The following is a 57,460-nucleotide window of genomic DNA, read 5'->3' on the forward strand; positions in this document are numbered from 1 at the left end:
CGGGGGCGGTGCCGGTGGCGGGGGCGGTCTCCAGCGCGTCGTCGCCCTCGGCGTCGGTGACCCAGACGACGTGCTGGTCCCCGTCGGCCTGGAAGGTGCGCGGCAGCCTGGCCCGTACGCCGGGTTCGGCGGCGAGCGCGCGGGCGGGGCCCTCGCGGTGGGTGACCCAGTGGACGGCGCCCCGCGACAGGACCGCGCTGCCCCGGCCGGTGCGGTCGGGCGACGCGCTGGTCAGGTGGCTGTCGGCGTGCAGCGGGTAGGGCTGGAGGTCGGCGCGCTGACCGCCGAGCCGGACCTCGACGCGGCGGGGCTCGTCGCTCTCCAGGCTGTCCAGGAGCCACAGTTCACCGGCCGAGGCGTAGGCGACCCGGGTGCCGTCTGTGGTGGCCTGCCGGGCGTAGAAGCCGTCGACGGGGGTGTGCCGGCGCAGGTCCGTGCCGTCGGGGAGCGACGAGTAGAGGGCCCCGGTGCCCTCGTGGTCGGAGAGGAACGCGAGGCGCTCCCCCACCCACATCGGGCACTCGATGTTGCCGTCGAGGTCCTCGTGGATCCGGGCGAACTCCAGCGGGTCGTCCTCGGCCGCGAGCCAGAGCTTTCCGGCCGTGCCGCCCCGGTAGCGCTTCCAGGAGGCGGCTTCGCGCCCCATGGTGGCCGAGAGCAGCAGGACGCGCCCGGCGGGCCCGTACGCGAGGGAGCCGACGGGGCCGTACGGGAGGGTCCGCGCGGGGCCGCCGTCGACCGGGACGGCCCGGGCCCAGGTGCGGCGGAGCGAGAGCTGGCCCTGGGTGCTGGTGACCAGGACGTCGCCCTCGGGGGTCCAGCCGCGCACGGTGGTGCGGGCGTCGCCCCAGTGGGTGAGCCGCCGGGAGGGCCCGCCGTCGGCGGGGGCGATGTGCACCTCGGGCGCCCCGTCGCGGGTGGACGTCCAGGCGACGAGGGAGCCGTCGGAAGATATGCGCGGCTGGGTGACGGGACGGTTGTCTGCGCTGACCCGCCACGCCCGGCCGCCGTCGAGTGGGGCGAGCCAGACGTCGTCCTCGGCGGTGAAGGCGATCACATCACCTTGGACGTGGGGGTACCTGAGGTAGGAAGGCTGTGTCACACGATCACCCTAGGCCGCGGGTGTGCCGGGTGGCACGGGGTTGGCCGGAGTACGTCGTGCGGTGCGGGCCCGCCACCGGGACGTGCGGACCGGGTGGCACGGGGTTGGCCGGAGTACGTCGTGCGGTGCGGGCCCGCCACCGGGACGTGCGGACCGCGTGGCACGGGGTTGGCCGGAGTACGTCGTGCGGTGCGGGCCCGCCACCGGGACGTGCGGACCGGCGGTGACCGCCGACTCCCCCGCCCGCGGCCTCACTTGCCGGGGTGGACGGTGACCGTCACCGTCACGGTGGCCGTCGGGCCGCCGTCCCGCCCCGGTGGTCCGGCGGGCGGCGCGGTCGTGGCCGGGGCGGTGCAGTCGCCGAGCAGGGTGGCCCGGAAGACGGCGCGGCCATCGCTCTTCGCGGTCATGTCACCGCGTACGCACCGGCCTTCGACCGCGTGGGTCACCTGCCCGTCCAGGGCGATGTCGCCGCCGGACTCGGTCTTGCCGTCGCAGTGGACCTCGGCCGTCCGGCGCACGGCGGAGGGCGCCGCCGAGCGGGTGGCACCGCCTCCGTCGAGCGAGGCCGTGCAGGTCAGCCAGCGCACCCGGACGCCTTCGTGCTCCAGGGCGCGGGTGGCGGTCCGGTCCGTGGTGAAGGCGACGGACGCGGTGTTCAACGCGCCGGTGGCGTCGCCCGGTTCACAGGCGGTGAGCCCGGCGACGGCGGCCGCGGCGAGGCAGAGCGCGGCCGGAAAACGACGGGCCGCACGACGGCCCCCTGCCCTTGACGTCCCCATACGGGCAGCCTCCCACCGCAGGTGACGGGGCGGTAGACCGATTCCGGGCACAACCACCCCATCGGGGACGGTTCACGACCAGCGCCCCGTGCGTCCCAGGAGCAGCGCCGTCGCCGCGGTGCCGGCCGTCGAGGTGCGCAGGACCGTGGGGCCGAGGCGGCAGGTACGGGCACCGGCGGCGGCGAACGCGGCCAGCTCGTCCGGGGACACACCGCCCTCCGGGCCGACGACCAGCACGATCTCGCCCTCGTCGGGCAGACCGACGGTGGCCAGCGGTTCGCTCGCGTAGTCGCGGTCCTCGTGCAGGACGGCCGCGAAGTCCGCCGCGGCGAGCAGGCCGGCGACCTGCTTGGTGGTGGCCAGGTCCGCCACGTCCGGGAACAGCACCCGGCGCGACTGCTTGCCGGCCTCCCGGGCCGTGGCGCGCCACTTGGCCAGGGACTTGAGGCCGCGGTCGCCCTTCCACTGGGTGATGCAGCGCGCCGCCTGCCACGGGACGACCGCGTCGACGCCGGTCTCGGTCATCGTCTCCACGGCGACCTCGCCCCGGTCCCCCTTGGGCAGGGCCTGGACGACGGTGATCCGCAGCGCGGGGCGCGGCTCCTCGTGGACCGGGTCCAGGTCGCCGACGACCAGCCGGTCCTTGCCTTCGGCGGCGCGCACGACGCCCCGGGCCCACCGGCCGCGGCCGTCCGTGAGGACGACCTCCTCGCCGGTGCGCAGCCGCTTCACGGAGACGGCGTGGCGTCCCTCGGGCCCGTCGAGGACGAACTCGGGGGCGTCGGGCAGGTGGTCGACGACGAAGACGGGTGCCGTCACTGCGTGCTCCTTGTGCTCACTGCCGTCCGTGCGGCGTCCAGTTCCTCGGCGAGCAGCCGGACCAGTCGGCCGGCGGGCAGCTCGCGGGCCATCCGGTGCCCCTGCCCGGCCCACAGCGCCATGCCCTGGGCGTCCCCGACGCGGGCGGCGGCCTTGCGCAGCACGGAGGTCATGTGGTGGACCTGGGGGTAGGCGGCGGGGGCGTGCGGGCCGTGCTCGCGCACGAAGCGGTTGACCAGGCCGCGCGCCGGGCGCCCGGAGAAGGCCCTGGTCAGGGTGGTCCGGACGAACAGCGGGTTGGTCAGGGCCTGTTTGTGCAGGACGTGGGCGCCGGACTCCGGGCAGGCCAGGAAGGCGGTGCCGAGCTGGGCGGCGTCGGCGCCCGCCGCGAGGACGGCGGCGATCTGGGCGCCGCGCATCAGGCCGCCGGCGGCGACGACCGGTATCTGCACGGTCTCGCGGACCTGGGCGACCAGGCTCAGCAGCCCGGTCCCGCCGTCCTCGGTCGCCGGGTCGTCGTGGAACGTGGAGCGGTGGCCGCCCGCCTCGGTGCCCTGGGCGCAGACGGCGTCGGCCCCGGCCCACTCGGCGGCCTGGGCCTCCTCCGGCGAGGTGACCGTGACGACGGTGTACGTACCGGCTGCCGCGAACGCGTCGAGCGTGTCGCGCGAGGGGCAGCCGAAGGTGAAGGAGACGACCGGGACCGGGGCGTCGAGGAGGACGGCGAGCTTGTCCTCGTAACCGTCGTCGCCGGGTGCGTCCGGGTCGCCGAGCTCCGTCTCGTAACCGGCGGCCTCGTCCGTGAGCCGGCGGCGGTAGTCCTCCAGCACGGCGGGGTCCGCCGGTTCGCACTGCGGCATGAAGAGGTTGACGCCGAAGGGCTGCCCGGTCAGCCCGCGCACCTGCTGGACCTCGTCCCGCAGGGCGTCCGCCGTCTTGTAGCCGGCGGCCAGGAAGCCCAGCGCACCGGCCTCGGACACCGCGGCGGCGAGCTGCGGGCAGGACGGACCGCCGGCCATGGGGGCCTGCACGATGGGGTACCGGCAGAGAGCGGTCAGCGCGGGAGGCATGACCGCATCGTGTCATGTCCTTCCTGTCCCGTGATGCCCGCCCCGCGACAGCGTCCGGCGGCGGCGCGGTACGGACTCGGTGGCCGGGCCCGTACCGCGTGCGCGCGGTCGTCAGCGGCCGTTGAAGGCGTCCTTCAGGCGGGAGAACAGGCCCTGCTGGCCCGGCTGGAACTGGCCGGTGGGCCGCTCCTCGCCGCGCAGCTCGGCCAGTTCGCGCAGGAGGCGTTCCTGCTCGGGGTCCAGCTTCATCGGGGTGGTCACCTCGACGTGGACGATGAGGTCGCCGCGTCCTCCGCCCCGCAGGTGGGTGATGCCGCGCCCGTGCAGCGGGACGGACTGGCCGGACTGGGTGCCCGGCCGGATGTCGACCTCCTCCAGGCCGTCCAGCGTCTCCAGCGGCACCTTGGTGCCGAGGGCCGCCGCCGTCATGGGGATGGTGACCGTGCAGTGCAGGTCGTCGCCGCGGCGCTGGAACACCGCGTGCGGCAGCTCGTGGATCTCGACGTAGAGGTCGCCGGCCGGGCCGCCGCCGGGGCCGACCTCGCCCTCGCCCGCGAGCTGGATGCGGGTGCCGTTGTCGACACCGGCGGGGATCTTCACGGTCAGCGTGCGCCGCGAGCGGATGCGGCCGTCGCCGGCGCACTCCGGGCACGGGGTCGGCACGACCGTACCGAAGCCCTGGCACTGCGGGCAGGGACGGGAGGTCATGACCTGGCCGAGGAAGGACCGGGTGACCTGGGAGACCTCACCGCGGCCGCGGCACATGTCGCAGGTCTGCGCCGAGGTGCCGGGGGCCGCGCCCTCGCCGCTGCACGTGGTGCAGACGACGGCGGTGTCGACCTGGATGTCCTTGGTGGTGCCGAAGGTGGCCTCGGAGAGGTCGATCTCCAGCCGGATCATGGCGTCCTGGCCGCGCCGGGTGCGCGAGCGGGGCCCGCGCTGCGACGACGTACCGAAGAAGGCGTCCATGATGTCGGAGAAGTTGCCGAAGCCGCCCTGGCCGAAGCCGCCCGCGCCGGCGCCGCCGGACTGCGAGAGCGGATCGCCGCCGAGGTCGTAGACCTGCTTCTTCTGCGCGTCCGACAGGACCTCGTAAGCGGCGTTGATCTCCTTGAACCGCTCCTGGGTCTTCGGATCGGGGTTGACGTCCGGGTGCAGCTCGCGGGCGAGCCTCCGGAACGCCTTCTTGATCTCGTCCTGGGAAGCGTCGCGGCGCACGCCGAGTACGGCGTAGTAGTCCGTGGCCACTTACGACTCCGCCAGGATCTGTCCGACGTAACGTGCCACTGCGCGTACCGCTCCCATCGTTCCGGGGTAGTCCATGCGGGTCGGTCCGACCACGCCGAGTTTGGCGACTGCCTCGTCGCCCGAACCGTAGCCGACCGCGACGACGGACGTGGAGTTGAGCCCCTCGTGGGCGTTCTCGTGCCCGATGCGCACGGTCATGCCCGAGTCCTTGGCCTCGCCGAGCAGCTTCAGCAGCACGACCTGCTCCTCCAGTGCCTCCAGCACCGGCCGGATCATCACCGGGAAGTCGTGTCCGAAGCGGGTGAGGTTGGAGGTGCCGCCGATCATCAGCCGCTCCTCCGTCTCCTCGACGAGGGTTTCGAGCAGGATCGAGAGGACGGTGGACACGGTTCCCCGGTCCTCGCTCTCGAAGGATTCCGGCAGGTCCTGCACCAGCTGCGGGACGTCCGCGAACCGGCGCCCCACCACCCGGCTGTTGAGCCGGGCCCGCAGATCGGCGAGGGAGGTCTCGCCGAACGGCGCCGGGCAGTCCACCAGCCGCTGTTCGACCCGGCCGGTGTCCGTGATCAGCACGAGCATCAGCCGCGCCGGGGCCAGGGACAGCAGCTCCACATGCCGCACCGTGGAACGGGTCAGCGAGGGGTACTGCACGACGGCGACCTGCCGGGTCAGCTGCGCGAGCAGCCGTACGGTACGGCCCACGACGTCGTCCAGGTCGACCGCGCCGTCGAGGAAGTTCTGGATGGCGCGGCGCTCCGGCGACGAGAGCGGCTTGACGCCCGCCAGCTTGTCCACGAAGAGCCGGTAGCCCTTGTCCGTCGGGATGCGCCCGGCGCTGGTGTGGGGCTGGGCGATGAAGCCCTCCTCCTCCAGCACCGCCATGTCGTTGCGGACGGTCGCCGGGGAGACCCCCAGCTTGTGCCGCTCGGTGAGCGCCTTGGAGCCGACGGGCTCCTCGGTCCCGACGTAGTCCTGGACGATCGCGCGCAGCACTTCGAGTCTGCGTTCGCTGAGCATCGCGCGCACACCTCCAGCTGTCCACGTCGGTGTCCCGGGCCGTTCCCGGGATTCCTCCTGGCACTCGGTGCGTACGAGTGCCAGCGATCCCCGGCCAGTGTACGGCGACGGGGTGGTGCCCTAGCAAGGGCGACCGGCCACGGTGCCGACCGATCGCGCAGGTCGCTGCCGATAGCGTCGCCGCATGGATGCCTCTTGGGAAGACTTCGGATGGGAGCGGCTGGGTCACGGAACGGGCCGCCGGCGCCTTCCCCGCTGGGACGCGACGGCCCTGCTGGTGGCCGGTCCGGACGGGGCACTGCTCTGCGACACCGGCTCGTCACTGCGCGAGGGTGTGGAACTGCGCACCCAGGCCGAGGCGCTGCTCGGCCGGAGGGTGACGCACATCGCACTCAGCCACCCCCATTTCGACCATGTGCTGGGCACGGCGGCGTTCGCCGGTGCGCGGGTGTACGGCTCCGAGGGCGTGGCGGAGCTGCTGCGGCGCGGGGCGGACGGGCTGTACGCGGACGCGGTGGCCCAGGGACTGCCCGAGGCGGACGCGGCCGGGTCCGTCGACGTGCTGGTCGCCCCGGACCACGAGGTGCGCGGGGAGCTGACGGTGGATCTGGGCGGCGGCCGGGAGGCGGTTCTGGTGGACATGGGCGCCGCGCACAGCGGCCACGACCTCGCGGTACTGGTCCCGGGCCCCCCCGCCCTGGTGTTCTGCGGCGACCTGGTCGAGGAGTCCGGCGAACCCCAGGCGGGCCCGGACGCCCGTCCGGCGCGCTGGCCGGCGGCGCTGGACCGGCTGCTGGAGCTGGGCGGGGAGGCCGCGCTGTACGTGCCGGGGCACGGGGCGGTGGTGGACGCGGCGTTCGTCCGGGCCCAGCGGGAGGCGCTGGCGGGGCGGTTCGGCGTGTCGTAGGGGCGGCGGGTGCTCGGCCGCGTCCTGGCCGGCGGGGAAGGCGGGTGGCCGGACGGCGTCCCGGTTCGGCGTGTCGCGGGCCTTCCCCGCTTATCGTCGTGCGATGCGCAGCTACCAGCCCGATCTGACCCCGCCGTGGAAGAAGTCCGCCCCCGCCCCGGAGGTGCCCGCCGAGACCGATCTGGTCGTGGAGGAGGCGGTCACCGGATTCTGCGGCGCGGTCATCCGGTGCGAGAAGACCGCCGAGGGGCCGACGGTGACCCTGGAGGACCGGTTCGGCAAGCACCGGGTCTTCCCGATGGCGCCGCGCGGCTTCCTGCTGGAGGGCCGGGTCGTCACGCTGGTGCGCCCGTCGGCCGGGGGGCCGGTGCGGCCCGCGCGTACGGCCTCCGGTTCGGTGGCGGTGCCCGGTGCACGGGCGCGGGTGGCGCGGGCCGGGCGGATCTACGTGGAGGGACGGCACGACGCGGAGCTGGTCGAGCGGGTCTGGGGCGACGACCTCCGCATCGAGGGCGTGGTCGTGGAGTACCTGGAGGGGATCGACGACCTGCCGGCGATCGTGCGGGAGTTCGCGCCCGCGCCGGACGCCCGCCTCGGGGTACTCGTCGACCATCTGGTGCCCGGTTCCAAGGAGTCCCGGATCGCGGCCCAGGTGTCGGACGGCGACGTGCTGGTGGTCGGGCACCCGTACATCGACGTGTGGGAGGCCGTGAAGCCCGCGTCGGTGGGGATCGCCGGATGGCCGGTGGTGCCGCGCGGGCAGGACTGGAAGACGGGCGTGTGCCGGGCGCTGGGCTGGCCGGAGAACACCGGCGCGGCCTGGCAGCGCATCCTGTCCTCGGTCCGCTCCTACCGGGACCTCCAGCCCGAACTCCTGGGCAGGGTCGAGGAATTGATTGATTTCGTCACCCTTCCGGACTGATGTCCGGCTGGTCTTCCCGTCGATCCGGCACCGATCCGGATGAATGCCTGCGCCTCGCACACATCATCGGTTATTGAGTGGGGCCAGGCTCTTTTCGCGAGGGAAGGCACGGGGCGATGGCACGCGAGGTCTGGCGGGACAGTGCGGAGAACGAGGCGGCCTCCGCCGTTTTCCACTTCGTGCAGCAGCTCATCGACCGCTACCGCGACAACCGGCCCGTGATGCCGCTGGTGGTCCTCCAGGCCGCCGACGCCGACGTACCGCCCGCCGTGGACGCCCGGGTCGAGCAGATCGTGCGCCAGATCCACCGGGCCAACCAGCCGCGCCGCGTCCCCCTGAGACTGCTCGACGGGCGCGGCGACACCCCGTACGACGCGGCGCTCGACATGGTCCGCACGCTGACCGAGAAGCCGTGGGAGACCCGGGGCGGATCGCAGTACAAGCCGTTCTCCTTCCCCCGTTCCCGGCTGCTCGGCGCCATCGAACAGGCCACCGAGGCCGTGCTGCGGGATCCGGACCCGGGCTGCTCCCGGGACCAGCGCGACGAGCGGATCCTGGAGGAGCTGAGCGCGCTGCGCTGGCGGGCCGGGCGGCGCGGCCGGGGCACCTGGTGGACCGCGTTCCGTGAGTCGGTGCGGCCGGAGACGTTCGTGGGGGCCGTGGTCATCGCGGTCCTGGGTGTGCTGCTCGGCGAGATCGGCTGGCTGCCGACCGTGCTGGTGGCCGTGGGGGCGGTCCTCGGGCTCGCGGTGATCCGGCTGGTGTCGACGTCGGCGCCGCCGCTGCTGTGGCTGCGCCGGGCCAGCAAGTGGTTCGCCACCACCTCGTCGCTGGCCGCCGCCAGCACCGGCTATCCGTCGGACGGCTGGTCCCGGTTCTCCCCGAGCGGTTCGTGGCGGGTGATCCGGGCGCGGGCGGCGGTGGTCGCCGGGCGGGTGGCCGACGCGGCGGCGGGCGACGAGCGGGCCCGCCAGTTCCACCTGGAGCTGCGGGTCCAGGCGCTGCTGGAGGACCTGCGCAACAACTACCGGCCGCACGCGGCGGACTGGCGGCGCGGCAAGCGGACCGTGCCGCCGGTGGTCTTCCTGCCGAGGGCCGTCCAGAGCAACGGCGGCGTCCAGCTGATCAACGCGGTCAACAACGTCCGCTCCCGGCGCAGCGAGGTCGATCCGCTGCTGCTCCTGGCCTCCCTGCCGGCGGCCGAGATCCTGCGGCACACCCCGCCGCTGCCGCCCGACCCGCCGCCCGCGCACACGGGTGCGGCACGGGCCCGGTACGAGGACTGGGTCGGCCACCTCAGCGTGGGCCAGTCGCCCTCGGCCACGGCCACGCCCGCCTGGGTGCTGCGGCTGCCGCTGTCGACGGCGCAGCTGACCCACGAGCACGCGCACGCGCAGCTGACCACGGAGCGGGTGCGCAGGACGTGGGTGTGGTGGGTGATGTCGCGGACGACGGTCGCCTGTCTGATGGCCGGCGCGCTGCTGGGGACGATGCTGCTGAGCAACCACCTGGCCGACCGCTACTGCCACGGCCCGCTCACGGACGTCGACACCGACTCGTTGCGGCTGGACGGTCCGGGCGGCGGGGGCAAGGAGTGCGTCGGTGTGGCGACGACCACCCGGGTGCGCTTCGCGAAGGGCAACGACCTGGAGCTGGACGGGGCCGGGGCGGGGGTCACCTTCGACCGGATCGAGCGGGCGGTGGCCGAGGAGAACGCCTCGATCGAGCCGGGCGACAAGTACGTCACGCTGATCTACGCGGGTCCGTTCACCGCCCCGTCCCCGGAGCGCACCCGCAAGGCCCTGGAGGAGCTGACCGGCGTCTACCTCTTCCAGCACCACACCAACACGCTGGACTTCTCCGTCAAGCTGCGGGTGCTGACCGCCAACGGCGGGCAGGACATGCTCCAGCAGATACCCGCGGTGAAGAAGATCATCGAGGTGGCCGAAAGGGACCAGTCGGTCGTCGGCGTGGTGGGGCTCGGCCGTGACACCACCGACAGCCCGGAGGCCACCGCGCTCCTGCAGCAGGCGGGCCTGCCCGTGGTGGACACCACCAACTCCGGCGGCTACCTGGCGACGGACTACTCCAACTACTTCGGCCTGGCGGCCACCGACCAGGAGCAGGCGGACGCCCTCGGTCTCGTCGCCGAGCAGGTGGCCGAGAAGGCGGCCGGCAGGCACAAGCCGCAGGCCCTGGTCCTGTCGCGCAAGCTCGGCAACAACGACAAGGACCGCTACACGCTGGAGCAGCAAGAGGTGGGCGGCGCGATGCTGGAGGAGTCGGGCTTCGAGCTGTCGGATCCGGTGGAGTACGACCTCGGCCGCCGCAGCAGCGCCGACCTGGACCGGCCGGTGCAGCGGATCTGCGCGGCCGACCCGGCGCCGGACGCCCTGTACTTCGCGGGCCGGGTCGAGGACGTCGCCAACCTGATGAGCCGGCTCGCCCACAGCTGCTCGCGCCGCCCGATCACCGTCTTCACGGGCGACGACCTGTCCAAGGCCCGGCTCGACACGAGCACGGACACCACGAGGAACGTCACGCTCTACCACACGACCCTCGCGCCGATGAGCCGCGGCCGCGCCGACGGCTTCTACGAGGAGTCGCGCCGGGCCCTGGGGAAGCTGCTGCCCAAGGGCGCGACGCTTCCCCGCCTGCCGGCGTCGAAACCGTACGAGGACCCGCTCTTCGCGAGCGGCCAGTCGGTGATGTCGTACAGCGCCACGGCCGCGTTGTACGACGCGGCGAGCCACGGCGACACGGCGAACAGCGCCGCGGAGACGTGGGCGAACCTCTACGCGGTGAACCTGCGGAAGATGCCCACGGGGACGGTCACCTTCCGCGGCTTCATCCCGTACGAGGCCCAGGCGGGCCACGGGCTGGACGTCGTGCAGATCACCTACCCGGACGGCCGGAGCCGCGCCCGGATCATCTGCGGCCGGGCCGCGGGGGCGCGGGCGCTGACTCCGGCCGGATGCCCGCTGGAGTGAGCGGGGCGTACGCCTCGATCCGCGTACGCCCCCGGGCGCGCCCCGCTCAGTCCACCAGGTCGCGCACCACCGCGTCGGCCAGCAGCCGCCCGCGCAGCGTCAGCACGGCCCGCCCGTCCTCGAACGGCACCGGTTCCAGGAGGCCGTCGGCGACCGCCCGGCGGGCCGCCGCGAGGCCGGCGGGAGCCAGCAGGGAGAGCGGGCAGCCGTCCACGAGCCGCAGTTCCAGCAGGATGCGCTCGACGCGGCGGTCCTCGGCGGACAGGATCTCGCGCCCGGCCCCCGGCGAACGCCCTTCGGCGAGCGCCTGTGCGTACGCCCCCGGGTGCTTCACGTTCCACCAGCGCACGCCCCCGACGTGGCTGTGCGCGCCCGGCCCGGCGCCCCACCAGTCGGCGCCCCGCCAGTACAGCTCGTTGTGCAGGCAGCGGCCCTCGGGCGTACGGGCCCAGTTCGACACCTCGTACCAGGAGTAGCCGGCGGCGGCCATCGCCTCGTCCGCGACGAGGTAGCGGTCGGCGTGCGCGTCGTCGTCGGTCATCGGGATCTCGCCGCGCTTGATCCGGCGCGCGAGGCCGGTGCCCTCCTCCACGATCAGCGCGTACGCGGACACGTGGTCGGGCCCGGCACCGATCGCCGCGTCCAGGGAGGCGCGCCAGTCGTCGTCGGACTCGCCGGGGGTGCCGTAGATCAGGTCCAGGTTGATGTGCTCGAAGCCGGCCGCCCGCGCCTCGGCCACGCACGCCTCGGGCCTGCCCGGGGTGTGGGTGCGGTCGAGGATCTTCAGGACGTGCTGCCGGGCGCTCTGCATGCCGAAGGAGATCCGGTTGAAGCCGCCCTCGCGCAGCTCGGCCAGGTAGGCGGGGCCGACGGACTCCGGGTTGGCCTCGGTCGTGATCTCGGCGTCGTCCGCGAGCCCGAACTCCTCGCGGACCGCCGCCAGCATCCGGACCAGGTCGGCCGCGGCCAGCAGGGTCGGCGTACCGCCGCCGACGAAGACCGTGCGGACCGGGCGCGGGTCGTCGCCGAGGACCTTGCGGGCCTGGCGGATCTCGCCGACGAGGTGGGAGGCGTAGTTGTCGCGGGAGGCCAGGGCGCCGCCGGAGCCGCGCAGCTCGGTCGCCGTGTAGGTGTTGAAGTCGCAGTAGCCGCAGCGGGTCGCGCAGTACGGCACGTGCAGGTAGAAGCCGAGCGGGCGGCCGGCTGCGCCTTCCAGGGCATGGCGGGGCAGCGCCCCGTCGTCGGGCACGGGTTCACCATCGGGCAGTACGGAAGGCATACCGCCCATTGTCGCGCGCCGCCCGGCGAACGGACGCCACGCCCCGGACCGGCGCTACTCGGCCTGGAGCACCAGCAGCGCCAGGTCGTCGTCCGGCGGGCGCTCGGCGAAGTCGTGCACGGCGTGCTTGATGCGCTCCGCGATCTCCTCCGCGCTCAGCCCCGCGCACCCCGACAGCGCCTTCGCCAGCCCGTCCCCGTCGTCGAACATCAGGGCGCCCGACCGCCGCTCCGTGACCCCGTCGGTGACGCAGAGCAGGCTGTCACCGGGCGCCAGGTCGAAGCTCTGGGTCCCGTAGACGGCGTCGTCCATCAGCCCGAGCAGCAGCTGCGGCTCGGCGGCGGGCCGCACGGTGCCGTCCGGGCGCAGCAGCAGCGGCAGCGGGTGCCCGGCGCTGGCCAGGGTGCAGCGCGCGCCGCCGCCGGGCAGCGGGACCAGCTCCCCGTACAGCAGGGACAGGAAGCGGGACTGCCCGCCGTTGTCCGCGGAGTGCTGGCCGCCGGCGGCGGCGACCATGAGCGCGGCGGCCTCGGCGGCCTCCATGGCGTCGTCCAGGAGCAGCCGGTTGAGGCGGACCAGGACCTCGTCGGCCTGGAAGCCCTCGCGGGCCAGCAGCCGCAGCCAGGGGCGGGCCAGGCCGGTGACGACGGCGGCCTCGGGGCCGCTGCCCTGGACGTCGCCGAGGACGAAGCACCAGCGGTCGCCGGGGCACGGGAAGATGTCGTAGAAGTCACCGCCGACGACGCCGTCGTCGCTCGGTTCGTAGACGAGCGAGCTGGCCACACCCGGTATCCGGGCGACCTTGCTGGGCAGCAGCCCGCGCTGGAGGATGCGGCTGATGGTGGCCTGGCGGGTGTAGGCGCGGGCGGCGCCGACGGCGAGGCCGACCCGGCGCACGAAGTCCTCGATGAGGGCCGTCAGCTCGTCGGGCAGGCGGTCGGTGGACTCGCGGCCCAGCAGTACGGCTCCGAGGGCGCGGCCGCCCGAGGTGACGCGGTAGGCGAACGCGACGCCCTCCTCCTCGTCCGGTGGTTCGCCGTCCTCCGCGCTGCCGGGCCACGGCATGGAGACGGCACCGGTGCCGACGCGCTCGGGCAGCCGGAGCGGGTCGCCCTCCAGCAGGGCGCGCAGCGGTCCGATCCGTTCCTCGTCCACGTGCCAGACCTTGGCCAGGCGGGGGACGGCGGCGGGGCCGCCGCTCTCGGGCTCCAGCCAGATCGCGCACCAGTCGGCGAGGCGGGGGACGAGTAACTGTCCGGCGAGGGCCGCCACGATGTCCTCGTCCAGCTGCCCGGCCAGCAGGTCGGACGCCTCGGCGAGGAAGGACAGCGCGCCGCGCCCGGCCCAGTCCCCGTCGTCGCGGGCGGTCCGCCGGGCGGTGGGGGCGAGCAGTTCGGCGGCGCGCAGGCCGCGGTCGAGGCCGGTCTCGCCGCGCCCCTCGGGGAACGGGTTCCAGTCGTCCACGGGGAGCCGGGCCCAGACGGTCTTCGTGCCGGTGCGGTAGGTGATGCCCCACCGCTCGGCGAGGGCGGCGACGATGTCGAGGCCGCGCCCGTAGTCTGCGGGCTCGCCGACGTTCTCGGCGCTGTGCGCGTGGTCGCCGCGGACCGTGCGGCCGGGGTGGTGGTCGGCGACCTCCAGGACGAGCGCGGCCTCCTCGTCCTCGGTGGACTCCTCCAGCCGGAAGAGCAGTTCGACCGCGGTGCCCGCGTGCACGACGGCGTTGGTCACCAGCTCGCTGACGATCATCGCGGCGTCGTCGGACAGCCGCTCGCTGAACCCGACCGCGGCGGGCAGCCCGAGCCCGGTCCACTCGTCCAGCGCGGCGGTGACGAACCGCCGGGCCGCGGCGGGCGCGAGGAGGTTGCCGGGCAGGCTGGTCCGGGCGACCGGCTGTGCGCCTGTGGCGGCGGTGGTTCCGGGATGCTGCACGATGTCCCGCTGCAAGGGAATGGACCCCACAGGGCGGCTCCTGACCTGTTCTCGCTCTGCCTGTTTCTCCGTGGTGCGCCGCTGACGACACGGACAGAGTGACAGATCGGCCCTTCACATACGCGCCGAGTTACGGAAGTGGGTGGTCACGAAGGTGCGGCGAGAACGCGCCGGCCCCCCCGCGCCGGGGTGCGCGGGGGGCTTTCGGGGGGCGTACGGAGGTGGATCGGGCGCCGGGCGGAGTGCGGGTCACGCCTCCCGGGAACCGGCGTACATCTCCTCGATGAGGTCCTTGTAGGTGCGCTCGACGACCGGCCGCTTCAGCTTGAGGCTGGGTGTGACCTCGCCGTGCTCGATGTCGAGGTCGCGCGGGAGCAGCCGGAACTTCTTGATGGTCTGCCAGCGCTGAAGGCCCTCGTTGAGGCGCTTGACGTAGCCGTCGATCAGCTCGACGGTCTTCGGAGAGGCCACGACGTCCGCGTACGACTTGCCCCCCATGCCGTTCTCGGCGGCCCAGCCGAGGATGGTGGGCTCGTCCAGGGCGATCAGCGCCGTGCAGAAGTTACGGTCCGCGCCGTGCACGAGGATGTTGGAGACGAACGGGCACACGGCCTTGAACTGGCCCTCGACCTCGGCGGGCGCGATGTACTTGCCGCCCGACGTCTTGATCAGGTCCTTCTTGCGATCGGTGATCCGGAGGTAGCCGTCGACGGAGAGCTCGCCGATGTCGCCGGTGTGGAACCAGCCGTCGGCCTCCAGCACCTCGGCGGTCTTGTCCGGCAGGCCCTGGTAGCCCTGCATGATGCCGGGGCCGCGCAGCAGGATCTCGCCGTCGTCGGCGATCCGCACCTCGGTGCCGGGCAGCGGTTTGCCGACCGTGCCGGTGCGGTAGCTCTCGCCCGGGTTGACGAAGGAGGCGGCGCTCGACTCGGTGAGGCCGTAGCCCTCCAGGATGTGGATGCCGGCGCCGGAGAAGAAGAGCCCGATGTCGGGGGCGAGCGCGGCGGAGCCGGAGACGCAGGCGCGGAGCCGGCCGCCGAACGCCTCGCGGATCTTGGCGAAGACCAGCGCGTCGGCGACCTTGTGCTTGCTGCCGAGCGCGAAGGGCACGGACGCCTTGCCGGTGCGCCGGAAGTTGTCCTGGGAGACCCTGGCGTACTCGCGGGAGACGCCGGCCGCCCACTGGAAGATCTTGTACTTGGCCCCGCCGCCCGCACGTGCCTTGGCCGCGACCCCGTTGTAGACCTTCTCGAAGATGCGCGGCACGGCGGCCATGTAGGTGGGCTGGACGACCGGCAGGTTCTCGATGATCTTGTCCACGCGGCCGTCGACGGCGGTGACGTGGCCGACCTCGATCTGCCCGGAGGTGAGGACCTTGCCGAAGACGTGGGCGAGCGGCAGCCAGAGGTACTGGACGTCGTCCTTGGTGATCAGGCCGGTGGAGACGGTGGCCTTGGCCATGTACGACCAGTTGTCGTGCGGCAGCCGTACGCCCTTGGGGCGGCCGGTGGTGCCCGAGGTGTAGATGAGGGTCGCCAGCTGCTCGGCGGTGATGGCGTCGACGCGCTCGCGGACCGCCTCCGGGTTCTTCGCCAGGTGCTCGGCGCCCAGGGCCTCCAGCTCGGCGAGGGTGAGCACCCAGCCCTCGGGGTCGCCCTCGGCCGGACCGGCGCCCTCCGCGTCGATGACCACGACGTGGGCCAGGTCCGGGAGCTCGGCGCGGCGCTCGCGGGCCTTGGCCAGCTGGGCGGCGTCCTCGGCGATCAGGACCCGGCTCTCGGAGTCGGCGAGGATGAACGCCGACTCCTCGGCGTTGGTGGAGGGGTAGACCGTGGTGGTCGCGGCGCCCGCGCACATGACGCCGAGGTCGACGAGGATCCACTCGACCCGGGTGGAGGAGGCGAGAGCGACGCGCTCCTCCGGGTTCACGCCGAGCGCGATCAGCCCGGCGGCCACGGCGTACACCCGCTCGGCGGCCTGCGCCCAGCTGAGCGACTTCCACTCGTCGGGGCCCTCGCCGCCGGCCGCGGGCACGGGGTAGCGGTACGCCTCCCCGTCCGGGGTGGCCGCCACCCGGTCGATGAAGAGGGTCGCCACGGAGGGCGGACGGTTATCGATCATGGTCTGTGTGTCGCTCACGACATCCTCCGGGCCTGCGGCGGTGGTGCTTGCTGCTGTCTGCGTCTACGTGCTGCGATCCCGCTTGCTTAACTGGCGAGTAACTAAGAAGTCGTGATCAGGGTAAAGCGCCCGCGCGCCCCGCGTAAGAGGCAATCGGACCCCGCTTGATAACGAACGGGCCCCCGTATCGCAGCGTGCTGCGATACGGGGGCCGCCGTCTCTGCCTGCCGGGACTACTTCTTGGCCTTGCCTTCCCCGGCGGACTCGTCGGTCGACAGCACGGAGATGAACGCGTCCTGCGGCACCTCCACGTTGCCGACCATCTTCATCCGCTTCTTGCCTTCCTTCTGCTTCTCCAGCAGCTTGCGCTTACGGGAGATGTCGCCGCCGTAGCACTTGGCGAGCACGTCCTTGCGGATGGCGCGGACGGTCTCGCGGGCGATCACCCGGGAGCCGATGGCCGCCTGGATCGGCACCTCGAAGTTCTGCCGGGGGATGAGCTTCTGCAGCTTCGCGACGAGGCGCACGCCGTACGCGTACGCCTTGTCCTTGTGGGTGACCGCGGAGAACGCGTCGACCTTGTCGCCGTGCAGCAGGATGTCGACCTTGACGAGCTGGGCCGACTGCTCGCCGGTGGGCTCGTAGTCGAGGGAGGCGTAACCGCGGGTCTTCGACTTCAGCTGGTCGAAGAAGTCGAAGACGATCTCCGCGAGCGGCAGCGTGTAGCGGATCTCGACGCGGTCCTCGGAGAGGTAGTCCATGCCGAGGAGGGTGCCGCGGCGCTGCTGGCACAGCTCCATGATCGCGCCGATGAACTCGCTGGGCGCCAGGACCGTGGCCCGGACGACCGGCTCGTGCACCTTGTCGATCTTGCCCTCGGGGAATTCACTCGGGTTGGTGACGGTGTGCTCGGTGCCGTCCTCCATCTCGACCCGGTACACCACGTTGGGCGCGGTGGCGATGAGGTCGAGGCCGAACTCGCGCTCCAGCCGCTCGCGGACCACGTCCAGGTGGAGCAGGCCGAGGAAGCCGACACGGAAGCCGAAGCCGAGCGCCGCGGAGGTCTCCGGCTCGTACACCAGGGCGGCGTCGTTGAGCTGGAGCTTGTCCAGGGCCTCGCGCAGGTCCGGGTAGTCCGAGCCGTCCAGCGGGTAGAGCCCGGAGAACACCATCGGCTTGGGGTCCTTGTAACCGCCCAGCGCCTCGGTCGCCCCGTTGTTCAGCGAGGTGATCGTGTCACCGACCTTGGACTGCCGGACGTCCTTCACACCGGTGATGATGTAGCCGACCTCGCCGACACCGATGCCGTCGGAGGGCGTCATCTCCGGCGAGGAGACACCGATCTCCAGCAGCTCGTGCGTGGCGCCGGTCGACATCATCCGGATCCGCTCGCGCTTGTTCAGCGAGCCGTCGACGACACGGACGTACGTGACGACGCCCCGGTACGAGTCGTAGACCGAGTCGAAGATCATCGCGCGGGCGGGCGCGTCGGCCTTCCCGACGGGCGCCGGAACGTCCCGGACGACGCGGTCGAGCAGCGCGTCCACCCCCATGCCGGTCTTCGCGGAGACCTTGAGCACGTCCTCCGGCTGGCAGCCGATGAGGTGGGCCAGTTCCTCGGAGAACTTCTCGGGCTGGGCGGCCGGCAGGTCGATCTTGTTGAGCACCGGGACGATGGTGAGGTCGTTCTCCATCGCGAGGTAGAGGTTGGCCAGGGTCTGGGCCTCGATGCCCTGCGCGGCGTCGACCAGCAGGATCGTGCCCTCGCAGGCGGCCAGTGACCGGGAGACCTCGTAGGTGAAGTCGACGTGGCCCGGCGTGTCGATCATGTTGAGGACATGGGTGCTGCCCTGGCCCTCACCGCTGGTCGGCGCCCAGGGCAGCCGGACCGCCTGGGACTTGATGGTGATGCCGCGCTCGCGCTCGATGTCCATCCGGTCGAGGTACTGAGCGCGCATCTGCCGCTGGTCGACCACCCCGGTGAGCTGGAGCATCCGGTCGGCAAGGGTCGACTTGCCGTGGTCGATGTGCGCGATGATGCAGAAGTTGCGGATCAGCGCCGGGTCGGTACGGCTCGGCTCGGGCACGTGGAGAGGAGTCGCGGGCACGCAGGGTCCTGATTCTTGAGACGCCGGACGCCGTGTCTCGGGTCGGTTCGGGTCGGGGCGGATCTGTACGTAGCCTCCATCGTCCCACGCCTGCGGGGCGGCGACCGGTTTGGGCCGGTCGGACCGCTCCTGCTACCGTGGACAGCTGTGCCATGTGGCTCTCGGGCCGCACGGACACACATCGAAGATCCAACGAACCTGAAAAGGCTCTTTCGTGGCGAACATCAAGTCCCAGATCAAGCGGAACAAGACGAACGAGAAGGCGCGCCTGCGCAACAAGGCCGTCAAGTCGTCGCTCAAGACCGCGATCCGCAAGGCCCGCGAGGCCGTCGCCGCCGGCGACGTCGAGAAGGCCACCGTCGCCGTGCGCGCCGCGTCCCGTCAGCTGGACAAGGCCGTCTCGAAGGGTGTCATCCACAAGAACGCCGCCGCCAACAAGAAGTCGGCGCTGGCCTCCAAGGCTGCCACCCTCCAGGGCTGAGCGATCTGATCCCACCGCCGGAACGGATCAAGCGGGCCCTCTACCCCGCTCCTGCCCGGCCCCCGCGCCGCACACCGAACCTGCGTTCGCCACGCGGGTGCGACGCACCAGTCTGAACCCGAGGCCCCGCCACCCTTTCCCCAGGGAGCGGGGCCTTCGGCATGGGCGCTCTTCTCGGCCCGTCCGGCGCTTGAGGACGCCTGACCGGCACGCCCCGAGCCCGCCCGGCAAACCAGCCCGTCCGGCGCTTGAGGACGCACGCCCAGAGCCCGCACGCCCCGAGCCCGCCCGGCAAACCAGCCCGTCCGGCGCTTAAGGGCGCCTGAACGGCGCGTTCAAGCCCGTCCGGCGATCGAGGACTTCCGCGGCCGCCCCCTACCGCGGGCTACGCCCGCCCCGCGCCGCACCCGCCACGGCCACCACCGCCTTCTCCAACGCGTACTCGGGGTCGTCCCCGCCCCCCTTCACCCCCGCGTCCGCCGCCGCGACCGCCCGCAGCGCCACCGCGACGCCGTCCGGCGTCCACCCCCGCATCTGCTGCCGTACCCGGTCGATCTTCCAGGGCGGCATGCCCAGCTCACGCGCGAGGTCCGCAGGGCGCCCCCCGCGCGCCGAGGACAGCTTGCCGATCGCCCGTACGCCCTGCGCCAGCGCACTGGTGATCAGAACGGGCGCCACGCCCGTGGACAGGGACCAGCGCAGGGCCTCCAGGGCCTCCGCAGCCCGCCCCTCGACCGCCCGGTCGGCGACCGTGAAGCTGGATGCCTCGGCCCGCCCCGTGTAGTAGCGTCCGACGACCGCCTCGTCGATCGTGCCCTCGATGTCCGCGACGAGCTGCGACACCGCGCTCGCCAGCTCCCGCAGGTCGCTCCCGATGGAGTCGACCAGCGCCTGGCACGCCTCGGGCGTGGCGGACCGCCCCAGCGTGCGGAACTCACCCCGCACAAAGGACAGCCGCTCGGCCGGCTTCGTCGTCTTCGGGCACGCGACCTCGCGGGCCCCCGCCTTGCGGGCCGCGTCGAGCAGCCCCTTGCCCTTGGCACCGCCCGCGTGCAGCAGGACGAGGGTGATCTCCTCGACCGGGTCGTCCAGATACTTCTTGACGTCCTTGACCGTGTCCGCGCCCAGATCCTGCGCGTTGCGCACGACCACGACCTTGCGCTCGGCGAACAGCGAGGGGCTGGTCAACTCGGCCAGCGTGCCCGGCTGGAGCTGGTCGGGGGTGAGGTCCCGGACGTCCGTGTCGGCGTCGGCGGCGCGCGCGGCCGCCACCACCTGCTGCACGGCTCGGTCGAGGAGCAGGTCCTCCTGCCCCACGGCGAGCGTGAGCGGGGCGAGCGGGTCGTCGGTGGAATTCCTTCTGGTGGCCATCGCCGTCCAGCATCCCACGGGCCACTGACAGCCCGGGCCGCGGCCGGGTCCGCCGCACCCTCCCCCGTATCCGAGAATGAGCACGTGAGCGATGAGAGACACGTGCTGGTGCTGCCCGACCGCGATGCCGCCGAGGAGGCGGCGGAGGAGATCGCCGAGCGCTTCGGCGTCACCGACGAGTCGCAGCTCGTACGCGACGCGCTGGCGGGCGAGGACGACGCCGAGGACGCCCAGTGGCTGGTCGTCGTGGAGGACCCGGACCACCGTCTCGACCCGGCGGCGCTCGACGCGTTCGCCGCGGAGTACGAAGGGTGGCTGGAGGCGCCGTAGGACCGGCGCCTCCGGCTCCCGCCCCGTGGTGGGGCGGGGACTCAGCCCTTCGGGACGATCTGAATGTCCATCTCGATGGAGATGCTCGGGCCGACCACCGCGATGCCGCGCGCCAGCATCGTCTGCCAGGTGAGGGTGAAGTCCTCGCGGTGCAGCTGGGTGGTGGCACGGCAGGCGGCCCGGCGCTCGCCCTCCATCCCGTTGCCCAGCCCGAGGTACTGGGTGTCGAGGGTCACCGTACGGCTCACCCCGTGCAGCGTGAGCGCACCGCTCACACCCCAGCGGGTCCCGCCCCGGTGCACGAAGCGGTCGCTGTAGAACTCCAGCGTCGGATAACGGCCGACGTCCAGGAAGTCGCTGGAACGCAGGTGGTCGTCGCGCATCTGGACGTTCGTGTCGATCGACGCGGCGTCCATGACCACGTGCATCGCCGAGTCCTCCATACGGTCGGCGATCCGCACCGCCCCCGCGAAGGTGTTGAACCGGCCGTGGATACGGGCCATCCCGATGTGGCGGGCGGTGAAACCGATTTGGGAGTGCGTCGGTTCGATCTCCCAGTCGCCCGGCTCGGGCAGCTGCGGCGGGGCGGCGAGCTGGAGGGTCACATCGCCGAGACTCGCATGGCCGCCCTCGGTGACCGTGGCCGAGCCGTGGAAGGGGGTGAACCCCTCCGCCGTGACGGCCAGCCGGTACTCCCCCGCCGGAACCGTGGCCATGACGCTGCCGTACGGGTCGGTCTCGCCCCCGACCACCTTGCGCCCCGCCCGGTCCGTCAGCACGAACTCCGCAAGCGGCACGGGCTCGTTGACCGGGTCGAGCACCCGGCAGCTGAGGACACCCGCCGAGTCCGGCACCACCAGTCCGGCGAGGGCGCTGCCCCGAGCGGCACCCGTCGCACCTTTGTTTCCGAACCAACGGCCGAACATCTCCACACACTCCCGGGCACTCGCTCACCTCGGGCCGTATGGCAGACGTCGTTGTCGGAGCAGCGGCCCGCCGACGAGCATGCATTCGACCACCCTTGAGGTGTTCGAGGCAAACAGAGCGGCTCGCAGCGGCTTGGGTGCAGGTGTTACCGAAGGTCCGAATTTGCCGGAAGCCGGTCCAGGTCCAGGCCGAAGTGGTCCCGATAGGCCGCCAGCACCTCGTCGTCGCTGCCCAGCGGTGTCTCGTGCCGTTCGCCGCCCGCCGTCGTGAGGAGCTTGCGGCCGCTGAGGGTGATCCGGCCGTCGTCCGTGCAGCGCGAGCAGACCGGGGCCCGGGTGAAGTGGGAGTCGGGCGAGGTGCGGTGGTACCAGGCGCCGGCCCGGAAGTCCGCCAGCTCCCTGGCCCGCCGCTCCAGCCGGAGCCGGGCTCTGCCGTCGCACAGGACGTCGAGGTCCCCGAGCTCCCCGCCGCCGTCCCCGGCCAGGGCGATCCGGAAGACGCCGCCCGGGTCCTCCTGGTCGGCGCGGTCGTCGAGCGCGAGCGGGTGCCTGGCGTGGTCACCGAAACCGACGTCGGCCAGCCACGGCCCGGTCCCGTCCTCCGTCTCGACGCGCAGCGCCAGATGGTCGTACGGGATGCCGAGCCGTCCCCCGTCACCGTGGACCCGGGCCTGGAGGAGGGTGACGCGGAAACCGAGCGCCCGCAGCAGTACGGCGAACGCGCCGTTGAGTTCGTAGCAGAAGCCGCCGCGCTCGCGGGCCACGATCTTGTCCAAGAGCGGTCCGTCCTCCAGCACGATGTCCTCGCCGAGGTGGATGGAGAGGTTCTCGAAGGGCACGGCGACGAGGTGGCGCAGTTGCAGTTCACGCAGCGCCGAGGCGTCGGGGCGCACGGGCCTGGCCGCGCCGATGCGGTCCAGGTAGGCGTCGATGGTCTGCGGCAGCTGCGGGTCCATGGGGCCAGTCTGTGCCGCCGCCCCGGCCGCGCGCCATGCGCCACTGGTCCTAGGTCCGGCGACGGTGTTACGCGGCCGGGGCACGGGTTAGCGTGCGCGGCATGCCCCTTCCGGAACCGGCGCGCAGCCGTGAACAGCGCAAGCAGGACGTGCTCGACCGCCTGGAGGAGGACACGGACGCCTGGGTGTCCACGGCCTCCGCCGACGGAGCGCCGACCCTGGTGCCGCTGTGGTTCCTGTGGGACGGGGAGACCTTGCTGATGGCGACCCGGCGCACCAACCCCACGGCGGTCAACCTGACGCCGGACGGCCGGGCCCACATCGCCCTGGGCCACACCCGCGACGTGGTCATGATCGAGGCCACGGCCGAGGTGGTGGAGGGCACGGACCTTCCGCCGGCGTCGGGCGACGCGTTCGCCGCGAAGTTCTCCTGGGACCTGCGGGGGCGCCCCGCCTGGGTGTACCTCCGCTTCACCCCGTACGCGGTCAGGGCGTGGCGGGAGTCCAACGAGCAGCCCGGCCGCGACCTGATGACCGAGGGGCGCTGGCTGGTCTGAGGCCGGGGCGCGCCGGACCCCCGGCCCGTGATCGGGCTCGGTGAGGTCGCAGCAGCCGATGGTCTCGCCCGACGCCATGCCCCTCCGGACCGGCGTCTTGGGAGCCGCCCGCCGTCCCGCCGCGTATGCCCTCATGACCTCCCCACCGCCCGCAACGCGCTCCCCGCACCGGTCACCGCGATCGCCCCGTCCCTGTCGGTGCGCAGCACCACCGCCCCCTCCTCCGCGAGCGCGTCGACCGTCCGGGGCGCCGGGTGCCCGTACGGGTTGCCCCGGCCCACGCTCACCAGCGCGAACCTGGGCCGGACGGCCCGCAGCAGGGCACTGTCCTGGTGCGCGGAGCCGTGGTGGGCGACCTTGAGCACGTCCACCCGGGGCAGCTCCGGATGGCTGAGCAGCAGCGCCTGCTGGGCGGGCGGTTCCAGGTCGCCCGGCAGCAGCAGGGTGAGCCCGCCGGTCCGCACGAGCAGGGTGACGCTTGCATCGTTCGGGTCCTGCGGCACGTCGTACGGGGCGGGGCCTGCCGCCGGGGCCGCACCCGCCGCGCCCGGCGGCCACAGCACCTGCCAGTCCAGCGCGCCGATCCGCCGCCGTTCCCCGGGGGCGGCCCGCAGGACGGGCACGCCGGCCCCCGCCGCCGTTCTCCGGACGAACGCGGCCTGCTCCGGCGGCTCGTCCAGGCCCGTCGTCTGGATCGCGCCCACCGCCCTGCCGCGCAGCACCCCGGGGAGACCCCGCACATGGTCGGCGTGAAAGTGGGTGAGCAGGAGCAACGGGACGCGGCTCACGCCCAGTTCGCGCAGGCACCGGTCGACGGGCCGGGGATCGGGGCCGGCGTCCACGACCACACCGGAACCCCGCCCCGCCGCGAGCACCAGGGCGTCACCCTGTCCGACGTCGCACATGGCGAACGCCCAGCCGGGCGGCGGCCATCCGGTCAGCACCCGGGTCAGCGGCACCGGCCGGAGCACCGCGAGGACCAGCAGCAGCGCGGCGGCCGTGCAGACCCAGGGGCGGCGTCCGGCCCAGCGCGCGGCCGCTACCAGGACCAGGACCAGGGCTGCCAGCAGCGCGGCCCCGGGGAGGCCGTCGGGCCAGTCGATCTCGGCCCCGGGGAACGCCGCTCCGGCCCTGGCCACCGAGGCGATCCACCCGGCCGGCCACCCCGCGACCCTGGCAAGCAGCCCGGCCGCCCCCATCGCCACCGGCGCCACGGCCAGCGCGGCGAACCCGAGGACCGTGGCCGGCGCCACGGCGAACTCCGCCAGCAGATTGCACGGAATCGCCACCAGACTCACCCTGGAGGCGAGCAGCACCACCACGGGCGAGCACACCGCCTGCGCGGCGGCCGCGGCGGCCAGCGCCTCCGCAAGCCGCGGCGGCACCCGGCGCAGGCGCAACGCCTCGCTCCAGCGCGGGGCCAGGGTCAGCAGGGCACCAGTGGCCAGCACCGACAGCACGAAGCCGTAACTACGCGCCAGCCATGGGTCGTAGAGCACCAGGAGCAGCACGGCGGCACACAGCGCGGGAATCAGCGTCCGGCGCCGGCCGGTACCGATGGCGAGAAGCGTGATCAGCCCGCACGCGGCGGCCCTCAGCACACTCGGTTCGGGCCGGCAGACCAGGACGAAGGCGAGCGTGAGCCCGCCACCGAGCAATGCGGTCATCCGCAGGGAGATCCCCAGCCTGGGTGCCAGTCCCCCGCGTTCGGCCCGCAGCGCCCGGCCGGGCGGCCCGATGAGCAGAACAAGCATGATCGCCAGATTGGATCCGGATACGGCCATCAAGTGCGTGAGATCGGTCGCCCGGAACGCGTCGTGCAGCTCGGGCGTGACCCGTGATGTGTCACCGACCACCAGTCCGGGCAGCAACGCCCGCGCGTCGGGGCCCAGTCCGTCGGTGGCCTCGCGCAGCCCGGCACGCAGACCGCCCGCGGTGCGCTGGAGGAGGCTGGGCGGGCCGGTCACCCGGGGCGGGGCCTTTCCGTCGGGCCGTAGGACGGCGGCGACCCGTTCGCCCTGGTGCGACGGGGGCGCCAGTCGCCCGGCGACCCGCAGGCTGGTGGAGGGCAGCAGCCGCTGCCAGGCCGCCGCAGCGCCGCCCGGCGGGACGATGACCAGGACCGGCGTCCGCAGCCGTACGGCCGTGCCGTCGGCCCGCGTCAGCCGGGTGACCTCCGCGTCCAGGAGCAGGGAGGCGGGCGTGCTGCGGTCGCCGCGCACCCGGGGGAACGTGCGCCGGGCGTCGGAGGTGAGGGTGATCTCCGCCTGGACGCGCGCGAACTGCCGGGCCAGTCCGGGCAGGGGGCCTCGGCGCACATCGGCACCGTGCAGGCCGGCGGACGCCGCCCCGGCCGCCCCGCAGAGCAGCACCGCCGCGACGGCTGTCGCCTGCAACCGCCCCCACCCACCTCCGCACACGGCACCGGACGCTGAGGCGACATCGGACGCTGAGGCGACATCGGACGCTGGTGCGGCACCGAACGCGCCCTCCGCACCGGCCTCCCCGCTTGCGCCGCCCCCGTCCCTCGCCTCGCCCTCCCCGACCGCACCGCCCCGGCCCCTCACCCCGGCGACACCGCTCGCGCCTCCCCCACTCCTCGCCCCGGCCTTCCCGCCCGCACCACCCCCGCCCGGCGTACGGGACCGTCGCAGGCCCACCGCGAGGAGCACCATCGCCGTCCCCAGACAGAGCACGACCCCCATCGCCGCCCAGTGCCCGGGAGCCCCCAGCGCGAGCCCGGCACCGGCCCAGGCCGCCGCTGCGGGGGCGAGCAACCGGAGGTCGGCCGGGCCCTCCTGCCGAGGGTCGGACAGCCCCAGTCGCCTGCCCGACGCCCCGTGGATGTCCGGCTCCGCGGGCGCCTCGAGGTCCCCGTGGGCCTCCGGCTCCTCGCTCGTAGCCGACACCGCGCGCGGACCCGACGCCCCGAGGGCGTCCCCCGCGTTCACGGCCGTACCCGGGGCCGCAGGTCCGCGAACCGGCGGTCGCCGATCCCGTTGACCTCGCGGAGTTCGTCCACGGACCGGAAGCCCCCGTGCTGTGTGCGGTAGTCCACGATGTGCTGGGCGAGAACGGGGCCGACACCCGGAAGCCCCTCCAGCTGTTCCGCCGTCGCGGTGTTCAGGCTCACCGGTCCGCTCCCACTCCCCTCGGCGGCGGGACCAGCCACGCCGGGAGCCGGGGACGCGGCCGGCGGGACGCCCACCACGATCTGCTCGCCGTCCATGAGCACCCGGGCCCGGTTGAGCCCCGCCAGATCTGCTCCCGGCCGTGCCCCGCCCGCTGCTGTCAGCGCGTCGTCCACCCGCGACCCGGCGGGCAGCCTGCGCAACCCCGGGTTCCGCACCTTCCCGCTGACGTCCACCACGATCTGCCCGCCCGGACCGGCGGCGGGCCCGGGAGACGGCTCGGGCCGCGCCCTGCCCTCCGGCTCCGGGTCCGTCTCCGGCGTGGGCGCGTGCACCGCCTCACCGACCATGTCAGGAGCCCGGACACCCTCCGGCCGGGCGGACCAGAAGTGCATCCCGGCGAACACGGCGCCCGCGACCAGGATCACGGCGAGCGCGGCAAGCGTCTTCGGCTCCAGGCCGCATCGGAGCTGCACCCACATCGGCAGCCGCTCTCGCACCGCGAACACGGCCGCCGCCCACCGCCCCACGGGTTCGGCGCTCGCCCCAGGTGCCGCGCTCGCCACAGGCGGCACGCTCACCACAGGCGCCACGTCCGAAGGAGGCGCCTCCCCCGCCCCGTCCGCCGCAACCGGCACCCCGGCAGCGGGCACCCCGGCCCCCCACCGCGCGACGCGCCCCCCGGACCCGCCCGCCATCAGCGCGTCGGCTCTGCTGCGCGCCGCTGCGGCCACCTCCGAGCGGGCCAAAGCCCGGCGCCGGCGGCCCGGTCCTGGGCGCGCCGTTCGTCGCATGCGTCCGTCGGAATCCGGGGCGCGGCCGGGGCCGGCACCCGCTCCGCCGGGTCCGCTGGTTACACGATGTGATCGGGAAGCCATGGGTCAGGACGCTAGGCAGTCCTGCGCAATCCCGCTGAGCCCCGGCTATTTCCGTGGAAAACGGTCCCCTTGTGTATAACTCAGCCACTCCGAAGAGTGACGCACCCCCAGCGCCGAGCCCCCAGCGCCGTGTCCACCCAGCCCTGTGTCCACCCAGCCCTGTGTCCACCCAGCCCTGTGTCCGCCCAGCACCGCGTCCGCCGGGCGGCAGGTGCTTCAGCGGGGTGAGACCACTGCTCCCAGCAGCCCCGGCCCGGTGTGCGCGCCGATCACCGCGCCGACCTCGCTGACGTGCAGGTCCACGAGCCCGGGCACGCGTTCCCGCAGCCGCTCGGCCAGCCGGTCCGCCCGCTCGGACGCCGCGAGGTGGTGCACCGCGATGTCCACGGGCCCGCTGCCCGCGCGTTCGGCGACGATCTCCTCCAGCCGCGCGATCGCCTTCGAGGCCGTCCGCACCTTCTCCAGCAGCTCGATCCGGCCGCCGTCGAGCTGGAGCAGGGGCTTGACCGCGAGGGCCGAGCCGAGCAGGGCCTGCGCGGCGCCGATCCGGCCGCCCCGGCGCAGGTAGTCCAGGGTGTCGACGTAGAAATAGGCGGAGGTGCCCGAGGCGCGCTTTTCGGCCGCCGCCACCGCCTCGTCCAGGCTGCCGCCCGCCCCGGCCGTCTCGGCGGCGGACAGCGCGCAGAAGCCGAGGGCCATCGCGACCATGCCCGTGTCCACCACGCGCACCGGCACCGGGGCGTCCTTCGCCGCGAGGACCGCCGCGTCGTACGTACCGGAGAACTCCGCCGACAGATGGAGCGAGACGATGCCGCTCGCACCGGCCTCCGCGACGGCCCGGTAGGTGGCGGCGAAGACTTCGGGGCTGGGCCGCGACGTGGTCACGGAACGACGTTTCTGCAGGGCCAGAGCCAGCGAACGGGCCGAGATCTCGGTGCCCTCCTCCAGTGCCTGATCGCCCAACACCACCGTCAGCGGCACCGCCGTGATGCCGTGCCGCCGCATCGCGTCGGGCGGCAGGTAGGCCGTGGAATCGGTGACGATCGCGACATGGCGGGACATGCCCCGGAGGTTACCCGCAGGGGGACGGAGTAGGCAGTCCGACCCCGCGCGTGTGATCAGTCACGGTCGCTTCGCATCGCATCCTGCCACCCTCGGTCACCGGTGATCGCCCCGTCCCCCGCGCGTCCCGGCCGCCGGGCGTTCACGGTCAGTTGGTGGTCTCGGGCCGGGTCGTCTTCTGCCACGGGTAGGCGGTGCTCCGCCGGGGGTCGCGGGCGGTGAGGGCCTCGGGCGGCTTCCGGCGGCCCCCTTCCGGCGCGTCGGACGACGGCCGGTGGTCCGCCGCCGATCGGTGGTCCGCGGCCGGCGCGTCCGCCTCGCCGCCCCACTCCGGCGAGGGACCCGGCGCCTCATCGACCGTGGTCCAGTGCCGCAGCGCCCCCGCCTCCACGTCGATCTGCGCGTTCAACGCCGACAGCTCGTCGTCGGCGAACTTGCGGGCCCGGTCCCGGGCGGCCCAGCGCAGCGAGTCGGCGGAACGGGTGATCTGCGCGGTGCGCTCCTTGAGGCCCGGCAGGCGCGAGGCCACCGTCGCCTTGTCGGGCTCGCGCTCCAGCGCCTTCAGCTCCGCGTCCAGCTCGTGGCCGTGAGCGCTGAGCCGGTCGAACAGGCCCAGGGACTCCGACAGCGACGCGTCCTCGGCCACCCCCGCCCGCAGGGCGTCCTGAGTGGCGCGCATCGACGTGCGCAGCGAGAGGCGCAGCTGCGCCAGCTCACCGCCGACGCCCAGCTGCCCGTAGCTCTTGGCCCGCAGGGTGGTGTCCTCGACGGTCCGGCGCGCCTGCGTGATCGTGCGGTCCACGCCGCGCCTGGCCGCCCCGACGACCTTGACCGTCGCGTAGACGCCCAGGGCCATGAAGGCGACGACGAGCAGCCCCAGGATCAGGATCACGGCTTCCATGAGCGCCCCTCGGATGGTGTGACGGCCTCCGGTACAGGTACACCGGTCCTCTCCACCGTAAACGGAACGGGCAGGTTGGGGGTTCCATCGGAACCCCCAACCTGCCCGTAGGGGAAAGCCCTCACCCGCGGCCGCGACTACGCGGGAACGATGTTCACCAGCTTCGGCGCGCGGACGATGACCTTGCGGATGCCCGCGTCGCCCAGCGCGGCGACGACGGCAGGATCGGCCAGGGCCAGGGCCTCCAGCTCGGCGTCGGTGATCGACGGGGAGATCTCCAGGCGTGCCTTGACCTTGCCCTTCACCTGAACCACGCAGGTCACGGTCTCGTCCACCACGTACGCCGGGTCGGCCACCGGGAAGTCCTGGTGCACGACCGACTCCGTGTGGCCCAGCCGGTGCCACAGCTCCTCGGCGATGTGCGGGGCCAGCGGCGCCACCAGCAGCACCAGGGCCTCGGCGACCGGGCGGGGCAGCGGACCGCCCGCCTTGGTCAGGTGGTTGTTCAGCTCGGTGACCTTGGCGATCGCCGTGTTGAAGCGCATGCCGGCCATGTCGCCGCCGACGCCGTCGATGGCCTTGTGCAGCGCGCGCAGCGTGTCCTCGCCGGGCTCGGAGTCGACCACGGTGACCTCCCCGGTCTCCTCGTCGACGATGTTGCGCCACAGCCGCTGCAGCAGCCGGTACTGGCCGACGACCGCACGCGTGTCCCACGGCCGGGACACGTCCAGGGGGCCCATGGCCATCTCGTACAGGCGCAGTGTGTCCGCGCCGAACTCGGCGCAGATCTCGTCCGGCGTGACGGCGTTCTTCAGGGACTTGCCCATCTTGCCCAGGACGCGGGAGACCTTCTCGCCCTGGTGGTAGAACGCCCCGTCGCGCTCCTCGACCTCGGCCGCCGGGACCGCGATGCCGCGGCTGTCCCGGTAGACGAACGCCTGGATCATGCCCTGGTTGTACAGCTTGTGGAAGGGCTCGGCGGAGGAGACGTGGCCCAGGTCGTGCAGCACCTTGGACCAGAAGCGGGCGTACAGCAGGTGCAGCACGGCGTGCTCGGCGCCGCCCACGTACAGGTCGACGCCCCCGGTCGGCTGCCCCTCGCGCGGGCCCATCCAGTACTCCTCGATCGCCGGGTCGACCAGCTTCTCGGAGTTGGTCGGGTCCAGGTAGCGCAGCTCGTACCAGCAGGAACCGGCCCAGTTGGGCATGGTGTTGGTCTCGCGGCGGTACTTCCGCGGACCGGACCCGTCGCCCAGGTCCAGCGTGACGTCGACCCATTCGGCGTTGCGCGACAGCGGGGTCTCGGGCTGCGTGTCGGCGTCGTCCGGGTCGAAGGTGCGCGGCGAGTAGTCGTCGACCTCGGGCAGTTCCAGCGGCAGCATCGACTCGGGCAGCGGGTGGGCGATGCCCTCCTCGTCGTACACGATCGGGAAGGGCTCGCCCCAGTAGCGCTGGCGGCTGAACAGCCAGTCGCGCAGCCGGAAGTTGACGGTGCCCTCGCCGACGCCGTGCTCCTTCAGCCACTCGGTGATGCGGGCCTTGGCGTCGGCGACGCCCAGACCGTTCAGCGAGATCTCGTCGTTGGCGGAGTTGACCAGCTTCGCGTCGTACGAGGCGAAGGCGTCCTCCCACGTCGAGGCGTCGGTGCCGCGGTCGTCCGACGGCTCGACCACGCAGCGCATCGGCAGCTCGAAGGCGCGCGCGAACGCGAAGTCGCGCGCGTCGTGCGCCGGTACGGCCATGATCGCGCCGGTGCCGTAGCCCATCAGGACGTAGTCGGCGATGAAGACGGGGATCCGCTCGCCGCTGACGGGGTTGGTGGCGTACGCGCCGGTGAAGACACCGGTCTTGTCCTTGGCCTCGGCCTGCCGCTCGACGTCCGACTTCGAGGCGGCCTGCTTGCGGTACGCGGTGACCGCCTCGGCCGGAGAGGCGTGGCCGCCCGTCCAGACCGGGTGGGTGCCCTCGGGCCAGGCGGCGGGAATGATCCGCTCGACCAGCTCGTGCTCCGGTGCCAGCACCATGTAGGTGGCGCCGAACAGGGTGTCCTGGCGGGTGGTGAAGACGGTGACGCTGCCCGCGCCGTCGACCGGGAAGTCGACCCGCGCGCCCTCGGAGCGGCCGATCCAGTTGCGCTGCTGCAGCTTGATCGCCTCGGGCCAGTCCAGCCCGTCCAGGTCGTTCAGCAGCCGGTCGGCGTAGGCGGTGATGCGCATGTTCCACTGGCGCAGCTTCGCCTTGAAGACGGGGAAGTTCCCGCGCTCGGAGCGGCCGTCGGCGGTGACCTCCTCGTTGGCCAGGACGGTGCCCAGGCCGGGCGACCAGTTGACCGGCGCGTCGGACGCGTAGGCCAGCCGGTACTCGCCCAGGACGTCGGCGCGCTCGGCGGCGCTCAGCGCGGACCAGTCACGGCCGTCAGGGGTGGCGCGCTCGCCGCTCTCGAACTGGGCGACCAGCTCGGCGATGGGCCGGGCGCGGTCCGCCTCGGTGTCGTACCAGGAGTTGAAGATCTGCAGGAAGATCCACTGGGTCCACTTGTAGTACTCGGACTCGATCGTGGCGAACGAGCGGCGCTTGTCGTGGCCCAGGCCCAGCCGGCGCAGCTGCGCCGTCATGTTCTCGATGTTGGCCTCGGTGGAGACCCGCGGGTGCGTGCCGGTCTGCACGGCGTACTGCTCGGCGGGCAGGCCGAAGGCGTCGAAGCCCAGAGTGTGCAGGACGTTGTGCCCGGTCATCCGCTGGTGGCGGGCGAAGACGTCGGTGGCGATGTAGCCCAGCGGGTGGCCGACGTGCAGTCCCGCGCCCGAGGGGTACGGGAACATGTCCATGATGAACTTCTTGGGCCGGGCGGCCAGCTCCGGATCGCCCGCCAGGTCACCGGTCGGGTTGGGCGCCTCGTACGTGCCCTCGGCGTCCCAGAAGTCCTGCCAGCGTGCCTCGATGTCGGCGGCCATCGCTGCCGTGTAGCGGTGCGGCGCAGCGGCGTCCGCTGCGGTATTCGTCTCGCTCATGATCCTCAAAGCTCCATCGATCGTCATCTGCCGGCATCCACGTCTACGGACACACGTCCTTGGAAACGAAAAATCCCCTCGCACAGGAGGGGACGCCGCGCTGATGCCGACCAGGCGTTCTCACCGGTCGGGACTGATCAGCGCGGCTCGCTAAGCAGAAGGGCTACGGCACGCATGGCGTCAGGGTACCGCACCGAGCCGGCCCCCCACCGGGCCATGGCCGCCGACCGGCCCCCGCACGCGGAACGGCGGGCCATCCGATTCGGATGGCCCGCCGTTCCTTCTTCACTGTGGAGCTAAGGAGAATTGAACTCCTGACCTCTTGCATGCCATGCAAGCGCTCTACCAACTGAGCTATAGCCCCTCGTCGCGCCGCCCGGTCTCCCTGGCGACATCGAGAACAGTACCGGTCACCCGGGCCGTCCACCAAATCGATTCCCCTCCGTCCGGTTCTCACCCGCCGGAGGAGGGGAAGCGGTCAGGCCGTGGCGAAGGAGTAGAAGCGCTTGAGGGTGCAGTGCTCCTCCAGGAGCCGGCCGTAGATCGGCTCCCCTTCGAGCTCCCGGTAGGTCTCGATGGGGTCGCCTTTTATGATCAGCGCCCGCGCGCATTCCTCGCACCAGTACTGATAGTCCGCGTTGACCGGGTCCATGTCCCTGACGATGGGCGTACCGCTGCCGCACCAGTCGCACTTCCGCCTGTGTGCACCCATGGCTCAGCTCCGGCCCCGGCGGAAGAAACGCGACTGCGGGACCTCGTGGCGGCTCCCAGGCATCGCGCACACCCTCCCGTTCGGTCCGTCGCCCCCTCCGGCGGTCCGATTCTGCCATGACCCCGCAAGGGGGTCAGCCGACCGCCGTTCCCGCCCGCCGCCGTCGTGCGAGCCCCGCCACGGCCCCCGCGCACGCCACGGCGGCCAGGGACAGCTCGCAGACCCACAGCGCGTGCCCCGACCCCTGCGGCCCCGGCGTACCGAGGCGGTTGAGATAGAGAGTGCCGATGGCGGCGACGCCGATGACCTGCCCGAGCTGGGTCACCGTCACCAGCACACCGCTGGCGTCGGCGGCGTCCTGCGGCCGTACGTCCGCCAGGGCGCCCGCGAGGTTGGGGCTGAACGCGAGAGCCATACCCACGCCGATGAGCACGAAACCCGCGTACAGGGCGACGCTCCCGCCGCCCCCGCCCCGCAGTGCGAGCCCGGTCGACGCCTCACCGGCGGCCAGTACCGCGAACCCGCCGGGCACCAGGTGCCGCTGGAGCCGGGCCGGCCACCGCCGCCAGGTCAGCCCGGCCGTGCCGAAGGCCACCGCGGTCGGCGCGCACATCAGCCCCGCGTGCAGCGCCGAGTACCCGAGGCCGCCCTGGAGGTGCAGGGTCAGCGTGAAGAGGAAGCCCGCGTTGGCGGCCATCACCAGCAGGAGGCGCGCCGACGCCACCGCGATTCCGGGCAACCGGAGCACTCGGGGCGCGATCAGGGGCGCACCGCCGCGCGCGGCGAGCCGTGTCTCGTACGCCACGAAGCCGGCGAGGACCACCGCGCAGGCGAGCAGGCAGGCCCACGTCCAGTCCGGCCAGCCCAGCTCCTGACCGAGCACCAGCGGCACGGTCAGCAGCGTGACGGCCACCGCCAGGAGCACGAGGCCCACCGGATCGAACCCGCGCGCCCGCGCCTCCCCGCGGGCCACCCCGGTACGCGGTTCCCCGGGCAGCACACGCGTGCCGATCACCAGCAGGACGAGCCCGATCGGGACGTTGACCAGGAACACGGGCCGCCAGCCCGCCCCGAACAGGTCGACGCTCACCAGCACCCCGCCCACGACCTGCCCGGCGGCCGCGCCCGTGGCCAGCACGGCACTGTAGGCACCGATCGCGCGCACCCGCGCCGCCCCGGTGAAGTGCTGCTGGATCAGGCTGAGCACCTGCGGGATCATCACCGCCGCGCCCGCCCCCTGGATCACCCGGAAGGCGATCAGCTGCCCCGAGTCCGCGGCCAGTCCGCAGGCGAGCGAGGCCGCGGTGAAGACGGCGAGCCCGGCCAGATGCGCCCGGCCGTGGCCGAACACGCCGCCGAGCCGGGCGCCGGCGACGAGGAGGACGGCGTACGAGATGGTGTAACCGGCCACTACCAGCTGCAACTGGGCTCCGGACGAGCCGAGTTCGGAACGGATCGTCGGCGCGGCGACATTCACGATGAAGATGTCGAGCATGGCCATGAACTGGGCCGTCAGCACGACGGCGAGCAGTCGGGCAGGGGCCTTGTCAGTGGTGGAGGTTCTACTGGTGACGGAGCGTGATGCCGTCGTCTCGGATGTCGCGGTCATGGGCTCCAGGCTGGTGCCGTACGCATACGGGTAACGAGAGCCCGCTGATGCTGGTACTGGCAGCACCTGGCAACAGCCGGGCGCAGCACCGAGGATGGGGGGCGTGACGACGGTGACGGCACAGCAGCGCACGCGGCGGAGCGGACCGGCGACGGACAGGCGGCCGGAGCTCGCCGCCTTCCTGCGCGGCCGCCGGGCCCGGGTGACCCCGGCCGACGTGGGCATGGCCCCCGGCTTAAGACGGCGTACGCCGGGGCTGCGCCGTGAGGAGGTCGCCCAGCTCTCCGGAGTCGGTGTGACCTGGTACACCTGGCTGGAGCAGGGCCGCCCGATCAACGCCTCCCCGCAGGTCCTGGACGCGGTGGCGAGGACGCTGCGACTGGACCCGCCGGAGCGCGAGCACCTGTACGAACTGGCGGGTGTCGCCTTCCTGCCAGGGCGGGGGTGCGACACCTTCGAGGTCGGCGAGGAGATCCAGGGCATCATCGACGCGCTCGACCCGCTGCCCGCAGCCGTCTACAACGCGCGCTACGACGTACTGGCGACCAACCCGGGGTACCGCGACATCTTCGCCCTCCCCGCCATGCGGGGCACCAAGGTCCCCAACGCGTTGTGGTCGCTGTTCACGGCATCGGAGGAGGACTGTCCGATCGTTCACCGCTCCCAGGAGCTGCCCCTGATGGCAGCGACCCTGCGCAGCGGCTACGGACGCCATGTGGGCGAGCCCGCGTGGGAGACGTTCATCGCGGCGCTGTCGGAGGCCAGCCCCTACTTCGCGCGGCTGTGGCGCAGCGGGGACGTCGTCCCGCCGGGGCGGCGCGTGAAGACCTTCCGGCACTGGGCGGTGGCCGGTGAGATACGGATGACCTCGGTGTCTCTGACCATCAACGGACTGCCCGAGTGCCGGATCGTCACGTACACCCCGGCAGACGAGGAGAGCCGGGCGCTGCTCGGCGCGCTGCGGGCACACTGCCGGGGCGGTGGGGACCGTTGACCACACATGCGGAAATCCCGCCCCCTGACGGGGACGGGATTTCCGATTGTGGAGCTAAGGAGAATTGAACTCCTGACCTCTTGCATGCCATGCAAGCGCTCTACCAACTGAGCTATAGCCCCGCTGTCCGCTGTGTTTCCCTGCGCTTCCGCGCTGCGAACAAGAAGAACTTTAGCCTGTGACCAGCCGGAAAGTGAAATCCGGCCCCCGCCGCCCCGAGGGGCGGCCGGATCAGGTGTCGTCCCCGAGCACCGGTTCCGGCAGGGTGCCGGCGTTGTGCTCCAGCAGCCGCCAGCCGCGGGCGCCCTCGCCGAGCACCGACCAGCAGCAGTTGGTCAGCCCGCCGAGCCCTTCCCAGTGGTGCGCCTCCAGGCCCAGCAGCCGGCCGATGGTGGTCCGGATGGTGCCACCGTGGCTCACGACGACCAGCGTGCCGCCGTCGGGCAGCTTCTCGGCCTGCCCGAGAACCACCGGGGCGGCCCGGTCGGCGACCTCGGTCTCCAGCTCGCCGCCGCCGCGCCGCACGGGCTCGCCGCGCTTCCACGCGGCGTACTGCTCGCCGTACCGCTCCACGATCTCCTCGTGGGTCAGGCCCTGCCAGGCACCCGCGTAGGTTTCACGCAGACCCGCGTCGTGCACCACGTCGAGCCCGGTGATCGCGGCGAGCTCGGCGGCCGTGGCCGCGGCCCGCCGCAGGTCGGAGGCCACGATCGCGTCCGGCTTCAGCGAGGCGAGCAGCCGGGCGGCCCGGCGTGCCTGCGCGACGCCGGTCTCGGTCAGCTCGATGTCCGTGGAACCCTGGAAGCGGCGTTCCAGATTCCATGCCGTCTGGCCGTGCCGCCAGAGGACGATCCTGCGGCCCCTGCCGCTCCTGCTGCCGTTCAGCTCTGCTCACCTTCCGTACCGCCGTTGAGCTGCGCGTGCTCGGCGGCCTTGCCGCGGGTCTTCACGGCGTCCTCGGGCAGGTCGAGCTCGGGGCAGTCCTTCCACAGGCGCTCCAGCGCGTAGAAGACGCGCTCCTCGCTGTGCTGGACGTGGATGACGATGTCGACGTAGTCGAGGAGGATCCACCGGGCGTCGCGGTCGCCCTCGCGGCGGACCGGCTTGGCGCCGAGCTCCTTCTGCAGCCGCTCCTCGATCTCGTCGACGATCGACTTGACCTGGCGGTCGTTGGGGGCCGAGGCCAGCAGGAAGGCGTCGGTGATCGACAGCACGTCGCTGACGTCGTAGGCGATGATGTCGTGCGCGAGCCGGTCGGCGGCCGCCTGGGCGGCGGCGTTGATGAGCTCGATGGAGCGGTCAGTGGCGGTCACAAGCAGGCTTTCGTCGTCGGTCGGATAGACCTCTAGGGTCTCACGGGGAACCGCCCGCCCACACAGCCGTATTCCGTGGCCCGCCCACGGGCCGCCCGGGGAGGCCCGGGCCGTTCGGCTCCGGACCTCCCGCGGCCTCCGCGCCTACTTGGCCTTGTAGTCCTGGCCCAGGAGGACGGACACGTCCGCGTTCCCGGCCGGCTTGCCCTTCTCGACCGAGGTCGCCGGCAGCCCGAGGGTCTTGGCGACCTCGGTCGCCTTCTCCTTGTCGGCCGCTTCGGCGTAGACCACCTGCGAGGAGGCGACCGCGTCGGCCTTCCCGCTGTTGACGAAGGCGAAACCGCCGTTGACCAGCTTGCCCCGGGCGGACTCGGTGGAGCCGGTGTCACCGGTGGCGTTCCTGATCCCGACCCGGATCACCCCGTCGGCCGACGGCGCCTTGACCGTGCCGCCGAGGATGTCCTTGACCACGCTCTCGGTGGCCGCGTCGGTGAGGGTGCCGTCGTCCTGCACCGGCAGCAGTGCCGTCTTGTAGTCGCCGACCTTGGCGTGCTCGGCCAGCTTCGCCAGCGAGGCGCCGAGGTCCTTCTCGGGCAGCGACGGGTCGAGGATCTGGGCCAGCGTCTGGACGGTGACCGTGGCTGCCTGCGGGTCGTCGGACATCTTGCGCAGCACCCCGCGTACGACCTGCCCGAACCGCATCAGCTGCTTGGCCTCGGCCTCACCGGGCCCGCGGTACGTGGCGTAGGCGACGGCCATCTGGCCGCTGAGGGTCTGCGCCTCGCCCTTCTTCACCAGGTCGCCGGAGCCCTTCTTGGCGCCCGGCACGGCGGTGTCGGTGTCGACCTCGATGTTGCCGACGAGGTCGACCAGGTTCTCCAGGTAGGGCGTGTCGAGCCGCCAGGTCCCGCTGATGTCGGTGCCGAGCAGGGTGTCCAGGGACTCCCGGGTCCCGGACGTGCCGTCGTCCTCGACCGACTTGCCGAGCGTGGTGGTGCTGCCGTCCTCGTCGGAGACGGCGAGGGAGTTGGGGAGCAGGACCGTGGTGCCCTGTTTGGTGGTGACGTTGTCGACGAGCAGGGCGGTGGACGTGCCGCCGGACGTGGTGTTGTGGAGGTGGACCACGATGACGTCCCGGCGCTGGGGACCGGTCGTCGCGGTGTTCTCCTTCTCGCCGCCGGACATCCCGGGGAGCTTGTCCGCCGACCACAGGTAACCGACGCCGCCGAGGACGGCCAGGACCCCGACGACGATCAGCGCGACGATCCGGTTGCGGCCCTTGCGGCGCGCCTCCTCGCGGCGCTCGCTGCGGCTCTCGGTGAACTTGAGCCAGTCGATGACGTCTTCGGAGTCCTCGTCGGGCTCCTCGATGAAGGCGAACTGCTCGGTGCGGTAGTCCTCGCCACCGCGGCGCTGCCCGGGCACGGCCGCCTCCGGCGCCGGACGCGGCTCGGGCTCACGGGGCGGGGCAGGCGGGGCGGACGCGGGGGCGGCGGCCTGCTGCGGGAGGCCCCACTGCTGGGTCGTGTCGACCGCGGCGGGCTGCTGCGCGGTGTCGTGCGCGGGCTGCTGCTGCCCGGTGTCGTACCCGTACCGGTCGTAGCCGTAGTCCTGCTGCGGTGCCTGCTGGGGCTGGGCCGCGTAGGGGTCGTACGGCTGCTGCGGCGGGGCGGAGGGCTGCTGCTGGGCGTACGGGTCGTAGCCGTAGCCCTGCCCGCCGCCCTGGGGCGCCTGGCCTCCGTACGGGTCCGGCTGCTGCTGCGCGTACGGGTCGTACTGCTGCTGCCCCGGCTGCTGGTACACCGGCTGCCCGTACTCGTCGTAGCCGATGATCTGCGGCTGCTGGTAGTACGGGTCGTACGGGTTCTGTCGGTCGTTCACCGGTGCCCCTTTCCGTGGCTCACTCGCCGCGGTACAGCTGGCGCTTGTCGATGTAGCGGACCACACCGTCGGGCACGAGATACCAGACCGGTTCGCCCTGGGCCACCCTCGCGCGGCAGTCCGTCGAGGAGATCGCGAGCGCGGGGACCTCCACCAGGGAGACGCCCCCCTTCGGCAGCCCGTCGTCCGTGAGGAGGTGCCCCGGCCGGGTCACGCCGATGAAATGGGAGAGGGAGAACAGCTCGTCGGCGTTGCGCCAGGTGAGGATCTGGGCGAGCGCGTCGGCACCGGTGATGAAGAAGAGGTCCGCGTCGCCGTGGAACTCACGCAGGTCCCGCAGCGTGTCGATCGTGTACGTGGGGCCCTTGCGGTCGATGTCGCTCCGGCTGACCGAGAACTGCGGGTTGGACGCCGTCGCGATGACCGTCATCAGATAACGGTCCTCCGCCGGGGACACGTGCTTGTGGCTCTTCTGCCACGGCTCCCCGGTCGGTACGAAGATCACCTCGTCGAGGTGGAACTGGGCGGCCACTTCACTGGCCGCCACCAGGTGTCCATGATGGATCGGGTCAAACGTCCCGCCCATCACGCCGAGTCGGCGTTTTACGCGGCCGGTAGGCACTTCCTGCTCTCCCATGCGTGCAGAGCCTACTGGCACAGCTGTACGCCCCGGTCTCAGCGGTCGCGGTTGAAGCGCGTGGTGATCCACAGAAGGAGGAGAAGCACGACAAAGGCACCGCCACCGGTGAGGTAGGGGCTGAGGCTTTCGTGATTGCCACCGTGCTCGCCCTCGGCGGCGACGGTGACCAGCTGGTGTGCGGTGCTCGTGAGGCTCATCTTCGGCAGGACCTATCGATCGGGAGTCGGGGGAAGACGTCGCGGACATCGTATGCGGGTGCCCCGGGCACGCTCACGCCGACTCAGTCGTTGTCGTCGTCGTTGCGGTATCCGCGGAGCAGGAACCAGGCCAGCAGTGCGGCTCCCAGCAGGGAGGCGACCAGCACGATGCGGATCGTGTTGCCCGGCCCCTGGTCCCCGGACGCGGCGGCGAACAGAGCAACGGTGTGCGGCATGTCGGGCGTCTCCTCAGTTATCCACAGCCCCCCGCACACCGTAGCCCCAGCACCTAGGCTGGGCGGCGTCAGGGGGGCGAGCGACGTCTCGTACGAACACAGGGGGCCCAGGTCATGACCAGCAGCAGCCACGAGAGCCAGGACCGCGTACCGAGCAGGCAGCGCAAGCGTTTCCCGGGGATCTCCTCCCGGGCCTACGAGCACCCCGCGGACCGCTCCGCGCTGGTCGCGCTGCGCAAGCTCAGCGGCTTCGACACCGTCTTCAAGGCGCTGAGCGGACTGCTGCCCGAGCGCAGCCTGCGCCTCCTCTTCCTGTCGGACTCCGTCCGGGTGAGCGACGCCCAGTTCGCGCACCTCAACGACATGCTCCGCGACGCCTGTTACATCCTGGACCTGGAGAAGGTCCCGCCGATGTACGTCAACCAGGACCCCAAGCCCAACGCCATGTGCATCGGGCTGGACGAGCCGATCATCGTGGTGACCACGGGCCTGGTCGAACTGCTGGACGAGGAGGAGATGCGGGCGGTCATCGGCCACGAGGTCGGGCACGCCCTGTCGGGTCACGCGGTGTACCGCACGATCCTCCTCTTCCTCACCAGCCTGGCGCTCAAGGTCGCCTGGATCCCGCTGGGCAACGTCGCGATCATGGCGATCGTGACGGCGCTGCGCGAGTGGTTCCGCAAGTCGGAGCTGTCGGCGGACCGCGCCGGGCTGCTGGTCGGCCAGGACATACAGGCGTCGATGCGCGGCCTGATGAAGATCGCCGGCGGCAACCACCTGCACGAGATGAACGTGGACGCGTTCCTGGCCCAGGCCGACGAGTACGAGAAGTCCGGGGACCTGCGCGACTCGGTGCTCAAGATCCTCAACGTGCTGCCCCGCTCACACCCGTTCACCACGGTCCGCGCCGCCGAGCTGAAGAAGTGGTCGGAGACCCGCGACTACCAGCGGATCATGGACGGCCACTACCCGCGCCGGGACGAGGACAAGGACACGTCGGTGACGGACTCGTTCAAGGAGTCCGCCTCGCATTACGCCGAATCGGTGCGCAACAGCAAGGATCCGCTGATGAAGCTCGTCGGCGACATAGCGGGCGGCGCCGGGGACCTGGGCGGCAAGCTCCGCGACAAGTTCACCGGCGGGGGCGGCGCCAAGGACGGTGCTACGGGCGGCTCCGCGCGGCCGTCGGGGACGGAGCGGACGGAGGGCCCTGAGGGCTCGCAGGGGCCTTCGGCGGAAGGGAGCTGACCTCCAGCGTCCCGCAGAGCGCGGCGACGGGCCGGCCCGTGGCGTACGGGTCGGTGCCCGCCGGCCCGCGCGAGACCGCCCGCTGGCCGGCGAGCAGCGGCCGCAGGGCTCCCGAGGCGTCGGCCGGGCAGGACTGCGGGCCCGCTTGGAGGTAGCTGGTCTGCACCTCCAGCCGGTGCAGCCTCAGGTCCTCCCGGTCGAACCGGAAGCGCATCTCCCGCCGCACGGTGAAGAGGGAGGCTCCGCCCTTCGGCTGAGGACCCGACACGGCGGGCCGCAGGGCGTACGTGAAGGTGTGGTCCGAGACCACCTCCAGGGCGTCGGAGCCCGTCTGGGTGTAGCGCAGGGTGCCGCGGACCCGGACCTCGGGGTCCGGGGTCGCCTCGGCCGGGTCGAAGCGGACGAGCCAGCCGGTCGCGGCGTGCTGCCCGTCGTCGTAGGGCTCGTCGACACTGCGGTCGAACTGCTCCATCTGGTCCGGGTCGAGCAGCGCTTCCACGGGGCGCACGGCGTTCCCGCTGAGTACGTCGGGGTCGAGCGAGGAGGCGACCAGGTAGTCCTTGACGGTGGCCAGGGCGGCGCTCACCTCGCTCTCCGAGAAGTCGGCGGTGTGCCGGGCGGGCGGCGGGTTGATGCCGTCCCCGCCCTTCGCGTAGTGGGCGGCGGGGCTGCCGGCGAAGAGAGCGGCGGGGGTGCCCGCTGGGACGGCGCCGCGCGGGGCGAGCGGGACGAGGGTCATCCGCAGCGATTCGGGCTTCCGGGCGGCGGCCGGAGTCTCGTAGGGGTGGCTCAGGCCCATGAAGACGGCCGTGCCGAAGGCCAGGGCGATGAGGATCATCAGGGCGAGGGCGATCCGGGAGCCGCTGCGGTAGGCCCGCCCGGGCAGACTGCGGACGGCGCGGGCGTGCCGGCCCATGCGTTCCTGGGCGGAGAATTCCTGCAGCCGGGCCGCCCGCACGAAGGACTCGTCGAAGACGAGTGAGCCGTACTCGTCGTCCGGGCCGTGCGCGCCGTTCTCCGCCGGGCCGTCGGGTGGATCTCCGCGGTGTGCCATGACTTCTCCCGACTCCGTGAGAAGTCCCCTCTTCGGGCGGAGGAGGGGTCATACCTTCAGGGTGGGTCGAACACGACGACGGTAAACGCGGTGACGCCCGGCAACCACCGGGGAGTTCCCATGGACCGCCGGACGGAGGACGGGGCCGTCCGGGCGAGGCGCGTGGGGGTCAGGGGGTGCGCGGGACGGCGGAGACCATCGGGCGGGAGTGGTCGTCCGCGTCCGAGGGGGCGGACCCGGGCCCGGGGCCCGGCGCGCTGTCCACGCCGGTGGAGGCCGGTGGCGGGACCTGGCCCTGCCGGTCCCCCGAGCTGTTGCGGTAGACGGCGCTGAAGGCCAGGGCGACCATGCCGACGCCCATCAGGACGGCCAGCAGCCAGGCGACCGGCCGGTGCCAGCGGGCGGCCCCCCGGTACGGGCGCAGCGCGCCGCCGTGGCGTCCGTAGGGGCCGTGCTCGTGGAAGTCGTCGCCGTCGAGCGGGTCGTAGCCGCCCGGGCCGCCGTAGCCGCCCGGGCCGTGGCCCTCGTCGTACAGCTCGTCGTCGAAGGGGCCGCCGCGGGCACCGGCGTGCCGGGTGTCGGCCTCCGCGCGCGCCTCGGCCGCCGCCAGCAGCCGCTCGACGGCGGTCGGTTCGTGGAACTCGGCGGCCCGTACGAAGTCCTCGTCGAACACCACGGAGGCGAAGTCCTCGTCCGCGCCCCCGCGGTCGTCGTCGGGCTCCCAGCCGTTCGGGTACGGCCTGCCCCCCGCGTCGTCCGCCACGGTTTCAGACTAGCCCCGGCGGACCGCTTTGGGCAGGGAGACGGCGCATTCTCCCGTCAACGGGTCACCTCACGTGGCCGTCGCCGGTGACGATGTACTTGGTCGACGTCAGCTCGGGCAGACCCATGGGCCCCCTGGCGTGCAGCTTCTGCGTGGAGATGCCGATCTCGGCGCCGAAACCGAACTGGCCTCCGTCGGTGAACCGGGTCGAGGCGTTGACGGCCACCGTGGTGGAGTCCACCAGCTGGGTGAAGCGGCGGGCGGCGGCCTGCGAGGTGGTCACGATGGCCTCGGTGTGGCCGGAGGACCAGAGCCGGATGTGCGCCACGGCCGCGTCCAGCGACTCCACGACGGCCGCCGCGATGTCGTACGAGAGGTACTCGGTCTCCCAGTCCTCCGGGGTCGCCGCCACCACCGTGGCCTTGGAGCCCTCGGCGTACTCCAGCACCCGTTCGTCGCCGTGTACGGTCACTCCGGCCTCGGCCAGGGCGTCCAGGGCGCGCGGCAGGAAGGCGTCGGCGACGTCCTTGTGGACGAGCAGGGTCTCCGCGGCGTTGCAGACGCTGGGGCGCTGGGCCTTGGAGTTGACCAGGATCTCCACGGCCATGTCCAGGTCGGTCTGCGCGTCGACGTACACGTGGCAGTTGCCGGTGCCGGTCTCGATGACGGGGACGGTGGACTCCTCGACCACCGTGCGGATCAGCGAGGCGCCGCCGCGCGGGATGAGCACGTCCACGAGGCCCCGGGCGCGCATCAGCTCGCGCACCGAGTCCCGGCTCTCGCCCGGGACCAGCTGCACCGCGTCGGCCGGCAGTCCGGAGCCGCCGACGGCGTCGCGCAGCACCCGCACCAGGGCGGTGTTCGACGCGAAGGCGGAGGACGAGCCGCGCAGCAGGACGGCGTTGCCCGACTTCAGGCAGAGCGCCGCGGCGTCCACGGTCACGTTGGGCCGGGCCTCGTAGATGATCCCGACGACGCCGAGCGGCACCCGGACCTGGCGCAGGTCGATGCCGTTGGGCAGGGTCGAGCCGCGCACCACCTCGCCGACCGGGTCGGGCAGGGCGGCGACGTGCCGTACGTCGGCGGCGATGGCGCGGATGCGCTCCGGGGTGAGGGTCAGCCGGTCCACGACGGATTCGCTGGTGCCCGCCTCCCGGGCGCGCGCCACGTCCTCGGCGTTGGCCGCGAGGATGTCGCTCGTCCGTACTTCCAGCGCGTCGGCGATCGCCAGGAGGGCGTCGTCCTTCGCCGCGCGCGGAAGTGGCGCGATGTCGGCGGCGGCGGAGCGGGCCCGGTAGGCGGCCTGGGCCACGGGAGACATGTTGTCGTACGGCGAGAGCGTGGTCATGCCCGCAGAGTAATGCGCACCCTGCGGGCATTCCGCACGCATCCCGTGATGCGAGACGGCCGTTCCACCGGCGGGGCCGGGTCAGTACGGGTGGACGCCGACCGGAGCGGCCGGAGGCGGCCCGTATCCCTCGGCGACGCGCTGGTGGTAGGTCTCGCGGTCGATGACTTCGAGACCGACGATCGCCCAGGGCGGCAGGCCGGCGGTGGAGCGGTGCTCGCCCCACAGCCGCAGGGCCACCGCCGCCGCGTCGTGCAGGTCGCGGGCCTCCTCCCAGTAGCGGATCTCCGCGTGGTCGTTGGCGTAACGGCTGGTCAGCAGGAAGGGGTGGTCGTGCGCGAGCTGTTCGAGTCCGCGTCTGACCTCCTTCAGCGGGAACTCGGTCCCGGAGACGCAGAGGGTGACGTGCCACAGCTTCGACGGGGTGTGCTCCCGGCCGGCCGGTCTCGGCTCCGGCCGGGCGGGGCGCTCGTCCCTCCGGTCCGCGGGTCCGCTCCCGTCGAAGCCGGCCCCCGCTCCCACACTGGTCAGGGTGCGGCCACCCGTTCCTCGGGGCGGCGCCCCCGGGCGCGCTCGTCTCACCGGCGGCCTCCTGTGATGTGTTGCTTTTGCTGTACCCCGCAGTTTCCCTGCTACAAAGTGGACCAGCCCGCGGCCCGGTCTGGGGCGGTTTTCGTGAAGGTCCCGGTCCGAAGGCCGGACTTTCAGCCGTTTCGGGGGGCGTCAGCCGTGCAGGAGGACGAGATCGTCCCGGTGTACGACCTCGCGTTCGTAGGCGGGTCCGAGGTCCCGGGCGAGGTCCCGGGTGGAGCGGCCGAGGAGTCGCGGCATCTCCTTGGCGTCGAAGTTGACGAGCCCGCGCGCCACGGGCCGCCCCCGCAGGTCGCGCAGCTCCACCGGGTCGCCCGCGGTGAACTCGCCCTCGACCGACGCGATCCCGGCCGGCAGCAGTGAGCTGTGGCGCTCCACGACCGCCCGCACCGCCCCGTCGTCCAGGGTCAGCGAGCCGCGCGGGGTCGAGGCGTGGGCGAGCCAGAGGAGCCGGTCGGCGGAGCGGCGGCCGGTGCGGTGGAAGTAGGTGCCGGTGTCGCGGCCGGCCAGCGCGTCGGCGGCGTGGCTCGCGGAGGTGAGGACGACCGGGATGCCGGCGGCGGTGGCGATCCGGGCGGCCTCCACCTTGGTGACCATGCCGCCGGTGCCGACGCCCGCCTTGCCCGCGCTGCCGATGCTGACCCCGGCCAGGTCCGCGGGGCCGGTGACCCGGGCGATGCGGGTGGTGCCGGGGATGCTCGGGTCGCCGTCGTAGAGGCCGTCCACGTCGGAGAGGAGGACCAGCAGGTCGGCGCGGACCAGGTGGGCGACGAGGGCGGCGAGCCGGTCGTTGTCGCCGAACCTGATCTCGTCCGTGGCGACGGTGTCGTTCTCGTTGACGACGGGCAGCGCGCCCATGTCCAGGAGCTGGTCCAGGGTGCGGTAGGCGTTGCGGTAGTGGGCGCGGCGGCTGGTGTCGTTGCTGGTGAGCAGGACCTGGCCGACACGGATGCCGTAGCGGGCGAAGGAGGCGGTGTAGCGGGCGACGAGCAGCCCCTGGCCGACGCTGGCGGCGGCCTGCTGGCGGGCCAGGTCCTTGGGCCTGCGGTGCAGTCCGAGCGGGGCGAGCCCGGCCGCGATGGCGCCGGAGGAGACGAGGACGACCTCCCGTTCGCCGCCGTCGCGGACCTTGGCCAGTACATCGACCAGGGCGTCGACGCGGTCGGCGTCGAGGCCGCCGGCGGCGGTGGTGAGGGAGGAGGAACCGACCTTGACCACGATCCTGCGGGCTTCCGTCACGCCCTGCCTTGCCCCTGACACCCGGTCCCCCGCATTCGCTCGCTGGACCCCGCAATCTACGCGAGAGCGGAATCCGGCGCCTTCGCGTTCCGCACCGTGGAAACCTTTTCGTCGCCTTATGTCCCGTTCCGTGTCTGTTCGGTCCTCGGACTCGTTGGGCAGAGACACCGGGGCCGGCAGGAGGCCCCGCGGACTGCGAACAGGATGTGATCGCATGCGACGGCTCTCCGTTCCCGGGGCCTGGGTGCACGAGCCCACGGTCTTCCCGGACGGCCGCGGCAGCTTCCACGAGTGGTTCAGGGCCGCGGACCTGGGGGCGGCGGCCGGCCACACGCTGGGGCTGGCGCAGGCCAACTTCTCCAGCTCGCGGCGGGGCACGCTGCGCGGGATCCACTTCGCGGACGTGCCGCCGGGCCAGGCGAAGTACGTGAAGTGCGTGCGGGGCGCGGTGCTGGACGTGATCGTGGACGTACGCACCGGCTCGCCCGCCTACCGCCGGTGGGAGGCGGTCCGGCTGGACGACACCGACCACCGGGCGGTCTACCTCGCGGAGGGGCTCGGGCACGGGTTCATGGCGCTGACCGACGACGCGTGCGTGCTGTACCTCTGCTCCGAGGGGTACGCGCCGGAGCGGGAGCACGGCGTCGACCCGCTCGACCCGGCCCTGGGCATCGAGTGGCCCGCGGACATCGCGCCGCTGCTCTCGCCGAAGGACGCCTCGGCCCCGAAGCTCGCCGAGGCCGAGGAGCACGGACTGCTGCCCTCGTACGCGGCGTGCGAGGCGTACTACGCGCGGCTGCGCGCGGACGGTCCGGCGGTTCCGGGGGTGCGGGCCGGCGAGCCGTCGTTCAGCCCGGCCGGGCGCTGACCGGGGCGTTCGGCGGCCAGGAGCGCGGGGAAGGCGGCGTGCAGCGCCTCGCGCCAGTCGCGGACCGGGTCGATCCCGGCGGCCCGGAAGCGGTCGTGCGCGAGGACGCTGTACGCGGGCCGGGGCGCGGGCCGGGGGAAGGCGGCGCTGCCGACCGGCCGGACGCGGTCCGGGTCGGCGCCCAGCAGTCGGAAGACCTCGCGGGCCAGGCCGTACCAGGTCGTCGCGGAGCCGCTGGTGCCGTGGTAGACGCCCGCCGGGGCGGTGCCGTCGAGCGCGGCGCGGCCCAGCAGGACCAGCAGGGAGGCGAGATCGACGGTCCACGTGGGCTGTCCGCACTGGTCGTCCACCACGTCGAGGGTGTCCTTGACAGCCTCCAGCCTGATCATCGTACGGACGAAGTTGGCCCCGCCCTCGCCGTAGAGCCAGGCCGTCCGCACGACGTGGCCCGTGTCCGGGAGGGTCTCCAGGACCGCGCGCTCCCCGGCCAGTTTGGTGCGGCCGTACGCGCCGCGGGGGGCGGTCGGGGCGTCCTCCGGGTACGGCCGGTCCGCGTCACCCGCGAACACGTAGTCGGTGGAGACGTGCAGCAGGAGACTGCCGTGGGCGCGGCAGGCGTCGGCGAGCACGGCGGGGCCGGTGCCGTTGACGCGCAGCGCCTCCGCCTCCCGGCTCTCCGCGTCGTCCACGGCGGTCCAGGCGGCGCAGTTCACGACGACGGCGGGCCGGTGGGCGTCGAACACGGCGCGGACCCGCGCCGGGTCGGCGATGTCCAGGGCCGCGCGGTCCGCCGCGACGACGGTGGCGCCCTCGCGGGTCAGAGCGGCCGTCAGGTCCCGGCCGAGCATGCCGCCGGCCCCGGTGACCAGCCAGCGGGGCCTCACAGGGCGGCCCTCTCCTTGAGCGGTTCCCACCAGGAGCGGTTCTCGCGGTACCAGCGGACGGTCTCGGCGAGGCCCTCCGCGAAGTCCTTGCGGGGCGCGTAACCCAGCTCCTCGCGGATCTTGCTGCAGTCGACGGAGTACCGCCGGTCGTGGCCCTTGCGGTCCTCGACGTGGATCACGTCGGTGTCCCAGTCGGCGTCGCACGCGGCCAGGAGCAGCCGGGTGAGCTCCTTGTTGGAGAGTTCGGTGCCGCCGCCGATGTTGTAGACCTCGCCGGGACGGCCCTTCGTGCGGACGAGTTCGATGCCCTGGACGTGGTCGTCGATGTGCAGCCAGTCGCGGACATGGGCGCCGTCGCCGTACAGCGGGACGGGCCGGCCCTCCAGGAGGTTGGTGACGAAGAGCGGGATGACCTTCTCGGGGAAGTGGTGGTGCCCGTAGTTGTTGGAGCAGCGGGTGACGCGGACGTCGAGGCCGTGGGTGCGGTGGTACGCCAGGGCGATGAGGTCGCTCGACGCCTTGGAGGCGGAGTACGGGGAGTTGGGCGCGAGGGGTGCCTCCTCGGTCCAGGAGCCCTCCTCGACCGAGCCGTAGACCTCGTCGGTGGAGACGTGGACGAAGGTGCGGACGCCCGCCCGGTGGGCGGCGGCGACCAGCGTGTGGGTGCCCACGACGTTGGTGCGCACGAAGGCGGCGCCGCCGTCGATGGAGCGGTCCACATGGGACTCGGCGGCGAAGTGGACCACCTGGTCGTGCCCGGCCATGAGCCGCCCCACCAGCTCCGTGTCGCAGATGTCGCCGTGCACGAAGGCGAAGCCCCCACGGCCCCGGACCTCGTCCAGGTTGGCCGGGTTGCCCGCGTAGGTGAGGGCGTCGAGCACGGTGACGGAGACGTCGCCGGGGCCGTCCGGGCCGAGCAGCGTACGGACGTAGTGGGAGCCGATGAAGCCGGCGCCACCGGTGACGAGGATGCGCGTACCGGTCATGAGGAGATCTGCACCTTGCTGTGGTCGCCGAGGACGAGTCGGTGGGCGGAGGGGCTGCGGGGCGCGGGCGTCACCTCGACGTCGTGGCCGATCAGCGACGCCTCCACGCGCCTCACCCCGTCGATGGAGGCACCCCCGAGCACGATGGAGTACTCGATCTCGCTGTCCTCGATGCGGCAGTTCTGGGCGATCGAGGTGAACGGGCCGACATAGGCGTCGCTGATCACCGATCCGGTCCCGATGACGGCGGGCCCGACGATCCGGCTGCGGGTGACCCGGGCACCCGGTTCGATCAGCACGCGGCCGATGATTTCGCTCTCGCCGTCGACGTACGCGCCGTCCGTGCACGGCTCGACGCCCTCCAGCACGGTCCGGTTGACCTCCAGCATGTCCGTGACGTTGCCGGTGTCCTTCCAGTAGCCGCGGATGATGGTGGAGCGCACGTCGCGTTCCCGGTCGATGAGCCACTGGAGGGCGTGGGTGATCTCCAGCTCGCCGCGCCAGGAGGGGCGGATCGAGCGGACGGCCTCGTGGACGGCCGGGGTGAGGAGGTAGACGCCGACGAGCGCGAGGTCGCTCTTGGGGTGCTCCGGCTTCTCCTCCAGGGCCACCACCCTGCCGTCCCCGTCCAGTTCCGCGACGCCGAACGAGGCCGGGTCGGGCACCCGGGTCAGCAGGATCTGCGCGTCGGGCCGGTCCGCGCGGAACTCCTCGACCAGGTCCGCGATGCCCCCGACGATGAAGTTGTCGCCCAGGTACATCACGAAGTCGTCGTTCCCCAGGAAGCGCTGGGCGACCAGGACCGCGTGGGCCAGGCCCAGGGGTTCGGCCTGCCGGATGTAGGTGACGTCGATCCCGAAGCGCGAACCGTCGCCGACCGCCGCGCGGATCTCCTCCTCGGTGTCGCCCACGATGATGCCGACCTCGGTGATGCCGGCCTCCGCGATGGCCTCCAGGCCGTAGAACAGCACCGGTTTGTTCGCCACCGGCACCAGCTGTTTCGCCGAGGTATGGGTGATGGGACGCAGCCGGGTGCCGGCCCCACCGGAGAGTACGAGAGCCTTCACAGTTCCTGCCCCCACGATGAGATGTGACGGCGGCCGCAGGGCCGCTACGTAGGGGACCTTACTGAGCTTTCCGCGCATCTTCCGCGGCAAAACGGCCATTAACGCTATATCAGGAGGAAAAGTGACGCCACCCGTCATCCGGACCGCCCGGCGGTACGCGAAGGGCCCGGCCCGCCCTCGTGGAGCGGTGCCGGGCCCCTCGTACGGGCGTGCTTACGGGTGGCGCAGGCGCCAGCCCTGCCAGGCGGACTCGATCATCTCGTCCACGCCGTACCGCGCCGACCAGCCCAGTTCCTCGCGGATCCGCTCGGCGGAGGCGACCACCCGGGCCGGGTCGCCGGGGCGGCGGGCCGAGACCTCGGCGGCGGCGCCGCCGTTGCCCGTGACCTTGAGGATGCGGTCGACCATCTCGCGCACCGAGCTGCCCTCGCCGCGGCCGATGTTCAGCGTGAGGTCCGTGCCGGGTTCGGCGTCCTCCAGCCGGCGGGCGGCGGCGAGGTGGGCGGAGGCGATGTCCTCGACGTGGATGTAGTCGCGGATGCAGGTGCCGTCGGGGGTGTCGTAGTCGTCACCGAAGATGCGCGGGGCCTCGCCGGCCTCCAGGCGCTCGAAGACCATCGGGACGAGGTTGAAGACGCCCTCGTCGGCCAGCTCCGGCGAGGCGGCGCCCGCCACGTTGAAGTAGCGCATCGAGGCGGCGCGCAGCCCGTGTGCCCTGGCGGCGGCGTGGATCAGCCACTCGCCGACCAGCTTGGTCTCGCCGTACGGGCTCATCGGCGCGCAGGGAGTCGTCTCGGTGACGAGGTCGACGTCGGGCATGCCGTAGACGGCGGCCGACGAGGAGAACACCAGCCGGTCGACGCCCGCGGCGACCATGCTCTCCAGCAGGACCTCCAGGCCGGTGACGTTCTCCTTGTAGTAGTACAGGGGCCGCTCGACGGACTCGCCGACCTGCTTCTTGCCGGCGACGTGCACCACACCGGTCACCCCGTGCTCGCGGATCGCCGCGTCCAGGGCCTCGCGGTCGAGGACCGTGCCGGTCACCAGGGGAACGCCCTCGGGCACCTTGTCGGCGCTGCCGGTCGACAGGTCGTCGAACACGACCACCCGCTGACCACCGGCGACCATCGCGCGCACCACGTGCGCGCCGATGAACCCCGCCCCACCCGTAACCATCCAGGTCATGTTCGTGCGTCTCCTGTCAGCTGCTGTGCCCCGTCGGCGCTCCACCCTACGCGAGAGGTCCCCGGCGCCCCCGGGATGCGCCGGGGCGATCAATTACGCTGTCCGGGTGCCGGACGCCGACCACTGTCGCACGGTCCGACCGCGCCCCTCGTAAAGCCCTTGCGGAAAGCCCTCTGGAACTGGTGGACGATGCCTCGACTGACACTCATCGTGCCTGCGTACAACGTGCAGGGGTACATCGGGGAGTGTCTGGACTCCGTGCTCGGGCAGGACTTCGCCGACTTCGAGGTCATCGGCGTCGACGACTGCTCCCCGGACGGCTCCGGCGCGATCCTCGACACCTACGCGGCCCGCGACGACCGCCTGCGTGTGCTGCACCTCACGGAGAACGTCGGCCTGGGCCGTGCGCGCAACGCGGGCCTCGAACAGGCGACCGGTGACTACGTCCTCTTCCTGGACAGCGACGACACGCTGGCACCCGGCTCGCTGTCGGCCATCGCGGCCCGGCTCGACGCGACCGGCGACCCGGACATCCTGATCTACGACTACACCCGGACCTACTGGGACGGGCGGCTGCTGCGCAACAAGCGCACCGACCTGATGACCGAGGACGGTCCGGCCGTCTTCTCGCTCGCCGAGCGCCCGCAGCTCCTGGACCTGCTCCAGATCGTGTGGAACAAGGCGTACCGCCGCGATTTCGTCACCCGGAACGGGTTCCAGTTCCCGCCCGGTTACTACGAGGACGCCCCGTGGACGTACAGCTCGCTCATCGCGGCGGACACCATCGCGGTGCTCGACCGCTCCTGCGTGATGTACCGGCAGCGGCGTGAGGGCGGCAACATCCTGCGCACGGTCAGCCGGAAGCACTTCGACGTCTTCGACCAGTACGACCGGGTGTTCGCGTTCCTGGACGAGCGGCCGGATCTCGGCTCCTGGCGCCCGGCGCTGTTCCGGAAGATGGCCGACCACTTCCTGACCGTGCTGGAGAAGCCGGGCCGGCTGCCGCGCAACGCGCGCGCCGAGTTCTTCCACCGGGCCGCGAAGGACTACCGCGCCCGGCTTCCGGAGGGCTTCGAGCGACCGCCGGGCGGGCGCGGTTACAAGTACGCGCTGCTCGGCGTCGACTCGTACTCCGCGTTCTTCGGCCTGACCCGCGCCAACAACGTCCGCCACCGCGCGCGGCTGGGCGGGCAGGCCCGTATCGGCCGGGCCAAGCGCGCCGCCCTCGGCATGTTCTACCGGTCCCAGCTGCGGCTGCCCGTCGACGAGAACCTGGCCGTGTTCTCCGCGTACTGGGGCCGCGGCTACTCCTGCAACCCGGCGGCCATCGAGGCCGAGCTGGGCCGGCTCGCGCCGCAGATGCGCCGGGTCTGGGCGGTGCGCGCCGAGCACCGCGACCGGGTGCCCGAGGGCGTCGAGAAGGTGATCGTCGGCTCACGCGAGTACTGGGCGGTCATGGCCCGCGCCAAGTACCTGACGAACAACGTCAACTTCGGCGACACCATCGTCAAGCGCGACGGGCAGATCCACCTCCAGACCCACCACGGCACCCCGCTGAAGACGATGGGCCTGGACCAGGCGCAGTATCCGGCGTCCACCAACATGGACATGGAGAAACTGCTCCGCCGGTGCGACCGCTGGGACTTCAGCCTGTCGTCCAACCGGTTCTCGACCACCGTCTGGGAGCGGGTCTACCCCTGCCGGTACAAGACGCTGGAGACCGGCTACCCGCGCAACGACGTGCTGGTCAACGCCACCGCGGCGGACGTCGTGGCGGCCCGGCGGGAGCTGGGCCTCGCGGACGGCACGACCGCCTTCCTGTACATGCCGACCCACCGCGAGTACGAGAAGTCGTTCGCGCCCCGGCTCGACCTGTCGAAGCTGGCCGAGGACCTGGGCCCGGACGTCACCCTGCTGGTGCGCGGGCACTACTTCTACAAGCCCACCGGCCGGCTGGCCGAGCTTCAGGCCGGCGGCCGGATCATCGACGTCTCCGCGCACGGCGACGTCGAGCAGCTCTACCTCGCCGCCGACGCCCTGATCACCGACTACTCCTCGGCGATGTTCGACTACGCGAACCTGGACCGGCCCATCGTCATCCACGCGGACGACTGGGAGACCTACCGGGTGGTGCGCGGCACCTACTTCGACCTGATGGCCGAGCCCCCGGGCGCCGTCGCGACGACCCAGGAGCGGCTGACCGAGATCCTGGGCTCGAAGGAGTGGTGCGACGAGAAGGCGGCCGCGCTGCGCGCGGTGTTCCGGGAGCGGTACTGCGACTACGACGACGGGCGGGCAGCCGAGCGCGTGGTGCGCAGGGTGTTCCTGGGCGAGGAGACCCTGCTGCCGGTGGTCCCGCTCAGCGAGCGCACTCCGGCCCCCTCCCCCGCCGAGGCACCGGCCCGGGTCTGAGGCCGCGCAGAGACGACCGCGGGCCGGGTCCCTTCCGCCGTTCGGAAGGGGCCCGGCCCGCGGTCGTTCTTCGTGTTCTACGAGAACGGGTCGAAGTCCCGGTACTCCTCGGCGACCTCGTCGCGCTCCGCCTCGCGGTCGCGGCGTCGCTGAGCGGCCGGACGCGGCTCCTCCAGGCGGTGGTCCTCGCCACGGCGGCCCAGCATCTCGGCACCGGCGGTCACCGTCGGCTCCCAGTCGAAGACGACCGCGTTGTCCTCGGCGCCGATCGCCACGCCGTCGCCCGCCCGGGCCCCGGCCTTGCGCAGCTGGTCCTCGACACCGAGCCGGGCGAGCCGGTCCGCGAGGTAGCCGACGGCCTCGTCGTTGTTGAAGTCGGTCTGGCGCACCCAGCGCTCCGGCTTCTCGCCGCGCACCCGGTAGATGCCGTCCTCCTCCAGCGTGACGGTGAACCCGGCGTCGTCCACGGCCTTGGGCCGGATGACGATGCGGGTGGCCTCCTCGACCGGCTTGGCGGCGCGCGCCTCGGCGATGATGCCGGCGAGGGCGAACGACAGCTCCTTGAGCCCGGTCCTGGCGACGGCCGACGCCTCGAAGACGCGGTAGCCGCGCGCCTCCAGGTCGGGACGGATCATGTCCGCGAGGTCCTGGCCGTCCGGGATGTCGATCTTGTTGAGGACGACGATGCGGGGCCGGTCCTCCAGACCCCCGTACAGCTTCAGTTCCTCCTCGATCACGTCGAGGTCGGAGACCGGGTCGCGGTCGGACTCCAGCGTCGCCGTGTCCAGTACGTGGACGAGCACCGAGCAGCGCTCGACGTGGCGCAGGAACTCCAGGCCGAGGCCCTTGCCCTGGCTGGCGCCCGGGATCAGGCCGGGGACGTCCGCGATGGTGTAGACGGTCTCGCCGGCGGTGACCACGCCCAGGTTCGGGACGAGGGTGGTGAAGGGGTAGTCCGCGATCTTCGGCTTCGCGGCCGAGAGGACCGAGATCAGCGAGGACTTGCCGGCGCTCGGGTAGCCCACGAGGGCCACGTCGGCGACGGTCTTGAGCTCCAGGACGATGTCCCGGGCCTCGCCGGGCTCCCCGAGCAGCGCGAAGCCGGGGGCCTTGCGCCGGGCGGAGGCCAGCGCGGCGTTGCCGAGGCCGCCGCGGCCGCCCTGGCCCGCGACGAAGGCGGTGCCCTGGCCGACGAGGTCGGCGAGCACGTTGCCCTGGCGGTCGAGGACGACGGTGCCATCCGGAACGGGCAGGACCAGGTCCTGGCCCTCCTTGCCGGTGCGGTGGTCGCCGCCGCCGGGCTGGCCGTTGGTGGCCTTGCGGTGGGGGTGGTGGTGGTAGTCGAGGAGCGTGGTGACGGACTGGTCGACGACCAGGGTCACATCGCCGCCGCGGCCGCCGTTGCCGCCGTCCGGGCCGCCGAGCGGCTTGAACTTCTCACGGTGAACGGAGGCACAGCCGTGGCCTCCGTTACCCGCGGCGACATGCAGTTCGACGCGGTCCACGAAGGTGGTCATGGGTGGAACCTCCAGTTGCATACCTGCGGAAAAACTTCGCTCGCCCCCGTAGGGGCAACACGCGAAAGGCGGACCCACTTCCCCTTTCGGGAAGTGAGGTCCGCCTCCACGTCAAACCGCTCTACGAGCGCCGGGAATTCAGCCGGCGATCGGAACGATGTTCACGACCTTGCGGCCACGGTGCGTGCCGAACTCAACCGCACCGGCGGCGAGGGCGAACAGCGTGTCGTCGCCGCCACGGCCGACGCCCGTGCCCGGGTGGAAGTGGGTGCCGCGCTGGCGGACCAGGATCTCACCGGCGTTGACGGCCTGGCCGCCGAAGCGCTTCACGCCGAGCCGCTGAGCATTGGAATCGCGCCCGTTCCGGGTGGACGATGCGCCCTTCTTGTGTGCCATGTGTTCTCAGTCCCTTACTTCGCAGCCGCGGGAATACCGGTGACCTTGATCGCCGTGTACTGCTGGCGGTGACCCTGGCGACGGCGGTAGCCGGTCTTGTTCTTGTAGCGAAGGATGTCGATCTTCGCGCCCTTGTGGTGGTCCACGACCTCGGCCTGGACCTTGATGCCGTCGAGCACCCACGGGTCGCTGGTCACGGCGTCGCCGTCGACAACGAGCAGGGTAGAGAGCTCTACCGTGTCGCCAACCTTGGCAGTGGAAATCTTGTCAACCTCAACGATGTCGCCGACAGCAACCTTGTGCTGGCGACCACCGCTGCGCACGATGGCGTACACGCGGATCTCACTCTCACTCGAAGCGGAAACCCCTGATGCCAGCCGCTCACACGGGTCCGTGAACCCGTGACGATCCGGAGTGGACGAGCGGCCTCTCCCGTACGAGCGGGAGGTCGGTGCTCAGAGGTGTGGCGAACAAACGCCGACGGTCAAGGTTACGGGGCCTCGCACAGCCGGTCAAACCGGGCCCGGCGCCTCAGGCCGCGGCGCTCCTGACGTACTCGGCGTACGCGTCCCGGATCCCGTCCTCCGACAGGTTCAGGTGCTCCAGGATCGTGTACCGGCCCGGCCGGGTCTTCGGCGCGAACGCCACCACCCGGACGAACTCGTCCACCTCGAAGCCCATGTCCTCGGCGGTGACCGGCAGCCCGTGGCGCCGCAGCACCCGGGTCATGCGTACGGACTCCTGGACGGCGCCGCGCAGATGCATCGCGAACGCCGCGCCGAGCCCGCACTGCTCACCGTGGCTGGCGGCACGCTGCGGGAAGAGCAGGTCGAAGGCGTGGTTGATCTCGTGGCAGGCGCCGGAGGCCGGGCGGCTGTCACCGGCCACCGACATCGAGATCCCGGTGAGCACCAGGCCCTCCGCCAGCACCTGGAGGAACGCGTCGTCGCCCAGGCCGCCCGGGTGGCGCAGCACGGCCTCCCCGGCCTGCCGGGCCATCGCGGCGGCCAGGCCGTCGATGTCCTCGCCGTTGACCCGGTGGGCCAGCTCCCAGTCGGCCACGGCCGAGATGTTGGACAGCGCGTCCCCGATCCCGGACCGCACGAAGCGGACGGGGGCCTCGCGGATGACGTCGAGGTCGATGACCACGGCGATCGGGTTCGGCACGCCGTAGGAGCCCCGGCCCGCGTCGTTGTCCAGCGTGGCGACCGGGGAGCACAGCCCGTCGTGGGACAGGTTCGTCGCCACGGCGACCAGGGGCAGCCCGACGCGCGCCGCGGCGAACTTGGCGCAGTCGATGATCTTGCCGCCGCCGAGGCCGACCACGGCGTCGTACCGCCCGGACTTCATGGCCTCGGCGAGCTTCACGGCGTCGTTCAGCGTGCCGCCGCCCACCTCGAACCAGGAGGCGCCCGGCAGGCTGGCCGTGAGCCGTTCCCTCAGCGCCCGGCCGGAACCCCCGCTGATCGCGACCGCCAGCTTGCCCGAGCCGGAGATCCGCTGATCGGCGAGGACGCCCGCCAGATCCGCGAGAGCCCCGGCCCGGATGTCGACGACGACCGGCGCGGGTATCAGCCGGGTCAGTACTGGCACGCGATCTTCCTGCCCTTGGCGAGGTCGTCGTGGTTGTCGATCTCGACCCAGCTCACGTCACCGATCGGCTCCACGTCGACCTTGAAGCCGCGGTTGACGAGCTCCTGGTAGCCGTCCTCGTAGTAGAGGTCCGGGTCGCGCTCGAAGGTGGTCTTCAGCGCGTCGGCCAGCTCCTCGGCCGCCTCGCCCTCGATGAGGGTGACGCCGATGTACTCACCGGTGGCCTCGGCCGGGTCCATCAGCTTGGTGATCCGCCGGACGCCCTTGCCGTCCTCCACGACGACCTTCATCTCCTCGTCGGCGAGGGACTTCACCGTGTCGAGGGCGAGGATGATCTTCTTGCCGTCGCCGCGGGCGGCCAGCAGCGTCTTCTCGACGGAGACCGGGTGCACGGTGTCGCCGTTGGCGAGGATGACGCCGTTCTTGAGGGCGTCCCGGCCGCACCACAGGGAGTAGGCGTTGTTCCACTCCTCGGCCTTGTCGTTGTCGATCAGCGTGATACTGACGCCGTACTTGGCCTCCAGCGCGGCCTTGCGCTCGTACAGGGCCTCCTTGCGGTAGCCCACGATGATCGCGACCTCGGTGAGACCGACCTCGGCGAAGTTGCCGAGCGTCAGGTCGACGACGGTCAGGCTCTCCTCGTCGCCCTCGGGGCCGACGGGCACGAGCGCCTTGGGCAGCGTGTCGGTGTAGGGGCGCAGACGACGGCCGGCGCCGGCGGCCAGAATCATGCCGATCATGGGGTTCTCCTCGGTGCGGTGTTACGGGTGTCTGGGATCAGGTGCACGGGTGCGGCGGGCGCGTCAGAGTTCCGACGTCACGTAGG

The 57,460-nt window shown here is 72.4% G+C and carries 50 protein-coding genes, 2 tRNA genes and 1 pseudogene (1 of these 53 cut by a window edge); 10 read left to right on the forward strand and 43 right to left on the reverse strand.

Features of this window, described 5'->3' with window-relative positions:
• The 6 genes and pseudogenes from G3I41_RS34440 to hrcA form a co-directional block, all read right to left on the reverse strand.
• Positions 1-1,102: pseudogene (locus G3I41_RS34440) on the reverse strand (peptidase S41); the annotation flags it as partial.
• 251 nt (positions 1,103-1,353) lie between these two features.
• Positions 1,354-1,764, reverse strand: coding sequence for a hypothetical protein (locus G3I41_RS34445; protein ID WP_164404485.1), 411 nt, complete (start codon positions 1,762-1,764; stop codon positions 1,354-1,356).
• A gap of 192 nt (positions 1,765-1,956) precedes the next feature.
• Positions 1,957-2,703 carry a 16S rRNA (uracil(1498)-N(3))-methyltransferase gene (locus G3I41_RS34450; protein WP_164404448.1) on the reverse strand — a complete coding sequence of 249 codons (747 nt, stop codon included), beginning with the start codon at positions 2,701-2,703 and terminating at the stop codon, positions 1,957-1,959.
• The gene (locus G3I41_RS34455) at positions 2,700-3,773 is read right to left on the reverse strand and encodes a nitronate monooxygenase (RefSeq protein ID WP_164404449.1); all 1,074 of its coding nucleotides are present in this window, start codon (positions 3,771-3,773) and stop codon (positions 2,700-2,702) included. Before G3I41_RS34455 ends, G3I41_RS34450 begins: the two co-directional genes overlap by 4 nt.
• Before the next feature lie 111 nt (positions 3,774-3,884).
• Positions 3,885-5,021 (reverse strand): molecular chaperone DnaJ, encoded by a 1,137-nt coding sequence (gene dnaJ, locus G3I41_RS34460; RefSeq protein ID WP_164404450.1) that lies wholly within the window; start codon positions 5,019-5,021, stop codon positions 3,885-3,887.
• Entirely contained in the window at positions 5,022-6,038 is a 1,017-nt protein-coding gene (gene hrcA / locus G3I41_RS34465) for a heat-inducible transcriptional repressor HrcA (protein ID WP_018103247.1), read from the reverse strand.
• 184 nt (positions 6,039-6,222) lie between these two features.
• Here hrcA and G3I41_RS34470 point away from each other — a divergent pair, with 184 nt between their 5' ends.
• From G3I41_RS34470 to G3I41_RS34480, 3 genes are all read left to right on the forward strand, one after another.
• The gene (locus G3I41_RS34470) at positions 6,223-6,945 is read left to right on the forward strand and encodes an MBL fold metallo-hydrolase (protein WP_164404451.1); all 723 of its coding nucleotides are present in this window, start codon (positions 6,223-6,225) and stop codon (positions 6,943-6,945) included.
• Between the two features lie 103 nt (positions 6,946-7,048).
• Positions 7,049-7,867: a DUF3097 domain-containing protein gene (locus G3I41_RS34475; RefSeq protein WP_164404452.1), complete on the forward strand. Its 819-nt coding sequence runs from the start codon at positions 7,049-7,051 to the stop codon at positions 7,865-7,867.
• Between the two features lie 116 nt (positions 7,868-7,983).
• Positions 7,984-10,857: a hypothetical protein gene (locus G3I41_RS34480; protein WP_164404453.1), complete on the forward strand. Its 2,874-nt coding sequence runs from the start codon at positions 7,984-7,986 to the stop codon at positions 10,855-10,857.
• A 46-nt stretch (positions 10,858-10,903) separates the two neighbouring features.
• On the opposite strand, the gene hemW is transcribed toward G3I41_RS34480, so the two are convergent.
• The 4 genes from hemW to lepA all read right to left on the reverse strand — a co-directional run bounded on the left by hemW (position 10,904) and on the right by lepA (position 18,297).
• The gene (gene hemW / locus G3I41_RS34485) at positions 10,904-12,145 is read right to left on the reverse strand and encodes a radical SAM family heme chaperone HemW (protein ID WP_164404454.1); all 1,242 of its coding nucleotides are present in this window, start codon (positions 12,143-12,145) and stop codon (positions 10,904-10,906) included.
• Between the two features lie 45 nt (positions 12,146-12,190).
• Positions 12,191-14,083 (reverse strand): ATP-binding SpoIIE family protein phosphatase, encoded by a 1,893-nt coding sequence (locus tag G3I41_RS34490; protein ID WP_164404486.1) that lies wholly within the window; start codon positions 14,081-14,083, stop codon positions 12,191-12,193.
• Between the two features lie 234 nt (positions 14,084-14,317).
• Positions 14,318-16,207 carry a long-chain fatty acid--CoA ligase gene (locus G3I41_RS34495; RefSeq protein ID WP_164404455.1) on the reverse strand — a complete coding sequence of 630 codons (1,890 nt, stop codon included), beginning with the start codon at positions 16,205-16,207 and terminating at the stop codon, positions 14,318-14,320.
• A 215-nt stretch (positions 16,208-16,422) separates the two neighbouring features.
• Positions 16,423-18,297 carry a translation elongation factor 4 gene (gene lepA, locus G3I41_RS34500; protein WP_164404456.1) on the reverse strand — a complete coding sequence of 625 codons (1,875 nt, stop codon included), beginning with the start codon at positions 18,295-18,297 and terminating at the stop codon, positions 16,423-16,425.
• A 214-nt stretch (positions 18,298-18,511) separates the two neighbouring features.
• On the opposite strand from lepA, the gene rpsT reads away from it, so the two are divergent.
• The gene (gene rpsT / locus G3I41_RS34505; RefSeq protein ID WP_018103239.1) at positions 18,512-18,778 is read left to right on the forward strand and encodes a 30S ribosomal protein S20; all 267 of its coding nucleotides are present in this window, start codon (positions 18,512-18,514) and stop codon (positions 18,776-18,778) included.
• 375 nt (positions 18,779-19,153) lie between these two features.
• Here the strand turns inward: rpsT and holA are convergent, their stop codons facing one another.
• Positions 19,154-20,149: a DNA polymerase III subunit delta gene (holA, locus tag G3I41_RS34510; protein ID WP_164404457.1), complete on the reverse strand. Its 996-nt coding sequence runs from the start codon at positions 20,147-20,149 to the stop codon at positions 19,154-19,156.
• Positions 20,150-20,233: 84 nt separating this feature from the next.
• Here holA and G3I41_RS34515 point away from each other — a divergent pair, with 84 nt between their 5' ends.
• Positions 20,234-20,479 carry a hypothetical protein gene (locus tag G3I41_RS34515; protein ID WP_343242281.1) on the forward strand — a complete coding sequence of 82 codons (246 nt, stop codon included), beginning with the start codon at positions 20,234-20,236 and terminating at the stop codon, positions 20,477-20,479.
• Positions 20,480-20,520: 41 nt separating this feature from the next.
• Here the strand turns inward: G3I41_RS34515 and G3I41_RS34520 are convergent, their stop codons facing one another.
• Together G3I41_RS34520 and G3I41_RS34525 are read right to left on the reverse strand one after the other, a co-directional pair.
• Complete coding sequence (locus G3I41_RS34520; protein ID WP_164404458.1) at positions 20,521-21,405, reverse strand: YceI family protein; 885 nt, start codon at positions 21,403-21,405, stop codon at positions 20,521-20,523.
• A 146-nt stretch (positions 21,406-21,551) separates the two neighbouring features.
• A complete protein-coding gene (locus G3I41_RS34525) occupies positions 21,552-22,361 on the reverse strand; it encodes an arylamine N-acetyltransferase (RefSeq protein ID WP_164404459.1) in 810 nt (269 codons plus the stop codon).
• Positions 22,362-22,462: 101 nt separating this feature from the next.
• Here G3I41_RS34525 and G3I41_RS34530 point away from each other — a divergent pair, with 101 nt between their 5' ends.
• Positions 22,463-22,918: a pyridoxamine 5'-phosphate oxidase family protein gene (locus G3I41_RS34530; protein ID WP_164404460.1), complete on the forward strand. Its 456-nt coding sequence runs from the start codon at positions 22,463-22,465 to the stop codon at positions 22,916-22,918.
• Positions 22,919-23,049: 131 nt separating this feature from the next.
• Here the strand turns inward: G3I41_RS34530 and G3I41_RS34535 are convergent, their stop codons facing one another.
• The 8 genes from G3I41_RS34535 to G3I41_RS34570 form a co-directional block, all read right to left on the reverse strand.
• Positions 23,050-25,314 carry a ComEC/Rec2 family competence protein gene (locus G3I41_RS34535; protein ID WP_164404461.1) on the reverse strand — a complete coding sequence of 755 codons (2,265 nt, stop codon included), beginning with the start codon at positions 25,312-25,314 and terminating at the stop codon, positions 23,050-23,052.
• Between the two features lie 551 nt (positions 25,315-25,865).
• A complete protein-coding gene (locus tag G3I41_RS37305; RefSeq protein WP_343242282.1) occupies positions 25,866-26,558 on the reverse strand; it encodes a helix-hairpin-helix domain-containing protein in 693 nt (230 codons plus the stop codon).
• Positions 26,559-27,143: 585 nt separating this feature from the next.
• Positions 27,144-27,989, reverse strand: a complete 846-nt coding sequence (locus tag G3I41_RS34545; protein ID WP_164404462.1) for a DegV family protein — start codon at positions 27,987-27,989, stop codon at positions 27,144-27,146.
• Positions 27,990-28,137: 148 nt separating this feature from the next.
• Positions 28,138-28,890 (reverse strand): hypothetical protein, encoded by a 753-nt coding sequence (locus G3I41_RS34550; protein WP_164404463.1) that lies wholly within the window; start codon positions 28,888-28,890, stop codon positions 28,138-28,140.
• Between the two features lie 137 nt (positions 28,891-29,027).
• A complete protein-coding gene (gene leuS / locus G3I41_RS34555; protein WP_164404464.1) occupies positions 29,028-31,901 on the reverse strand; it encodes a leucine--tRNA ligase in 2,874 nt (957 codons plus the stop codon).
• A 291-nt stretch (positions 31,902-32,192) separates the two neighbouring features.
• Positions 32,193-32,265 (reverse strand) — tRNA-Ala (locus G3I41_RS34560).
• A 114-nt stretch (positions 32,266-32,379) separates the two neighbouring features.
• Positions 32,380-32,613, reverse strand: coding sequence for a hypothetical protein (locus G3I41_RS34565; RefSeq protein ID WP_018103228.1), 234 nt, complete (start codon positions 32,611-32,613; stop codon positions 32,380-32,382).
• Positions 32,614-32,746: 133 nt separating this feature from the next.
• Positions 32,747-34,222, reverse strand: coding sequence for an MFS transporter (locus G3I41_RS34570; RefSeq protein WP_275408473.1), 1,476 nt, complete (start codon positions 34,220-34,222; stop codon positions 32,747-32,749).
• Positions 34,223-34,325: 103 nt separating this feature from the next.
• Between G3I41_RS34570 and G3I41_RS34575 the strand changes: the two genes are divergently transcribed.
• Positions 34,326-35,216 carry a helix-turn-helix transcriptional regulator gene (locus G3I41_RS34575; RefSeq protein ID WP_164404466.1) on the forward strand — a complete coding sequence of 297 codons (891 nt, stop codon included), beginning with the start codon at positions 34,326-34,328 and terminating at the stop codon, positions 35,214-35,216.
• A 49-nt stretch (positions 35,217-35,265) separates the two neighbouring features.
• Here G3I41_RS34575 and G3I41_RS34580 read toward each other — a convergent pair.
• The 7 genes from G3I41_RS34580 to G3I41_RS36600 all read right to left on the reverse strand — a co-directional run bounded on the left by G3I41_RS34580 (position 35,266) and on the right by G3I41_RS36600 (position 39,483).
• Positions 35,266-35,338: transfer RNA gene (locus G3I41_RS34580), tRNA-Ala, on the reverse strand.
• A 109-nt stretch (positions 35,339-35,447) separates the two neighbouring features.
• Positions 35,448-36,101, reverse strand: a complete 654-nt coding sequence (locus G3I41_RS34585; RefSeq protein ID WP_164404489.1) for a histidine phosphatase family protein — start codon at positions 36,099-36,101, stop codon at positions 35,448-35,450.
• Positions 36,098-36,529, reverse strand: coding sequence for a ribosome silencing factor (gene rsfS / locus G3I41_RS34590; RefSeq protein WP_018103223.1), 432 nt, complete (start codon positions 36,527-36,529; stop codon positions 36,098-36,100). The genes G3I41_RS34585 and rsfS overlap by 4 nt, the downstream gene beginning before the upstream one ends.
• Positions 36,530-36,673: 144 nt before the next feature.
• On the reverse strand, positions 36,674-38,410 hold the full coding sequence (locus G3I41_RS34595; protein WP_164404467.1) for a LytR C-terminal domain-containing protein: 1,737 nt from the start codon (positions 38,408-38,410) through the stop codon (positions 36,674-36,676).
• Between the two features lie 19 nt (positions 38,411-38,429).
• Positions 38,430-39,047 (reverse strand): nicotinate-nucleotide adenylyltransferase, encoded by a 618-nt coding sequence (nadD, locus tag G3I41_RS34600; protein WP_164404468.1) that lies wholly within the window; start codon positions 39,045-39,047, stop codon positions 38,430-38,432.
• A 38-nt stretch (positions 39,048-39,085) separates the two neighbouring features.
• A complete protein-coding gene (locus G3I41_RS36595; protein ID WP_018518201.1) occupies positions 39,086-39,247 on the reverse strand; it encodes a hypothetical protein in 162 nt (53 codons plus the stop codon).
• Between the two features lie 83 nt (positions 39,248-39,330).
• A complete protein-coding gene (locus tag G3I41_RS36600) occupies positions 39,331-39,483 on the reverse strand; it encodes a hypothetical protein (RefSeq protein ID WP_203602078.1) in 153 nt (50 codons plus the stop codon).
• Between the two features lie 114 nt (positions 39,484-39,597).
• Here G3I41_RS36600 and G3I41_RS34605 point away from each other — a divergent pair, with 114 nt between their 5' ends.
• A complete protein-coding gene (locus G3I41_RS34605) occupies positions 39,598-40,731 on the forward strand; it encodes a M48 family metallopeptidase (RefSeq protein ID WP_164404469.1) in 1,134 nt (377 codons plus the stop codon).
• Here the strand turns inward: G3I41_RS34605 and G3I41_RS34610 are convergent.
• From G3I41_RS34610 to proB, 5 genes are all read right to left on the reverse strand, one after another.
• Positions 40,646-41,785 carry a hypothetical protein gene (locus G3I41_RS34610; protein ID WP_164404470.1) on the reverse strand — a complete coding sequence of 380 codons (1,140 nt, stop codon included), beginning with the start codon at positions 41,783-41,785 and terminating at the stop codon, positions 40,646-40,648. The genes G3I41_RS34605 and G3I41_RS34610 overlap by 86 nt on opposite strands.
• 169 nt (positions 41,786-41,954) lie before the next feature.
• Complete coding sequence (locus G3I41_RS34615) at positions 41,955-42,548, reverse strand: hypothetical protein (RefSeq protein ID WP_164404471.1); 594 nt, start codon at positions 42,546-42,548, stop codon at positions 41,955-41,957.
• A gap of 64 nt (positions 42,549-42,612) precedes the next feature.
• A complete protein-coding gene (locus G3I41_RS34620; protein WP_164404472.1) occupies positions 42,613-43,896 on the reverse strand; it encodes a glutamate-5-semialdehyde dehydrogenase in 1,284 nt (427 codons plus the stop codon).
• 81 nt (positions 43,897-43,977) lie between these two features.
• Entirely contained in the window at positions 43,978-44,478 is a 501-nt protein-coding gene (locus G3I41_RS34625) for a hypothetical protein (RefSeq protein ID WP_164404473.1), read from the reverse strand.
• A gap of 141 nt (positions 44,479-44,619) precedes the next feature.
• Entirely contained in the window at positions 44,620-45,726 is a 1,107-nt protein-coding gene (gene proB / locus G3I41_RS34630; protein ID WP_164404474.1) for a glutamate 5-kinase, read from the reverse strand.
• Positions 45,727-45,940: 214 nt separating this feature from the next.
• Here proB and rfbC point away from each other — a divergent pair, with 214 nt between their 5' ends.
• The gene (rfbC, locus tag G3I41_RS34635) at positions 45,941-46,594 is read left to right on the forward strand and encodes a dTDP-4-dehydrorhamnose 3,5-epimerase (protein WP_164404475.1); all 654 of its coding nucleotides are present in this window, start codon (positions 45,941-45,943) and stop codon (positions 46,592-46,594) included.
• Here the strand turns inward: rfbC and rfbD are convergent.
• The 4 genes from rfbD to galE form a co-directional block, all read right to left on the reverse strand.
• Positions 46,513-47,478, reverse strand: a complete 966-nt coding sequence (rfbD, locus tag G3I41_RS34640) for a dTDP-4-dehydrorhamnose reductase (protein WP_164404476.1) — start codon at positions 47,476-47,478, stop codon at positions 46,513-46,515. The two genes, rfbC and rfbD, sit on opposite strands and share 82 nt — an antisense overlap.
• Entirely contained in the window at positions 47,475-48,464 is a 990-nt protein-coding gene (gene rfbB, locus G3I41_RS34645; RefSeq protein WP_164404477.1) for a dTDP-glucose 4,6-dehydratase, read from the reverse strand. The genes rfbD and rfbB overlap by 4 nt, the downstream gene beginning before the upstream one ends.
• Positions 48,461-49,531, reverse strand: a complete 1,071-nt coding sequence (locus tag G3I41_RS34650) for a glucose-1-phosphate thymidylyltransferase (RefSeq protein ID WP_164404478.1) — start codon at positions 49,529-49,531, stop codon at positions 48,461-48,463. Before G3I41_RS34650 ends, rfbB begins: the two co-directional genes overlap by 4 nt.
• A gap of 213 nt (positions 49,532-49,744) precedes the next feature.
• On the reverse strand, positions 49,745-50,716 hold the full coding sequence (gene galE, locus G3I41_RS34655) for a UDP-glucose 4-epimerase GalE (protein ID WP_164404479.1): 972 nt from the start codon (positions 50,714-50,716) through the stop codon (positions 49,745-49,747).
• 189 nt (positions 50,717-50,905) lie between these two features.
• On the opposite strand from galE, the gene G3I41_RS34660 reads away from it, so the two are divergent.
• A complete protein-coding gene (locus G3I41_RS34660) occupies positions 50,906-53,128 on the forward strand; it encodes a bifunctional glycosyltransferase family 2 protein/CDP-glycerol:glycerophosphate glycerophosphotransferase (protein ID WP_164404480.1) in 2,223 nt (740 codons plus the stop codon).
• 77 nt (positions 53,129-53,205) lie between these two features.
• On the opposite strand, the gene obgE is transcribed toward G3I41_RS34660, so the two are convergent.
• The 6 genes from obgE to galU all read right to left on the reverse strand — a co-directional run.
• Entirely contained in the window at positions 53,206-54,645 is a 1,440-nt protein-coding gene (obgE, locus tag G3I41_RS34665; protein ID WP_164404481.1) for a GTPase ObgE, read from the reverse strand.
• A 138-nt stretch (positions 54,646-54,783) separates the two neighbouring features.
• Positions 54,784-55,041, reverse strand: coding sequence for a 50S ribosomal protein L27 (gene rpmA / locus G3I41_RS34670; RefSeq protein ID WP_018103204.1), 258 nt, complete (start codon positions 55,039-55,041; stop codon positions 54,784-54,786).
• Between the two features lie 14 nt (positions 55,042-55,055).
• Positions 55,056-55,376, reverse strand: a complete 321-nt coding sequence (rplU, locus tag G3I41_RS34675; protein WP_014045903.1) for a 50S ribosomal protein L21 — start codon at positions 55,374-55,376, stop codon at positions 55,056-55,058.
• A gap of 196 nt (positions 55,377-55,572) precedes the next feature.
• A complete protein-coding gene (locus G3I41_RS34680) occupies positions 55,573-56,634 on the reverse strand; it encodes an iron-containing alcohol dehydrogenase family protein (protein WP_164404482.1) in 1,062 nt (353 codons plus the stop codon).
• Positions 56,622-57,374 carry a phosphocholine cytidylyltransferase family protein gene (locus G3I41_RS34685; protein WP_164404483.1) on the reverse strand — a complete coding sequence of 251 codons (753 nt, stop codon included), beginning with the start codon at positions 57,372-57,374 and terminating at the stop codon, positions 56,622-56,624. Before G3I41_RS34685 ends, G3I41_RS34680 begins: the two co-directional genes overlap by 13 nt.
• A gap of 63 nt (positions 57,375-57,437) precedes the next feature.
• On the reverse strand, positions 57,438-57,460 hold the 3' portion of the coding sequence (gene galU / locus G3I41_RS34690; RefSeq protein ID WP_164404484.1) for a UTP--glucose-1-phosphate uridylyltransferase GalU. 868 nt of this gene lie beyond the right edge of the window; 23 of the gene's 891 nt are visible here — the last part of the coding sequence; its start codon lies off the right edge, out of view; it ends in the stop codon at positions 57,438-57,440.

Origin of the sequence: Streptomyces sp. SID9727 (assembly GCF_010550605.1) — a bacterium.
Taxonomy (GTDB): Bacteria; Actinomycetota; Actinomycetes; order Streptomycetales; family Streptomycetaceae; genus Streptomyces.

Excerpts from the sequence above, each read along its gene's own strand:
- obgE (WP_164404481.1), bottom strand. The coding sequence starts at position 54,645 with ATGACCACCTTCGTGGACCGCGTCGAACTGCATGTCGCCGCGGGTAAC.
- G3I41_RS34545 (WP_164404462.1), bottom strand. The coding sequence starts at position 27,989 with ATGTCCCGCCATGTCGCGATCGTCACCGATTCCACGGCCTACCTGCCG.
- hemW (WP_164404454.1), bottom strand. The coding sequence starts at position 12,145 with ATGGGCGGTATGCCTTCCGTACTGCCCGATGGTGAACCCGTGCCCGAC.
- rfbC (WP_164404475.1), top strand. The coding sequence starts at position 45,941 with ATGCGACGGCTCTCCGTTCCCGGGGCCTGGGTGCACGAGCCCACGGTC.
- G3I41_RS36600 (WP_203602078.1), bottom strand. The coding sequence starts at position 39,483 with ATGCCGCACACCGTTGCTCTGTTCGCCGCCGCGTCCGGGGACCAGGGG.
- galE (WP_164404479.1), bottom strand. The coding sequence starts at position 50,716 with ATGACCTGGATGGTTACGGGTGGGGCGGGGTTCATCGGCGCGCACGTG.
- G3I41_RS34530 (WP_164404460.1), top strand. The coding sequence starts at position 22,463 with ATGCCCCTTCCGGAACCGGCGCGCAGCCGTGAACAGCGCAAGCAGGAC.
- nadD (WP_164404468.1), bottom strand. The coding sequence starts at position 39,047 with ATGGGAGAGCAGGAAGTGCCTACCGGCCGCGTAAAACGCCGACTCGGC.
- G3I41_RS34480 (WP_164404453.1), top strand. The coding sequence starts at position 7,984 with ATGGCACGCGAGGTCTGGCGGGACAGTGCGGAGAACGAGGCGGCCTCC.
- G3I41_RS34620 (WP_164404472.1), bottom strand. The coding sequence starts at position 43,896 with ATGACCACGCTCTCGCCGTACGACAACATGTCTCCCGTGGCCCAGGCC.
- G3I41_RS34685 (WP_164404483.1), bottom strand. The coding sequence starts at position 57,374 with ATGATCGGCATGATTCTGGCCGCCGGCGCCGGCCGTCGTCTGCGCCCC.
- G3I41_RS34455 (WP_164404449.1), bottom strand. The coding sequence starts at position 3,773 with ATGCCTCCCGCGCTGACCGCTCTCTGCCGGTACCCCATCGTGCAGGCC.
- G3I41_RS34570 (WP_275408473.1), bottom strand. The coding sequence starts at position 34,222 with ATGACCGCGACATCCGAGACGACGGCATCACGCTCCGTCACCAGTAGA.
- rpmA (WP_018103204.1), bottom strand. The coding sequence starts at position 55,041 with ATGGCACACAAGAAGGGCGCATCGTCCACCCGGAACGGGCGCGATTCC.
- G3I41_RS34475 (WP_164404452.1), top strand. The coding sequence starts at position 7,049 with ATGCGCAGCTACCAGCCCGATCTGACCCCGCCGTGGAAGAAGTCCGCC.
- G3I41_RS34610 (WP_164404470.1), bottom strand. The coding sequence starts at position 41,785 with ATGGCACACCGCGGAGATCCACCCGACGGCCCGGCGGAGAACGGCGCG.
- G3I41_RS34565 (WP_018103228.1), bottom strand. The coding sequence starts at position 32,613 with ATGGGTGCACACAGGCGGAAGTGCGACTGGTGCGGCAGCGGTACGCCC.
- rfbB (WP_164404477.1), bottom strand. The coding sequence starts at position 48,464 with ATGACCGGTACGCGCATCCTCGTCACCGGTGGCGCCGGCTTCATCGGC.
- G3I41_RS34605 (WP_164404469.1), top strand. The coding sequence starts at position 39,598 with ATGACCAGCAGCAGCCACGAGAGCCAGGACCGCGTACCGAGCAGGCAG.
- G3I41_RS34660 (WP_164404480.1), top strand. The coding sequence starts at position 50,906 with ATGCCTCGACTGACACTCATCGTGCCTGCGTACAACGTGCAGGGGTAC.
- G3I41_RS34470 (WP_164404451.1), top strand. The coding sequence starts at position 6,223 with ATGGATGCCTCTTGGGAAGACTTCGGATGGGAGCGGCTGGGTCACGGA.
- G3I41_RS34520 (WP_164404458.1), bottom strand. The coding sequence starts at position 21,405 with ATGTTCGGCCGTTGGTTCGGAAACAAAGGTGCGACGGGTGCCGCTCGG.
- leuS (WP_164404464.1), bottom strand. The coding sequence starts at position 31,901 with ATGAGCGAGACGAATACCGCAGCGGACGCCGCTGCGCCGCACCGCTAC.
- G3I41_RS34550 (WP_164404463.1), bottom strand. The coding sequence starts at position 28,890 with ATGGAAGCCGTGATCCTGATCCTGGGGCTGCTCGTCGTCGCCTTCATG.
- G3I41_RS36595 (WP_018518201.1), bottom strand. The coding sequence starts at position 39,247 with ATGAGCCTCACGAGCACCGCACACCAGCTGGTCACCGTCGCCGCCGAG.
- G3I41_RS34525 (WP_164404459.1), bottom strand. The coding sequence starts at position 22,361 with ATGGACCCGCAGCTGCCGCAGACCATCGACGCCTACCTGGACCGCATC.
- hrcA (WP_018103247.1), bottom strand. The coding sequence starts at position 6,038 with ATGCTCAGCGAACGCAGACTCGAAGTGCTGCGCGCGATCGTCCAGGAC.
- holA (WP_164404457.1), bottom strand. The coding sequence starts at position 20,149 with ATGGCCACCAGAAGGAATTCCACCGACGACCCGCTCGCCCCGCTCACG.